Genomic DNA, 57,671 nt, shown 5'->3' with positions numbered 1-57,671 from the left:
TTCAAGTTGCTATAGTAAAAAAATCACCAACTATATTTTGTTTCCGATTATTTCAAACATTGATGAGCGCTGTAAACTAATGTTGAGCGAGTGCTCAAGTACGTTAACTTGGCATGATTTACAAATTGAGTTTTTTCAGCGCTCAGATGGTGGTGAGTATGTGTTTGAAATTTTAGATGATGTGATTTCAAATAAGATTTATCCAAAAATTTGCTATGAAGTATTATTGATTGTGCTGCAAGATGGATTTTTAGGTAAGTACTATCACAACCCAAACCATAATGAACGTCATCAATATGTTACAAGCCTAAAGGAAATCTTGGCGGATATGAATGGCAATACACTTGATATGACAAACAATAAAGTGCAAAAAACTGTTTATAAAATGAATGATAAAAAAATAAGAACAACGATTGGCACAATTATTGCAGTGGCTATTTTGCTGCCACTTGGTATTTATCTATTAACCTAAAGTTGCTCTTACACTAATAGCAATCACTGTTTTAAGTTTGAAGTACAAGTGATTTAGAAATAAGGATATCAATAATGAAAGATTTAATGAGCTACCTTCAAGAGTTGGAGGATATAAAATTAAAAAGTCGCGTCAATCCAATGTTGATGAGTGGGGTAGTGAAGAACTTTCAAGAGGGGGAATATCAGCTTTGTCAGGAGGCCATAAAAAACTATATTGATCAGACTGAAGCGTTGGATGTTTATATTCTCTTTATTGCCTTTTCCGTTGATTTGTATACAACGAGCAAAAAAATTGAAGCGCTGGAGGAAAAGCTAAACTTATACTCGGCAATATTACATCAGCACGCGGGGATGCTTTCACCTATTGATCGGTTTGATGCCACACTTAAAAATGGCATTGAAGCCTTTGCCCAGATGTTTGAGCTTAAGGTGAATGAAGAGATTAAATCAGTTGGAAACTTTGATGCCAAAGCCTTAAGTGAGGTTGCTGAGAAGCTTTTAGCATACAGTGCCAACTTAGGTGGTGTTGAGATTGATGCGCTAAAAAATGTCATTAACATGAGAAAAGTGCTCAAGAAGGTTGAAGTAATTGTTGATAGGATGAATGTAGAGGCGCCAGAGCCAGAGGAAGAGCCTAAAGCTGATAAAGAAAGTGCGCATGATGCTGAGAGCATTATTGCGGATGTTGAGAAAAAACATGCGTGGGTGGATCAGTTTGCTTCTGCAAAGTGGTATAAGCTGGTTAAAAAAATTGCGATATTGCAAATTCTCATTAAAGAGAAGCGTTTGTTTGAAGCGGCAATTGTGTATAAGGATATACAAGGAGAGTTGGTAAAATTTGACCCTAAACAATATTTTCCGGGATTATTCTTTCCACTATATAAAACGCTTGCCCCCAATGCGCGCAAGATGCATGAATATATTGATATGCACTCAAATTCACTCCAGTGGCATATTGCCAAACAAATGTATGATGTTGATGAGATGCGCTTTTTGAAAGACTTGCCATTGATGACAGAAAACTCATACCATGCAGAGCAATTCACTGAGGGAAGCTTTCAAGATGAAGTGCACAATGATGATAATATTTTATTAGATGAGAATGCAAATTTACCTGATGATGAGGAGATTAGCTTTAATGAAATAGAGGGTGATGAAGCTGAACCATCCCAGTCAATGGAAAGGCAAGAGAAGGTGGAGGAAATAGAAGGTATTTTAAATGAGATTGAAGATATCTGGGATTCCGCTGGGCTTTCTGATTCTACAAAATAAGAACTCGGGTGCCGTTAATTGTGCTTTGGCCAACTTTAGCGGCATTAAGATAGCTTGTGATACCATTTTCTTGAGAAATAAAAGCAAGCTTTAAAGACAAGTAAGTTGTATTTTTCTGTAAATAAGGGTCGTTAGAGATGCGATCAGTTAGCATATCAATCAAGTGTGCATTGTAGTTTTCAAGCACAATGGTAATGTTAACAACTGATTTATCAATAGGGGTTTTTCCTGATAAGTGCATAAAGCTAAGAGTGCTATTTTCGCTTAGGTAAGTATCTAGAGCTTTATCGCAAATACGCTCTTTTGTAATGTGAAAAAATGTCGTGTAATCGGCGAGTTTTGCTTGTAAGGCAGTACATAAAATAGCGGCTGAGTGGCTAATTGTATCATGTATTCCATAGAGTCCATTGCCATGATGATAAAAGTTTAAATACTTGCTATTGCAGCCTAAATTTAACCCGTAAAAATAGCGGTGTAAGTATGAAGAGCAGGCCTTTGTGATAATATCAATAGTGCGGTATTGCTCGTTTTTATTTGCCTGATGATAAAGGTTCAGCATCTTTGCAAATACAGGTACTTTAGAGAGATGAATATAGATATAAACGCCACTACTGGTAATAATAATATCTTTAATCAATTCATTCTCTGGAATCATTGAAAAGATAGGCACAAAGCGTACATCTTTGGCCTCAATGCCGTGCTCATAAATGATGTGCAAAAGCTCTGAGATATTGAGGCGCTTATTTAATGTATGTAGTTGTGAAATAGTTTCTGAGAGCTTGGAGGTATCCTGCATTGGGCGTCCTTACTATTTCTATACTGTTTGCTCTTAGCGGTAATATAAGAAAAACTGGTAATGTTGTGCGTTTTCTATGTTTTTAAACATAATGTTTTTCTCACGCAAAGTGTAATCAAGCTCGCTACCTGGAATTAAGCGATATGTCTGATAGACAAAGGCATCATGCAGCTGGTGTATTCCATTATTTGGTAAACGTTCAAGCGGGATACCAGAGAGCGACATTTGATTAACATGTTTATTGCGCTCAACACTACTTAGTTTTAAGTGTTTAATGTTAATATCTGGTGCACTTTGCTCATTACGCTTACGGATAACAAGATAATACTGTGTGGCATTGACAAAAGCAGCATCAAGCTCTGTAGCGATATAAGCATTATTTTCTTTTTCAAGTGCAACAAACTGTTGTTTAATAGGCTTTTTCAATAACTCATAAAAAGCTTGCAGTAATTCTGTAAAGCTTTTATTAGGCTGGTAGAAGTCATAAATGATTTCGCTAAACGGGGCGTTTTCAATGGTTGAAACCATATAATAAAGTGACTCAATTGCATTAAAAAGGGCATTTGGGTGAAAATGAATGGGTTTGCTTTTAATGCTATTTAATAAGCGGCAAAACTCATGAATTTGCAGTTGTAGTAGATAGTAAGTATGTGGGTTTTGCTGCTGATGGGCGGCAAAGTGTGTCAATGAACTCACCAGTTTGTCTATGTCATTTAAAATAGCAATAAAGGTGTAACTGTCACAGCTAATAAGTCCTGTGGAGTAGTTATTAAGCTGCCAAACATCATTAATATTAACCACTTCAAACAATTTAAGGCACTCAATACTTTGATTGTCAATATTGTCTGTCAGTGTTGGTAATAGCTGAGTGGTTGTCAGTCCATTTTTATCCGTATTCTCCTCACTTAAACTAAGATAAATAGAAACAACAGAGGAGGTGTTCGCTTCTTCTAATGAAAACTTTAAAGCAGTATCTTGGGAAACTTTAATAAGGCGATGTTCTTTTGTGTACACCTCAAGTTCATTGATTTTAACAGTGCCTAACTGCAACAAACGAATATCTAAATGAAGCTTTAGAATGCCATAGTGCATTTGATAAGGTAGACTAATGCTTTGAAAGATATTTTGCTGTTGTAACAGGTCTTGCGTTTTAAAATGTTTCGCGGTGAGTAAAGCACCGTCTTGCCAATGAACGCGAGTGTACATATGTTTTTTCTTGTTAGGTTGTTAAGATGCGGTTGCCGTTGCTGCTGACTCATCAATACTAAGTAGACCATATTGACCTTTGTCAGTACTGTTACCGTGCTCAACATCAAGTGCTGATTTTGAGAAGTTGGACTTATCAACCATAATGCCAGTAATGGTTAAGATATAGTAATCAGCAGAGGCAGTTGAACCACCTAGGAAACCATATTGTTGCATATCAATGTTAAAGCCAGAGTTTTCAATAGGTGTTACAACAAGTTCAGATATATCAACGATCTGTCCCCATTGGTCATCATTTTTATACTCTTGCTTTGTGTTGACCGTACCGAACTTAATGGTATTGTCATCAGCTTCAGATTTTTTTACCGAAGAGACAAGTGCTTCGATTTTTTCCTTTATTGATGGGCTAAGTGGTAAGCCAATTGTGATTTCAAGATTTGCCTTCATTTGAGGCCCCGAAAGATGGAACTCAATCAGGTTTGCCGCTGCAGTTGGTGAAGTGACTTCATTTAAATCTTGCCCGCCTTCAATTGCAAATAGATATTTTCCCATATCCTGTCCCAAGATAGTACATGAGTCAACCCATACCCTAGGTCTTGAATGACTCCCTGCAAAATCAGCCTCCCCTAGACGAAAGCTTAACGGCTTTGCATCTAAAACCACAGATCTTGGTACTTTAGGTTCAATGTTTGACATAGTTACACTCCTTTTTTTACGTTAGACATTGATAGTTTGATGCATTTTACTCACCGCCTTCCTCAGCGGCAAATAAACCCGGATCAAGGCGGGTATCTATCTTCAAAGTGGTATCCATCCCTTCAAACTGGATATGAGGTAGCACGGTGATGCTGCACTTATACCAGCCTGCTTTACCAGGAATATTTGTCACCTTGATCTCAGCGGCACGAAACGGATATTTTGCCATTTCGATAGCAGTTGGTTGATAAACAGTCGTTACATAACGACTCAACCAGTCTGATAATTGTTGTTGAATAATTTCAGTGCTTGTGATGCTACCAATCTTATCGCGAATAACACACTTAATATAATGTGAGATTCTTGAGATACATAACGTGTATGACATATTGGCAACAAGTTGTGAATTCATTGAGTCGAAGTTATCAACAAACTCTTCAACCTTTTTAATTGAGTTAACACTGAAGAAGCAGCAGTTTGGCGTGCCTTTTTCTTCAATAACAGGCATGATGCCAATGTTTGCAAGGGAGAGCTCCATGTAATCTGGCAAAGAGATATTCAAAGCAGATCGCTGTTCATCAAAGCCGCGAATGTTATAAACAGGGGCAATCAAATCTTTTACATAACCGCCATTCTCAGGTCCGCGAATATATTGGAACCAGCCTGTTTTTCCATAAGAGCGCATGGCGTTTTTAGCAAATAAGATGCTTGCGCTTCCCCATTGATAGGCGCCATTTGTTTCATAGTCATTGACTTCTTCAACAAAATTGTTCATCCGGCTGTCAGCAACTGGGGCATTCACTGGATGATAAGGCTGTCTTAAGATAAAATCACCAAGCGTAAGACCAATGTAGGCAGCCTGATCGGTTTGTCTAAAGGCATTCCAGTCTCTATAGCGTGGATGTTCAAGTAACGTTTCAAAGCTTTTAATTTGTTTAAGCTCGCCGATATCATTCACACCAAAGAAGCTTGGATTAACTGAAGAGATAAATGGCGCATGAGCACTTTCTGCAACCATCCCCATTCCGGTTAGCCATGTGATGTCATCCATTGTATTTTTAAAGTCATATAGTCCAAGCATCAATCCAAATGGCTCACCACCGTATTGATCATACTCTGCAACATATACTTTTTTAAATAGCTCACTACTGGAGATGTCATATAAATTACGCTCAAAGTCATATTGAAGCTCTTCTTTAGAAACATCTAAAATAGCCACATCAATATTGTCATAATCGTGCTTCATCAATTCATTTAATTGTAGCCACTGGTTTTCTAGATAGCGCATATCTGGGTGAGAGATAATGCTATTTACTTGTGCTTCAATGATTTCGTTAATGCGCTCGATGGCTCTTTGTACGTATACTTTATTATAGTTTACAATCTCATCATTATTTGCAAGCACAAGCGCAAGGGCTGCGATGTTGCGTGCGTAATAGTCATCAGAGATGTTTGAAATGGCTTGCATGTTGTCACTAATATCAACATCAACCTTGGCCAAAGAATTTTTATGTTCATTTTCAGACCCGCCGAACAGGGTGAAAATATCATTTAATGCAGTTGAGCTTGCAGTCGTTGTTTCACTCATTTTGTACTCCTTGCGCGTTGCGTAAGTTGAAGACCTTCTGTGTCTTTATCATTCACTTATGAAAACTCCCCAGTTTTTAATAATAAGTAGCGGTGCTACCTATTCATTGCTACTGGTTATCTTCTTCCTTTTCTTTTTCAAGTACTTCACCTTCCAATGCCTCAGGCTCTGGTGAATGCAAGCGATAGCTATCCAATTGAGGAAGCTCAGTTTTAAGCTGTGATAGTGCTTCTTTGTTGGAGAAAATTTTGTCGATGGTTTTTTTCAAAGTGCGATTATTATCAATATCCTTTTCGAAAGAGGAAAGCATCTCTTTAAGCTTTAGTAGTGCATTTAATTCTGGCACTTTCTTAGCGATTTTATCCGGCTGAAAATCACCCACAGAGTTAAACTTATAGTTAATGTTTAACATTGCTGATTTTTGTGGGTTAATGCTGTTTGGAACGCTGATATTTGCGGAAATATCCATGTCTTTTAGAGCAGCGTCGATACCGTTTTTAACCACGCGAACCGAACGATCTTCAAATTCTTTTTTCGCATCTTTAGATTTTCCTTTAGATAAATCCCCGATTACCAAAAGACGATAAGGAAGCTCTTTTTTCTTTGGCTCACCTTCGACGCGAGTGTCGTATTGGATCATTAAACGTGATTGAGGAATTTTTTTATTAACAGCCATAGTTACATCCTTATCTATTGTCTGTGTGGATACACTCCCTAGCGATTGTCTCAATCTGTGTAGAGAAATTAACTCTTTTGTGTTACACAATTGACCAATCTTCGTAAGACTTACTATACCTGCATAATTTGTTTGGCGTCAATCCTTTGGCACCAAAAAAGAAACAAATATTTTATTCTCTTATTCTTTCTTGTTGATAGAAACAGTAATACTACGTAATTAAGCATGTTTATTTTTAGCTGTATTATTTTTGTGCAATGCGGCAGAGGTTTATTAAATATTGTGATGATATAATAGTAAATTTACATATACACTTTGGGCGATTATTAAATTTGTTGTCTGACAAGCGATTCTTTTTGCTTGACCAACAAGCAAAATTCTGGGTAGATTAATTATGGGTAGTTCATATTTATCTGAAACGATTTCACAGATAAAATATGGGTGGTGAGTGTCACGGATAGAAATAAAGGATTATTGTCATGATAGGAATGCCATTTTCGATTGCAAGCTTTTCACCAGTTGCAAAGCTTGGGTATCAGACGATGCAAGAAGCATATAATAGTTTTGGCTCCATTGAAGAGGTCAATGATAATACGAAAATTGAAGATGTTTCACTAATCGTTGTCGATCCACAAATCATTCAGCAATACGTGGAATTTTTTGATGGAAAAACAAGCGAAATACAAGAAGGACTTAAGGGGTCTTTGAATACAATTGAAACAAATTCTTTACAATGTCGCATGCAATTTGGTAGCGAAAACTCAAAGGCAGCACATAGTTTTTTGTCTGAAAGTTGGGGAATTCGTGAAACCTCTAAGAAAATGTGGGCTTACCTTACAGGGAAGCGTGTTTTTCTAACTGATGGACTTGCGCCTTATAAGCTTGCTATTGCTTCTAAAAGCGGGCGCATCGACACAGGTAGTAACTTCTTTGAGCTTGATGATGTAAAACGTGATTTAATTATGGTATTCGCTGATCTTGTGACCTTTTTGCAAGTTCATACGGCAAACTCTTTAGATCCGAAGAAACTCTCTGAAGCCAAAAGTGATGCTGATATCTCGACGATGGTTAATAAAAGTGGCACAGTTTATACCTTTGTTTCTTTGGATATTGTGCTTTTATTCATGATTACCAATCACTTGTATAATATGCTTAATATGACACACTATTTGTATCAAAATGGTGGTCTTGTTTATCCAACACTTTATGCGCATGTTGATCATTTAAATGAATATGTGACCTCTATTGCCATTCCACTTTTGGAGCAAAAGCAAGAAAAGAATTTAACTGAACGATCTGAGTCATTTAGAAGTGCAACCAAACATTTAGTTGAGGTGTTAGGGAAAAGTAGTAACGCACATCTTAAGAAAATATCGAATGTGTTAGGCAGTGTGGGCGACCAGCAGGTAAAAGAAGTCTCTTATATGAATGCCGCGCCATCTTCCAGCGTTGCAAGCTTGCTTGCGAAACAATCCTTTAGCAATATTTCTTCCAGCATGACGCAGGTAAAATCATTTGTGAATGATGTCGCTGAGCAAAAGGGGCATTATGATCAAATGCAAAAACTTTTAGCGCAAAATGCCAAAGCAATCGAAGCTTCTAAACAGATGATGAAAGAAAACCCAAATGCTAAGAAATGGAAATTCTTTGGTGGCAACTTTGGCAGCACCATGTTGGGAGGTTCAGATTTAGGTGGCAAATTTAAAAAGGCCATTCCACCTTTTGAAGTGGCAAGGCTTTCTCAATCATATTTTCAAAGCATTTTATACAAAGTGGAATCTGGCGCGCCAACGGCAATGCTAAAGCATATTCATGAGTCAATGCCACTTATGAACTACTATTATGATCTAGTCAGACCAATTATGCGATTGTTGTTTAGCTATAATGATATTTCATTAAATAGTACCTTGCTAAACACCTTTATTGGCCATTTATACCTTAAGATGTTTGTTTATTACGATGCTTTTTTTGAGGATGTTAAGGGGATCAAGGAAAATGAGAAGCTTACTTCTGTTCTTGGTAGTGGTTATACAGATAATGAAATTGAAATTACTCTATCTGTAAACTTGACTGAAAAGCCAGAAACATATATTTACGAAATCGTGAATGTTAAGTTTGGAAATATTGAGGCTAATAAGGCAAAAATCCTTTCTTTATTATTTGGTGTAGAAGAGTCGCCAGATGCTTATAAAATTTCTCTAGGGAAAGCAAGTTCAGGTGTTGCTGGATTTAATTCAAATAAGGTGAAATTAGATAAACTATTTGTTGAATTTGTAGATATAGAGCAAATTCCAGTTGTTAAGGCTTGGGTTGATAAAGTGTTGACAATCGTAGCAATGGCAGCGAAGCCTAAAAGTGCGATTGTTGAAAGTGCTAGAGAAGACTCTGAGTCAACTAAAGGTTTTGGTGATGATGTATCAAGTTTATTACAAGAAGAAACACTTGGTGAAGTGAAAAAACATATGAAGCAAAGTTCTGATGACTTGGAAAAAGTCATTTCGAGCTGTTTTCCGCTTGAAATGCCAATGCTTCAGTTTTTATTTAGAAAGCGCACAGCATTAAGCCCTCAATCACTTGAAATTACAGGAGTAACACCATTTTATCTGCTTTTAGATTATACCTACAGCATGTGTGTGCACTCTTTTGTATCTCATTATGCAAGAGATTCTGTGGATAAAGCAAACCAAGCAATAAAAAAACATCTATACGTTAGTGGTGATGATGTTGAGGATAAAGGTGTTGATAAGAAGTTAAAAACCTTAATTACAAATTATATTACACGCTATCAAAAGTGTTTTGATAAATCAAAAGTTGAAGTTATTGAAGATGCGCAAAGAAATAAAGTTGTTAAGGCAATTGCAGAAAATTCTAAAGATGCACTGCTGCCAGTTTTAGCGTTGTCTCTTGCAACTATGATTTCGGTATTTGAGCGTTTAGTTTTGTTGGATATTGCAAAGCGTTCAGCTTCCAGTATGATTAAGCAATATGGAAGCATGATATTCCATAAGCCTGCATTTACCGATCAACTGCAAAAAATGTATCAAGATGAGGAAAGTCTAGGGCAAGTGCTTGAGGCAGTAATATACCAGCTTTTACCAGAGCTTGAGCGTTATGCTGAATCGATTGATAGTAATTATTGGCTAGAATCGTTGAAGAAAGTATATGTCGATGTAAAACCGCGCTTAATGGTATTGTCAAATAGTTTACAAAAGCATGGAAATATGGCCGCAACCTATGTTAAAAAAGCCAAGATGTATCTTCATGATGAGGAAAAGGTCGAAATCAAACAACAAGCATACTTGACTTTATTGACCAATATTAATCATTACCTTAACCAGCAAATAAAAGCAGCGCCTTATTCTCAAGCTGGAAAGGAGTTTGACTATGGGACTTTTGTTAACTCTGCGATTATCACACAAGAGTCCATGGAGTCTAATGTCCAAAAAGAAAAGGAGGCATTAGAGAAACAGGTGGCTGAAATATGTTCAGAGCATAAGTACCCTCTTGAAACAAAGATGTTTTTTTATAGCATGTTAAGAGGTGGAATGTGGACACTTTTTAGCACACATCCAATACCGCTTCGCAACTTTTTGCTCTCTAGTGTTGATACAAAGTTTTTAATGTGTGCTTTTCTAGATGATGAAGGACAAGATTACCTATTAACTGAGGATGATACAGAGTATGCAACACCTTCACAGTTGTTTATGGATATTAATAAGGAGTTAGTATTAGGCTATCGTCCTGATTATATGATTGACTGGCTGTTATTAGAGTCAGCGCAAGATGCGAGAAAAGGACACTTTACAATAACTGACTTTAATAAATTGGTAATATGGTTACACTTCCTTGATGAAGAAGATAACCCTATGCGTGCAAGCTTGTTAGAACAAATCAGGCAGGTGAAATTATTGTTTTCAAGCTTTAAATTACAGCCAAAAGCAATGAAAAAAACAATTACAGCCATTTTGGTTTACACTATTTTACAATCTGATTTTTTATATAAAAAAATAAAGCCTCTTTCAGGGACGCTGTCTGAAGGGATTGAGGATGATGTCCGCTATAATCAAATTATTGATAATATTGCTGATTATTTTCGCTATGATGAGGCAGATATGCCAGGCCCTATGTACTATATCCTATTTGGCTTATATACTGTTCTTTCAGCTAATACGGAGGATTTTTTTGAAGCATTTGGTACTAATTTTAAGCCCATTGCGTTAAAAGCTCTTAATGAAGAAGAGCGTTGTCGTAAAAAAGAAATATCTGTCCAAGAGGCAATGGTGATTAAAGCTTTATGTACAGATTGTGATGCCTCAAAACGACAAACAGTGAAACAGCAAATTGAGCTTACTATCCCCGTTATTCAAGAGAATATCCATAAAGCATTAAAAGCTTTGCTTGAGATTTTTTCAGTGCGTTCAGCGCAAGAGAGTGCTAGCACCAGAATCCAATACAGAGCCTCACAAAGCGTTACACATATTCAAGAAAGACTGGCTTCAAGTAGCCTTTATCAAAGTGCTCAAAATGTTGTTAAACTATTAAAGGCAACAGGTGTTATGATACCTAAATCTACTTCTGCTGAGAGAAAAGTATCATATTTTCAGTTTGTTAAAAATGGGTTATCGGTAACTGCACCAGATTTTGTTACCACTTCTAGTGGCATATTCGGCTCAGGAGATAAAGGACAATTAGGTTGGAACCCAGAGCGTTTCTCAGAGTCAGAGTATGTTCCTATTACACGGATGTCAAATAGTCAGGCCTATTCAGGCAAGTTTTTAAAAGCGGTGACTGGCAGCGACAGTGGGCGTCCTGTGAGGCTGAAAAACCTAAAACATGCACTAACTGTTTTATCCTACCCCGCTTTTTATACTTTAATTAATCGAGAAGTTCAGATACTGTTGGATGCAATTGGTAGCAAAGCTATAAACAAGAGCTCATTGCCTGATCACACTAGCTCTATAACTGTTGCAGCAAGTGTTTTAATGATGGGCTATTTAGCAAAAACCTCGTATGTTTTTGATACAAAAACAACAGTAAACTCAAAAGGGCTATCTGAAAAAATTCTTAAGGTTACGGATTGTAAGTTAGATAAATTTGGGCTGATTGACACAGAGTATGAGCCAATATATAGACAATTATATGAGGCCTTTAACAGTGATTTTGTTTGTCCATTCGAGCTGGTTACTGCCTCGGAATCAACAGAAAAAAGTGCTCATCAAACGGCCATGAATCGATTATTAGATGAAAGTGTGTATGAGTCAGCGAGTGAATCGAAAGGTAAAGGAGTGTTTCTTGGTGAAAGAATGGCTCTAGACTCAGGCTTAAACTGGTTTGACTCCGAGCTCAGTGGTAAGGATCTACTTGACCCTAATGGGTTGTTTAAAAAATATGATTCTATTAAGGTGCAGTCCTATTCTCATACGAGTCAAAGATTATATAAGCTTAAAAAATATTTTCATGATTTTAATGGGGCATTATCATAAATTAATCGTAAAAAGGAGTTTGCAATGGGTTTATTAACAGGAGCGATTCAATTAGCCACAATGGCATCAAAAGCCAATGAAATGCTAGATGGTTACGCACAGGTAAGAAAACGTCTTAGTGCTTCTGAGGAGGTAGAAGCAAAGTATGCAGTAGCCGATTTTGACACGGTTGTCATCGTTGCCAAGCCCTCTGAAGCTGAGGCATATCGAGCATTCTTTGATGAGAAAAAACTATGGCTTAAGAAGATGGTCAGCTCAGGCTATAACGAGCGTGCTTTTGATGTTGCGGTAAAAATGGGCTCTCAGGTTTCACAATCTGAGTTTGAAAAAGTGCAAGAGAAGCTAAGTTTTGGGCAAAAGGTCAAAATACGCCTTTCTGATTGGTTTTTAGGGAAAAATGCCTATATTACTGACATATTTAACCCAAGGATGCTTAAGAATATTCTCACCTTTAATTATGAGAATATTGAAAGTGAGAATGTCAAACTGATCGCCAAAGTATTGGAATCACTGTATCATGAATATGTGTCGTATTATGAATGGCTTGCCATGAATGAAGATGCAAAAAAGATGACACAAGAAGATGGTGAGCAGCTCTATAGTGGTTGCTTTTACTCGCAAGAGAAAAAGCTTTGGATTATCTATGATGATAAACTTTGGAAAACAGCGGTTATTACCAGCCACTTGATTAAAATTTTATGTGCTCCGGGAGTGAATTGTCATAATGATAAAATGGCAGTTTCAGGTAGCTTTGGTTCTGCTAATATCGTGCCAATTGCGCTGTATCATATTCACTTTTTAAATGAGTTTTTGCAACAGGAATACAGAAAACCACAAGATGATGAAGAGGTTGCAAAACGCCGAGAGAAACTCGCTACTCAGGCTACAAAAGTTGTGCAAAAATTAACAGAAGGCCAAACAAAGAAAGGCTCTCTTGTAAAAGCGATGGCAAAGTATGCTCAAGGGACGCAAAGTAAAATCACAGATACTGAGGTTGCAAACTTAGTTAATATTAAAGCACTACAGTTAATTCAGGAGTCACTAAAATCTTCTCAAGAGAACTCCAGTGGAACTTTGGCAAATTTAAAAGAAGGTGAGGTGGTTCAAAAATTCAAGCAGCAGCTTGAAAGCAGTACTTCAGATATAAATGAAGCGCATAGTGCACATATGGCGTCAATTAATGCAATTCATCAGTTACAAGAATCAGCAAAAAACTGTGATGTATTTGTCGATAGTGCATCATTGGGTAATCTCTTTGGTATTTTGAAAAATAATCGCCAGACAGTGATCTCAAGCTATTTCAAACTATATGATTTTCAGGGACATTTAAGAGTGTTTCAAGATTATGTTATTGCAGTTGAGAGCTTTGCACAAAAAAGCCTGCCTTCTGATCAAGTCGCATTAAGCCTCTCCGATCGCTCTTTGGAATATGTTGTTAAAAATATGCCCTTTCACTTATCAACGCTGATTTTTCCCAACTATCCTGCTATTGATAGTGGAATATTTATTACCAGTTGTAAGGAGAAGTACTTTCAACAAATGTTCTCATCATCCTTTGCTTTTTTAATGGTCGATGAAGATAAGCTAAATCAAGGTGAGTTAGAGAAAGTAAATGGCGTTATTACGAAGCTAAAAGCCATTAAGGTTAAGTGTGTTTTTGCAAATAGTAAACTTACCTTAACTCATGACGGGGAAAGTATTAGTCAGGCCGTTCCCGCATTAGAAGTTATCTATACTGATCAAACGGTAGAAAAAAATCTAACTGTTAATAAGACAGTAGCGAATCTATTGGTTTGTTTTAAAACAACTACAGAGGATGCATTTGGATTGTGGGTACAAAAATACCCAGTAGCTTTGGAAGCGGTAAAAGGCTATTTACGTGAAATTGAAGCGGCTGTCTTAGCAAATGAAAAGGTTATTACCTTTGATGCCAGTAAAGATTACCGTAAAGCATGCTATGGCCAAATGACAGCATTTATTAATGAGTTTGTTTTTGGTATTAATCAGTCGCATATAAAACAAGTTTCTGATTTAACTATGCAAATGTTCTCAGCTTCCTACCCTGAGCAAATGCCATTTTTACACCATATGTTTAGAACAAGAATGGGATTATTAAATCAGTTTTCAAAATTTAGTAGTTACGATATGGTTGTCCATTGGCAGCTAGCGCATAGTATGCTCTATTTCTCAACTCAGGATCTATATGAAAAAGAGGGGGGGCATAGTAGAGGTGACATTGGTGATGGTGAGTTAAAAACAAAATTAGCTGATTATTTAAAAAATGGTTCGATCTTTAGAAAACAAGATCAATCAGAAGGAAGTAAATATGTAAAAGACAGGGCTATATTTTCTGATGAGAAAGAGGCACTTGTTGATCAGATTGCAAATCTTCGTGCAGATGAGCAAGATCTCCGCTTCTTAATCTCCTTATGTGTGGCAGCGATGATGACAGAGTATGATCGCTTGGTTGAGCTCTATCTTGTGCAGCAAGCTTTAAGGCAGGTTGTTGGTTTATATGGAGAGGAATTTATTAAAACAGAGAGTTTTAAAACAATTATCAATAACTTTGATGAAGTATTAAAAGAGACGTATGAGAATGTTGAAGATATTGCCCGTGCACAGGCTAAGAGTGTTGAGCTATGGAAAGAGGCATTAAGAAATGATGCGACACGTGTCAAAGTACATACAAATAGCTATCAGGCTGCAAGAAAGATCTTAAAGTTACAAGAGCGTCTAAGTGTTTTTCAGGAGCTGGTAGCGGCAACAAATGTACAAGTGAAAAAAATTGAAGATGTTTCTGAACCTCCAGCGATTACAGGGTATATTGCACTGTGTGATGTTGTTAAAAAAGATGTCAATAATCCACAGCTTTATGCGCCGCAATTAGAGAGTGAAACACTAGTGGAGTTTCATGATCAGAGTGTTTTAAAAGCGCAGGACACATTGAAAGAAAAGCGCTTCAAGCAATTTAAAGACTCAATGGAAAACTATTTGGATGCTGGTATTACAGTTCTTAAAGAATTAAGAGCAAAACAAGATGATACGCCAGATGCAACCAGTTTTGTATTTGAGGATGAAATAAGCCGAATCACCGCAATGATGTATAACCCTGAGACACTCCCATATTCATTTACTGTAGCTCAGGGAGGCGCTGTCGGAACTTTAACGACTTCGCAAAAGGTATTAGGATTATTTAATGGCGATGATAAAGCTTATACTTATATGCAGCTTGTCTTATCAGCACAAGATTCCTCGCTTAAAAATGAAATGAATTTTCGCCAGTTGATTGACTTTGTGTTAATTAAGGATGACTGTGTCAACTTATATCAGTTGTTCCAAAAATTAAATGAAGAAGTTTTAAAGACAAAAACAGCAGGTGGCTCGATCCCTATTTACCAAGGTAATGAATTAGATCAAATTTTAGATGAGCGGGTAAGCAGGGAACTTGATGGAAATTTAGCGGTATATTGTAAACTTTGTAATAGTGGTAAGTCGTATTATTTAAGTGAGTATATTACTAAGTTTATGGCACTGGTTGGCGCAAAGTCAATTACCGTAAGTGACAGCACCTTGCCATACTTTACAACAGCTGCTGAAATTATGCATACACTTTTGGGTCTTTATGCAAAAGTGGCAATCAATCTTGATTTTGCAATGTCGCGACCAAATTTTGTTAAAAAAGACGGTTGTGCTTTAACTACGTGGAAGGATAAAGTATTTAAGGCGCTTGCAATGCAAAAATTAAGTGATGAAGAGCTGCCACGTTATGAGGCATTAGCAAAAATCTATAAACAGGATGATCTAAAACCATCATTAGTATTGATGAGCATGCTGTCACAAACAAATGAAATGCAAAGATCAAAAGTGGCAGAGCTAATGAACTATAGAACCGGCATTCAGTTGACTGTGGCTGGAAAGTTAAAAGACACACAAGAGGAATACTTAGAGTCGATCTTAAAGCTTGCTGGGGAAAGTGCTGGTTATACTAAATTCACAGGGGATAATAAAATGTTCTCTAGCATAAAGAAAAGAGGTGATAATGACCCTATTGCATTAATTACTAGAAAAACAACCTCAGGTGGCCTTAGAACTTCTCCGTTATTCTATGATGTTTTGCCTTCTTTTAAAGAGACAAGTGGGAACTACCAGTTGTTAAATAAGTATGCGGGGAATAGTGGATATTTGGATGTAGAAGATCAGCTTTTAAGTAATAATAGTACCTTGGAGGTGGAGAAGTTTCGTTTGCTTCGAGGCAAGATGTCCGATAGTAAAACCAAACGTACATTGTTAGTGAAAAGCTTTGGAGGTTTTGATCAAACTTATAGCAACTACCTTGGAGCTTTTAATCCAACTACTCCTGCAGAGAGAGCCACTCAAAAAGCGGTTAAAGATGTATTCTCTGGAGGTGAGGCGCAGTATATGTTAACGAAAGCCTATTTAATTTTGGATGATAGCAAAGTACTGCAAGGTGAAATAACCAGTTATCAAAGTAATGGGCAATTTTCTTTGGCGCTCAGTAAGACAGAAACTGTGGCTACAGGAAAAATTGATCAACAAAACAATCCAAATACAGTTGCTTTTTATCCAACGCGAGCCTATAAAACAGTGGATGTAGATTAGAGGTGTAATATGCCAGAAACACAAAATGCACAAGAGACAACTGAGCAAGAAAATAGCTCAGAAGATACTCAGACTAAGCAAGAAAGTAGCTCAGAAGGCACGCAAGATGTTAATGAGAAGTTAAGCGGGATTTTATCTCAAGTGATGCCGAATATGGCATTAACCGCGGATGATTTCAGCCAAATTTCTCATGGTATCTTGGATTGTGTTCAGGTGAAAGATGTTGATGAGCTAAATAGTGACAGTATCGATAAGCTTAAGCTCTTTCATCAGAAAATGCTGATGCTATTAAAAGCAAAGCAAAAGCCAAATTACACCCAAAGTATTGCCTATGCGCGTGTGGTGGATGTATTATCTGCGGGAGTGCTGTCACGCTATCTGATTCGCCCTTTTAAAGTTTACTTTGAGAAATTAACTTTTATTAACTTATTGGATGAGATTTTGGGGGTTGATTTTCAAACAACCTCTGGCATGCTTGCCAATGCAAGTTTAATGTTAGATGAATTAGAGTCGTTGTTAATCGAGGAAATTCTACTACAGCTTACGCGCACCGAGTTATATAAATTCAAACAAGTGGTTGCAAAACTCTCGCAGTTTTTTGCCTTAAGTGAAACCAGTAAAAATCAGGCACGAAAGCTTTTTCGCCTCTTACAAGAGAAGATTAAGCCAGTGGTTGGATATGATGCATTTGTGCTTGAGCAAAAGATCATCGCTGAGTTAAACCCATTAGATGCAACCCTTGCGCCAACTGCACTATCTTTGGTAAGCAATCCATCACAAAATGATACTGAATATTCAAAACTAAAAGGCTTAATGTTATCAAATTATCATATTACTAAACTTGAATTTGAGCTTTGTCGTTATGGATTTTCAGGTGAGATACAATTTCAAATTTCATACGATGATAAGTTTCACTCAGATTATTTGTTTCTATATCAAAATCAGCCAATATCAATTGCACTAACTATTGAGAACACTTATGTGTTCGACGATCCTGAAAAGAAAAACACCAAGTATGTTAAAGAGCTAACATTACAGGGTGTTGCCGAGTTAAGTTATGATGATCATCTTCGCTTTACAGATCCACTTGTGGCACAAGATATTGATGCGCAAACGTGTGAGTTTGCAGCAAAATTGCCTTTTTTCACCTTTAAATTTGCCGATGCGTTACAAAGTTTTTGGCGTTTGCATAAGCCATTGTATGTCGATTTCAATAAAAGTTATTTGGATGTGTTTGAGCAAAATAACTTCTTTGCAAATTGGGCTGAAATTGACTCAGCAAAATCAAAGCGTTTGGCTGTGAAGCAAAAGCAAATTACGGTGGCAACACATGATAGAAGCTTTTATGACTACTTTATTGAAGCGCTTGATCGCTATGGTGTTTATTTGGTTTATGATTATGAAAAACTAGCTAACGGCAAGGCTTTGTATCATCTATATGATGAAATCAGTGATTTTCAGGTGAAAGATACAGAAAAAGGCACGCTTACCTCAAGAGATTTACTACAGGTTGAAGCGGTTGATGTTCAAGTCAGGCCGCCTTGGAATAAAACAGAGAATATTTTAAATCTGGCTCAGGATAACAGTGTTTGCACGCAAGTGACTGGCATTTACCCTGAGGAGTATCTTGCATTGAATGCAGTTCAGTCAGTAAAGCATACCTTGATGCGCGATGTGAAAATTGCCACAAATACGACGAACTGGCTATTAAGTCAGAAAAAGCGCGCAGCTAGTTGTGAGTATTACTATCAAGTTGAACTCAAAGAGATGATGCCTTTTGTTCCTGTCGAGCCAAGTTATAATCCAATGAATCTTGATGCAGATCAGTGGCAGTGTTCGCTTGCGAATTTCAGTAAAAGCATCTTGGTCAGTAAACAAGGATTTCGCCTTGTGCAGAATAAATCAACGATTGTTGAGCTACAAAAAAAGCTTCTGTCACAAAACTATGAGCCAGATGCAACAGCTGATAAAGACAGATTTGAGAAAATTACCATGGTAGGGGAAAGCTCTGGCATTACACATTTCATTGATATTATGGCGATCTGGCAAGATGGACTTTCCGAAGAAAATGACTTACCAGAGTATGTGCCTTTTCAAAGCTTTGTGTGTGAGGCAGCGGTTACCATTGGTGAGAATGTTGATGATAGTGTGAAATATGGGTATAAATTCTATAAAGGTCAAACGGTGACAGAGGGCTCTTTTGCTGATGATCCAGCATCTAAGCTTGAAGATTATGTTTATTCAGGGCAATCAGAGAATGCGCTGACTTATGCGGTAAATTTACCAACGATCTTATATCAGGATCCGCAAAATAAAACACCTGTGTTTGTGCCTGTTCCACTTAGAACTTCAGCAAGTAATTCATTCACGCCACTTAGAAATGGTGATTATGTTGAAGTGCGTTTTCTAAATGCCGAAGTAGTGGAAATTGCTGCAAGACAATCTAAAAGTGCAGTTGTTGAAGATAAAGCGTCACAAAAAATGGTGCAACAATCTTTGTATGGGCCTCAGCAGGAATGCCAACTTGCTTATACACAAGATAGCAATGATCAAGTGTTGCAATTAATGCAAAATGGGAAAGATGGCCAAGGGGCAAATGCGCTTTCTTTAAGCCAGCAAGAGGGTGTCGTGTTAATGTTTAGTGATGAAAAGGAATCAGAATGAGCTTACTAACTGGAAAATATGCGATGATGTTATTTGGGGCGGTTGGGGCTGCCGCAGTATTGGTGTTTATTATCTTAGCGATTAAAAAATATCGCCAAGCGAAGCAGATTAAAAACAAGATTAAGCTGCCGAAGGCGAAAAAGAAAAAAGCAGCACCTAAAGTTAATGTGTACAAAGATGTCACTAAAAAGATATTGAAAACCTCAAAGCGAAAGGCATTACCTGCTTTTATGTGTCTATATGAAGGCGATAGCAGCCAGATGATGTCGTATATTGGTCGTTTTGTAAATTTGGAAAGTGCTGAGAGTATTATGCTTAATGACTCACAAGTGGTTGTGATTGAAGAGGGGCGTATTTTCTTTGTTATTTCCATGCAAGATTTGCAAAATGTGAACCCTGTACCATTGAATAACATGCTGATAAGCATTTACCAAAAAGGCGCAATACAGCTGCCAACTTTGCTTGTATGTTTGACAGAACAAGCACATCAACCTGGCCAGTTTGTTCTGTTTCAGAAGTTTCTCTCTGAGCTATATCTGTATCAAAAACACGAATTTAATTTAGAGCTTACGGTTGATTTAAAAGAAGATGATAAGAAAATGAAATCCTTCTTTGAATTGGTCAAACAGCAAACCAGTATTAATTTTCAACGCGGGATGACAGAGAAAGAAGTCGCTGAATCGATTAAAGAGAATATGGCGAGCATTCGCAATAAGATTTCAGCGCATATTGTGACAAATAATGCATTGGATGAATCCATTATAGATGCGATGCAGGTTGCCGCTTCCATTGAAAAAGCCATTATGCCTTTGGCAAGTTTTATCGCTGAGTTATCAAATACACAAGAGCAAAACACGCTTGAATCTATTAATGTGAACTTCGGTATTCATCATAGCAATTACTATTATACTTTCTTTGACAGTGCGACATTGTCTTATAAAAAGCCTATTCGGTTGAGTTATGTTGCCGTTTCGGTGTTGGTTGTGATTTCTTTATTTGCAACAGTTGCATTTGTTTATAATGCTTATCATACGCAGAAATTTAACGACTATGTGAAGCAAAACTCACCTTTTGCAAATATCACCTCGGGAGATTTAAGAAGTGCAGAGCAGCGTTATACAAGATGGTATAATCTTTACAAACAAGGGCTTGTTTTGGGTTTCTTATATGGTCATGGCAGCTTTACACGACTCAATGAAGAATATGCAGAGTTTCTATTGAAGAAAATTATTCTGCCTAAGATGCGTGCAACCAATGATCCTGTGAGTAAGGCGGTCTTTTTAGCAGTACTTGCCGCACCTAACTCTTCAGATGTTGCAAATAGTTTGCAAGATCAAAATTCACTGTTAACGTTAATGACAGGCTTAAGTGATGAACAGCTTAATCTGATGTATGAATATGCAACGTTTAAAGATATTGATCGCTTATCTATAGGCTCACAGAGTTATATGCAACAAGGTGGTGCAGATGAGCTTAAATTCGCCAGTAGAAACTTATTCTCAACAGAGGTGTTTGATCAGTTTGTATTGCAAAACATTCTTCATTTTACCAATAATCAGCTAAAAGATTTCATTGGCAAAAGTGTGGTGCTGCACCGTGAAGTATGCTTATTAAAAGATGTGCTACCGAATATTTTATCCAGTACGAAGATTGATTTATCACAAGATGCCAGTAAGTTTGGCTCTTTTGTTGCCAATAACTTACCGAAAACACAAGGCGGATGTGATAATAGCAGCATCTTATTAAGCATGCAGGATTTGATTCCGAATAATAATGAGTTGCAGGTTAAAAGTTTCGCACAAGCCGTTGATCTTCTGGTGAATTACAATCAGAAAGTTGATAAGTTCTTCAGCAGCAACGAGGCGTATTCTGTTGAGAAATCCAAGTGGAAAGGTGTGCTTATCAGCGCTGAGCTGAACTCTATTTTATATGATGTACTAAAAAGTAACAGGGGAGATCTGAATCTTCTTTATGCAGATGATTACTACCAATATACTTTCAATACAGTATTCTCACGTAATGTTTCCAAAGTCTCTTTGGCTTATACCAAGAGCATTATACTTGATGAGATCAACCCACTGTTAGAGCGCTATAAACTCCTTGCCAGCATGTTTGGTCAATATAATATTAACTATCAAGCATTTGATCGCTTAAAAGAGGCAGCGCTTGCCAATTATGCGCAAAGCTATATTGATACATTGAATTATGTACTCAAAAATGCACTTCCGGCAGATGTATCCTCTGATAATCTACAGATGTTTTTAATTGATATCACATCAGATAATACGCCGTTCTCTCACATGCTTGATTACATCAAGAAAAATACAACTTTCTCTAAAGATCAGGTATTACCAAAAGCGCTTGATAAGATTAATAAAGAGTTTCAAGGATTAGACTCATTTGTCAGCTCTAAAGACTATCAAGACTATAAGAATATTCTTTTGAGTATTAGTAATACGTTGTATCAAAATGATTTTCAAAATTATATGAAAACCTATGAGCAATTAAGTGATTCAGGGCAAAATTCTTTGGCTGTGAAACTTAATACGTTGGTTGCGAAAGTGGGTTATAGTAATCCGAATGTCTATAAGCTTTTCAATGTGCCGTTAAGCACCATTAAAAGTGCATTGGCACAAAGGCTTATTTCAAACATTAAAATGATGTGGAATAAGGATGTTACACCGAAAATTTCATTCGCACAGGCACAGTTTCCACTGAATCTTAATGCCAAAGAGTCCATTAGTGCAGAGGCTTTAAATGACATGTTTGGTGTGCAAGGTGATGTATTTAACCAAATGAAACGTTTGCTATCGGCATTTATTAGCTTTGATAAAACAAAAAATGCATGGGTGGTTGATGAGTCTTTAACCAGTGATCAGCGTAAAACACTGGCGCCATATATTGAAACATTTAACAACTTCTTCCATTTGCAAAAAGCCCTTTGGGATGATACTGGGAAGCCAAAAAACATTGATTTTAAAGTCAAATCAATGCCGTTTAAGCAAGTATCACTCGATGGCAAAAATAAAATGGTATTAAGCTTTATTCAAGCTGGAAGTGGATCACAAGCACTTGGATTGAACACACAAAATGAAGCTTTGATTCCACTGTCTTATGCTTGGCAGTTACAGCCAACTGTGTCCGTGGGTTGGTTAAATACTGGGAATGTCAGTTTTCAAAAAACCTATCAAGGTGAATGGGCATTCTTTAAAATGTTGGCAGATGCTAAATGTGATAAAAATTGGGTGTGCACTTGGGAGGTGAAAGGTGATAACGATAAGGTTGCGCCTTATCAGGTAAGCTTTGAGATTAAATCTCCTATATTAAAACTCATTACAAAAAGAGTGCAACCACAAGCAATTAAGGCAGAATCATAATGAAAAAATACATTAAATATCTAAGTGTTATCAGCGTTTTACTATTTTTGTCGGGTTGTTCTTTGATGCCTTGGTATCACTCAACTACGATGAAAATCAATTTAGAGCGTGTTGCAAAAGATAAATCACACGATCCTGTCACTGTGATTGTTATGCAGCCGGTAGAGCAAAAAGAGTTTGTCACTGCTAATTACTCAACGGTTGCACAATCAGCATTGAATAAAGGCACTCAACGCTATGTGTTACTTGGCAATCAAGATAGTGAAAGTATTTCAATGACTGTTGAAGATGCACCGCTTGCTATTTACTTTATTATGAAAAATCAGCCAATTTCTAACTGGAAATATCTTGTAGAGAGTCCACAAGGAGCAAGTGAATCGTTCTCAATCAGTCAATATGAGGTGAAAAAAGTATAAAAGCCTGAGTTAGCATGGGGGTTACATTCCAAATTCAGGGACATAAAATAAAAGGATAGACAGCAATGGCCAAGCATGCAGTTACAATGAATAAAGATGGTTTTGGCATTAACGTTAAGGGGCAAAGTGATAGCGACCTTTGTGCAGTAAACTACAAGAGCGAAGGTGATGCCACTATTCAAGTGAGTAATACCTATGGCATTAGTGCCGATAATACGATTTCTTTGGTTGTTGGTGATGTTTCAATTAAAATCACGAAAGATAATGTAACCGTTAATAAGAGTAAAAGCACGATTACCTTGGATGACAGTAGTATTAATCTTGGTGTTGGCAGTAGCAGCATTGCGATTAAAGATGGAGAGATTACATTAAGTGCAGACAATATCAGTATTACAGGAAATAAAGGGGTTGCCATTAAATCTAGTAGCGATGCCAGTCTCGAGGGTGCTTCTGTTTCCATAAAAGGCAATCAAGCTGTCAGTGTTGAAAGTAGTATGACTTTAGATCTAAAAGCCTCTCTTGCAGCTACATTAAAAGGCATGCCAACATCTGTGGGGTAAGTTATGAGTGATGGTCAATCTCAACAAATGCTGTCATATTTTCAAAAGCTTTTGCAGCAAAAGAAGCTATATGAAGATAGTGACAGTGCAAATATGACAAAGCTGCATAGTGATCTTCAAAGAGATTTAACCTTAAGTAGCCTCTCTCCAGATATGCCAGTAGATGACAGCTCTCTTGCACAGTTGCGTCAGCTTTCCTCTACCAGTAGCAAATTAGATACAGTCACAAATTTCAGTACTTCACAAGAGACATCTACACTTGCATCAAGTGTCAAAAGCTCACACACAAGTATGTTAAAAGCACTTTCAACAGGTGATAGCAAAACCTACGCATCCAGTAAAGATGAGCTTTCTAAAGGACTTCAGTCTTTAAAGACACAACAAATGGGCGATTTACAAAAGCTCTCAGCTTTGCGCCCATCAGGATCAAGTTCAACTAGTACGGCATCTGATACAACGAGTGTAAGCGCATTTATGCCAAGTGATGCATATTTAACAACACTGTCTTCTGCATTGCCAGAAGCGACTGGTAGTGGTGATCCATCTACAAGTACACAAACTGCTTCAGGGACGCTTACAAGCTTACATCAAAGTATCCTCAAAATTGACAGTTCAACGCCCGCTTCAGATATTGATACGCTATCAAGTAGTTATCAAAGTTATTTGCTGAATCTTCAGTCTCAAGTGATGTCATTTAATCAAAGTGATCAGTCTATGCAAACGTTAATGTCTTATCCTGAGTTGACAGAGGTGATGCAATACCCAAAATCTGCCTCACTCTCTGGAAACCCAGAGGGGAGCCAAGGTTTGCCTGTTATTGATCGAGCCATTACAAATAGCACAAAAGGCTTAAGTGATATGCAAATGGTGAGCTTGCCTGAATCACAAAAACAAATGCTTGATCAAATGGATCAGTATTATGCATCTTTGCCTAAATCTGTGCCTGGTACTACTGATATGCCAGATGTAAGCTCACACATAGCCTCCTTAAGCGACACTGTTAGCGCTGAGCAAAAGGCAGCTTTAGATAAATTACAATCAACAATGAGTAACTGGAGCCGAGTGCAAGATCAGGCACAAGGGACAAGCTATAGCAGCACTTTTAATCAGCAAGTGACTCAAATAATGAAACCATCAAGTGTGGATGCGAGTCTTCCTTTTTCTGCACAACTAGATCAAATTAGTGCAAAGTATAAGGCACAAGGGGCGAATTTAAATGTAAATGCAATGCTGCAAGAAAAGCAAATGCTGTTAAATCAAAACCTAGCAAGTTTACCCTCACAGCAGTTAACCTCCTTGCAACAAAACTATACCCAAATGATTTCTCCTGTTATGAGTGCGTTTTCACTTTCACAGGGCAGCAGTAGTGCCTTTTCAGAGGGAAACACCTTCCAGTCGTTTACCAGTGAAGCTGAGGGTAAATACAGTGCTTTAGGCAGCACGCTTAGTGCTTATAAAGATGCGCCGAATAATTTTCTTGCCAAGCAAAATTATCAAAGTGCACTAAGTGACTATCAAAGTAGTTTAACTTCGCTATCTTCCTCATTGCCTCAGATGATGGCAAAAGAAAGTGCTTTTTTGGCTGAGTGCCAGTCCATACATAGCTCTATTTGTGATTGTACATCAGGAACACCACTGATGCCGGATGCGCTGTCATCGGCAATGAGTCAGTTTTCTGCCAAATTAAGCACTTTGCCTCAACTACCAACAGAGCTAACAGATGAGTTAAATCAGTTAAATGCACTTGAATCAAATGGCGTAAGTAAGTTAAATGGGCTAGAGGGAACCTTGAGCGCTGACTTACAAGCAAAAGCAAGTGAAATAACCGGTCCATATACCGCTGGTGTTCAAAGCTTGCTAGCTGATAGCAAGATTCCAGAGGCTGAGCTTATGAGTGAGTATCAAAACTCACTGACAGAGTTGAATAACCTCTCTCAGAAGTTGCCGGATACATCATCACTGCCAAATTTGTCAGTTGCCAACTGTGTTTGTGACTCACTATTGGGATCATTGTCAGGGCTTAGCTTTTCTTTAGCAAAGCTTCTTCCTCCTATTAACCCTATTGTCAATATTGATTTTATTCAGAAGGCTTTGGAGGCTTTATTAGCAGGTGGTCAAGGCTCAAGCTTTGATTTTTCATCCTTAGAAGCGCTGTTACAAGAACTTGAAAGTTTAAATTTTAATACCTTGCAAGCGTTGTCATTTAATATGCCCCCGGGACTAAGTATTGGTAACTTGCCGCCGCTTTCAGTTAACTTTTCTGCTGAGCTTCAGGCGCTTTCAAACTGCCTTCAAAGTGTATTAAATGGGCAAACTGCATTGCCAGCGGGGGTGTCGTTATCTGAGATTCAGTCATTACAAAGTCAAATTCAAGGCGTATTAAGTTACAACAATAGCTTTTATACGCTGGATCAAATCAATGCAAATATGTTGTTATCTGAGATACAAACGCCCAATGTCGGCGCATTAATGCAAGAGATTCCAACACTGCCAAATGGTATGCCAATGCCTAATTTTACTATGCCAACAGAGCCCAATATTTCCATCCTTGTGCCCAATATCAATACACTATTAGCGCAAGCACAAAGTTGTCCAAATATCAGTGAAATTAACACACAAGTCAATACGATTAATGCACTTTTGGCATCACAAAATACCTCAAATGCCTCTGCAGAGATCGGTGGGTTGATGGATAGTTATTTATCACAGGCAACAGCAATGAGTAATATGGTAACAGATAAGGCAATGAGTGTGAAAACGAGCGCTGAATCAACCGTAACTTCTGCACAAAGCACAATCACCTCGGCCGCAAATAATGCTGAAGGTGCAATCAGTACACAACCTAGTGTCACTAACCAGCCAGCCTATCAGCAAATGAGCGCTTTGATGACTGATATCACCATTGAGCTTAGTGATTATAGTGTTGCAACAGGTAGCCAAGCTGCGGTGAATGCTGCAAGCTCTGCACAATCTTCAAGTGCAATGGCAGCTTGTTTGAGCTCTCAAGTAATGTGCACATTTGGTATTGCACCGGGTGTGATAAGTCCTTTAAGGCCACTTGTAACAGTGAATAATAAACCGGCATCTAATATTAATGATACCGTGCCAATGGTTAATGTTGTTTCTTTCCCTGGATGTTCTAATCCGGCAAATCCATTAATGAACCCGCTTGTTTACCCTTGGGCTTGTATGCCAATGCTTGCGCCTTTCATTCCAACCAATCCGCTGACCACTGTGCAAGGTGCGCCCATTAATACAATTAATAATAAAGCGATGTGCAGTTATGCCGCAGGCGGTGTGATTAGCTTTATGAATCCATCACAAACGACAACGATGTCGAGCTAGCTTGAGGTGTTAACATGAATAAAAATGGTAATAAGAGTGATGAGTTAGAAGTTGAAGTCGATTTATCTGAGGCGCATTATCAGCTATTATCAAGTGCCTTTGAAGAGCTTAGCGATAATATTCAAAGTGAAATACAGCAAGGCTTGAGAGAAGAGCGAGATTATCGATTATCTCGCTATAATCAAAATCTTTTAATGCCGATTCCTAAACATCTTTTAGTCAAAGCAAAACATAGCTTAAAAAAGTTTGCTGTTGATATTGATGTGGCACAACAGTATCAAGTGGAGGATGTCTCAGAGAAAAAGCGCTTTAATTATACAACACAATCTCAGGTGATATTAAGTGCATTTGATGTTAAGAATGTTGATTTAGCATCGGGTAGATTAATGGTGGAGCTCTCAGCTGGCAGAGCAGTGGTTATGGATGCCTATAGTTTTGATCTATGGTTAAACCCCGAGCTTTGGGGCAAGCTAAATTATCGGTTATTACGCTTTAAGCGCCTGTTGTTTAAAAACCCACATTGTAAGGTTAAGCTTTCTTACGACAATGGAGTGAGTGAATATTGTAATGCTCGGATTGAGGAAATTCAGTATACTTTAGGTCTAAATGATAGAGTACGTCTACGTTTGATATCGCCTGAGTTTGACCTTGGTTTTAAGGTGGTGTTTGAAGATATTCCAACGGAGTATGAAAGTACAGTAGTTGAGATGGAATGCCTATTCGATGTCAGCTCATTTCGCCAGACAGAGCTCTTTGATGTCACAGCGACTAAAGAGCCACTTTTTGCAACCAATATTGTCCCGCTGTTTAACCTTTATGAGAGTTACTCCAGTGCACAAAAGCTTGATGAAAAGTATGACAAAATTCCTCTTTTAAACCCGGAGGATCCTAATGCGAAAGCCATTAGTGTTAAACAAGTTTGGGTGAACAATAATTTATATAAAGAATATTATAATCACACGGTAAGTGAATATGTCTTTCATAAACATGTTGGCAAATTGACATATTATCCAAAGAACTTAACAGAGAGCTTAAAACAAAGCAAAAAAGTGTTTGCCAAGGTGCTATGGACGCAAAATATCAGTCATGGTAATTTCTTAAGAGTGAGTTCAAATGCACTTGCTGCATCGAATATTCGCTATGATTTGATCTCTTCTAAATCCGAGATTGGCATCAATAGTTTTCGCTATATCAATCGAGTGGTTCAGATATTCAGGACGTTTTCAGATTTGGATATACGTGAGCAGGATGGCTTTTTGATTGCGCTGAAATTTCTTTGTGGCGAGGAATATGTTGATTTATATCGGCGATTCAAACTTGCCATTGACCGCATTCAATATAATCGTGTGGCAAATGAGCTGAATATTTATATTAAACAGGCAGGGAACCTGGCATTTGTGGGTCATGTTGCTGAGATTGTTTCAGAGTTTTTTTATGTCAACTCCCCACAATCCATTGAAATTAAAATGTGTGTGAATTGTTAGCTGAAAAGTAGATGCGAGTCACACTCATGACCCCAAAATATCAGGATATACCACTCGCGAATCATTTTGCGGTGTTTAATGTTGAAGCAGTTTTTGATAGTTTTGAGTCATTGGGTTGCAGGTAATAGCTCGGACTATTAGCAATATCTGATGACTCAAAAGAACAAGAAATTCAATGGCAGAAATAGGGTAAAATGGTTTGCGGGTGGTATAGATTGCACTGTTGTCATTAAAATTTCTCAGTAAATAGGCAAAACTCTGCTATCATCCGCTAATAACAAACAATAAAAATAAGTATTTTCTTTATGTGGCCATATAGACCCATTACAACTGTGTTTTTACTTGCTCCTGTTGTTTTTAGCTTTGCACTAGCACTTGATGTTTACATGCCTGTTATCCCTGAGATGCGTGCTATTTTACATACCAGTAAGGAAATGGTGCAGCTCACTTTGTCACTGTTTTTCCTCGTTACTGGTTTTGGACAGCTTTTGCTTGGCCCACTATCAGATGCTATGGGGCGCTACAAAGTACTCATTGGTTCCATCTTACTTTTCTTTATTGGCTCTTTATTGTGCGCTACGGTTAACCATGTCGGTCTTTTAATATTCTATCGCATCATCCAAGGTGTTGGCGCGTGCGGAATGTCTGTTACTGCTTTTGCAATTGTGCGTGATGCTTATCATGGCAAAACAAGCGCTATGATTTATAGCTTTTTAAATGCGATGATTTCAATCTCACCTATCATTGGCCCGATTATTGGCGTTATATTAGCGGCTTTTTTCCCATGGCATGCTATTTTCTACTTTTTGGCTATTTTAGGCGCATTTACAATGCTTCTGATGCTGGTTTTTGCTAAAGATAGCTTGCCAGTTAGCAATAGAAAACCTTTCAACTGGGGCGTTTTTTCACGCTATTTTAGTATTTGCAGATCACTGACTTTCTGGGCTTATACTGTTCCTGCAATTGCGGGGGTATCTGCCTTTTTCACTTTATTTTCAATGACTCCTTATATTATCGAAACGCTAGGACAGCCGCGCTCTAAAATTGGCTTTTTCTTTGGTCTTGCTGGTGCTGCTTTTATGGTAGGCTCATTAATAGCAGGTTCAGTTGTACATAAGCTTGGGACTTTTAAAACCTCATTGATTGGCAGTATATTGATCTTCTTCTCAGGCGTGCTGCTTGTTGTTATCCATCTTATCTTTGGGCTCTCTCTTTGGGGCTTTTTTGCGCCATGTATGTTTGCTACCTTTGGTTGTGCTCTTACCGCAGGCTCCGGTGCAAGTGGCGCAATGGAGCCATTTGGCGCCTTCCCAGGAGCTGCATCTGCAATGTTTGGTGCACTACAACTTGGCGGCAGTGCCGTTATTGGATCAGTTTCAACTTTATTCCCAATTACAACGGCTTTGCCATTGGCAGGAACCATGCTTGTTATGTCAATTATTAGTCTTATTTTATTTCTGGCGTATATAAAGTTTTCTATTAAAAGGAGAGATTTGTAGGTGTGGATTTTATACTAAATTTGATGCGAAAGTGGACGATATGCCCCCAGATAATTTTGCTTAATATATTAATCAAACAAACTGACTTGCTTATCTCCTTCTCTATGCACAATAGTCGGTGCAACTTGAGCCGATGGATATACCTTCATATCTGAAATAGTGACATGCTTTGGGCGTGTCGCACAATATAAAATTGCATCAGCAATATCTTCTGCTTGAAGTGCAACAACTCCCTCATAAAACTTTTCAGCCTTTTGTTTATCCCAACGCCTCTCACTAAACTCTGTTTTCACCATTCCAGGGTCAATCTGTGAAACACGAATATCATATCCTTTAACATCAATACGAAGTGATCGTGATATTGCTTTTACAGCATGTTTACTCGCGCTGTAAACATTGCCGCCCATATAATAATCATGCGCTGCAACCGAGCCGATGTTAATAATGTGTCCAGAGTTCCTTTTTATCATGCTATTTAGTACAGCCTTGGTCACATATAAAAGCCCTTTAACGTTAATATCAATAATCTTATCCCAATCATCGATAGAGGCATTTTGCATCAAGTCACTTGTAACGCCCATTCCAGCATTATTGACTAAAATATCAACTTTCTGCCAATATTCATCTAGAGCGCTAATTGCCTCACTAACCTTTTGCTTATCACTTACATCAAGCAAGATAGGTAGCACTTTTACTGAATACTCATCTTCCAATGAGCTTGCTAACTGTAAAAGTTTGTCATAACGCCTTGCTGCTAAAATAAGTGAAGCGCCTTCTTTTGCAAAATACCTTGCCGCGGCCTCTCCGATACCAGCTGAAGCGCCTGTAATCAAAACGATTTTATTTTTTAATTTCACATTACATCCTTTTCATATCAGTATGACTATAAGTTTGGTTACTTACCTGATCTTCAATTTTATTGCTTACAACAATTTGATAGCCATCAATAGCATTAATTTCTTGAATGCCATCAATATGCATGTTCAAACGTTTAAACTCTTCATCTTGAAAGAGCTTTTGTTTTGCCGCTTTTATATCCTCAGCCACCACGTGCTTATTGACATGTATCTCATACATTCCATAGCGTTTATCGTAAAACCCTAAATGCGCTAAATATAACTTCATATCATCTCCTTAAGGTATAAAATAAAGTGGATTGGGTAATTTTACTGTTTTGAGAGCATAGCCATCACTTAAATCACTTTGCTGGTCGCCCACATTCAATAAAATGGTATACCCTTTTTTCTCAATGGACTTTCTCACTTGCGATTTAAAATCTGCCGCTGTGTTATAATGTTTATTATCCGGTTTTAAATATAAATGAGCATAATTGCTAATGCTGTGTGCATGCAAGTCTTTAACCGTGACTTTTCTATACTTCTCATCACGTCCTGTAATAATAAAAACCGTAATATTATGCGCTTTTGCATATTGTAATAAAGGCACAATGGGCTTATTTAGTTGTAGATTGTCAGGATTATCCCATCCTTTTGTAATTTGTGAAAAGTTCAGCATATAGTTATGCTTTTTTGTAAATGTATAACTTGTCAACAAGGTATCATCAATATCAAAACTAAACGCTAATTTTTTCTTCTTTGGATGCGTTTTTAAATACTTGTCACTATATGAGATAGCATTATTTACAAGCAAACTCACATCTTTATCATACTCACCTGATTGATAGTAATGATCAATAGAACGGTGCGCCTCTGGAATTGAAATCACCTTGTTAATATATAGCTCACTGCCATAACTTGCACTTAGCGCAAAAGCGCCGAGCCAAATCACACTTACTTTTTTTAACATTGTCGCTCCACTTAAGAAAAGAAACATCAGAATTGAATCGATGAATATAAGTGATTAGGGGGTTAATAACAAGAAGAGCATTGAAAATTGTTGTATCTTGTAGTGGCAAGCGCTTAATGCGGTCGAGAAGGGAAAGGAAAGGGAGAAAGAAACCTAAGCGCTTACCACTATGCTTTCAAGTGTAGTCTAGAAAACTTAACTTAAACTTAATAGTTTATTTTTTTTGTGTTTTTCGTGAAAAAAATCAATAAGAGGAATCATTGCAGCTTGTTTAACCCATCTGAGCATAAAGATTTACGTTTAGAAAGACTGCAAATCACTTTGTGACTGGTATATAATGCTGGATGGAAAACAATAGGGGTGTTAGATCAAAAATGCAAAAAGTTAGTCAAATTATTTATGCACGTTGGGTTATTCCGGTCATTCCAAAAAATACGGTTTTTGAAAATTATGCGCTGATAATAGAAGGGGATACAATTATCGATTTACTTCCTCAAGATCAGGCGAAAGAGAAGTATCATGCAAAAACGGTAGAGCACTTTAATAATCATGCACTTATGCCTGGCATGATTAATGCCCATACACATCTGGCCATGAGTTATTTTCGAGGGCTTGCTGATGATTTACCTTTGGAGAGCTGGCTGAATGAATATATTTGGCCAGCTGAAAGTGCTACATTATCGCCTCAAATGGTATTTGAAGGGACAACACATGCACTGGCTGAGTGTATTCGCTCTGGTGTTACCACGGCCAATGATCATTATTTTTTCCCAGAGAGTGTCATTAAAGCCGTTGATCAAGCAGGCACTCGCGCGGTAATTGCCAATTGTATTTTTAATTTTCCCCTGCCATGGATTAATAATACCCATAGCTATTTTGCTCACACTAAAGAGACTATCTCCACTGTAGCATCACATCCAAGAATCTACCCTGCCATAGGCCCTCATGCCCCTTATACAGTAGATGATACGACTATGGAGGAAGTTCACAAGCTTGTTGATTTGCACAAACTGCCTATGCATATTCATATGCATGAATCAAAAGCCGAAGTAGAGACTTACCAAACAGCTCATGGCAAATCGGCGCTTGAGCACTTTTATAACAAAGGCTGGCTTAATCAATACACTATTGCCGTTCATATGACGCAATTATCACAAAATGAGCTGGACATTGTCGAGGAAACCAAGCTTTCTGTCGTGCACTGTCCTGAGTCTAATATGAAGCTCTCAAGCGGTGCATTTCCTTGGAAAGCACTGGCAGATAAAAATATCAACATCGCCCTTGGAACCGATGGTGCTGCAAGTAATAATGATTTAGATATGTTTGGCGAGATGAAATCAGCAAGTTTTCTTGCAAAGCTGCAATTTGGTGCTGATGCATTAAAAGCGCATCAAGTGCTTGAAATGGCAACAATAAATGGCGCAAAAGCGTTACATATCGACCATCTTGTAGGCTCTTTAGAAAAAGGGAAAAAGGCTGATTTTATTGTGATTGACCTTGATCAACCTGAAACACAACCTGTTTATAACCCGATTGCTCAGATAGCATATGCTGCTTCTCGTTCACAGGTGACTGATGTGTGGTGTGATGGCAAAAAACTGCTTTGCAATTATAATTTAACCACCATAGACCTTGGTGCTGTCACACATAATCAAAAGCACTGGGCAGAGAAAGTAGTGGACAGTGTCAAACAAAAAAACGTTTAGTGTTTTATAAGCGCACCACTGCTTTGTGCATATTTCTTATAGCTGTAACCTTGATAAGCTCTTATTTTGATGCAACAGGGAGTGATAAAATCAACATGAAATGTTGAATAAGCATTTATCGCATTCTTTTTTATTTTTCTTTCTTGATCTTTATAAATATACCCCCATCTCTTAACGGTCAAACGAGTAATTATTAAGACAAGATAGGAGTTTATATGTCAGATAAACAGGAATTTGGTTTCCAAACTGAGGTGAAGCAGCTGCTTCATTTGGTAATTCATTCACTTTATTCCAACAAGGAAATTTTTTTAAGAGAGCTTATTTCTAACGCTTCGGATGCCTCTGAAAAGCTACGCTTTGAAGCATTAAGCAATGCCAATGTATTTGAAGATGATGCTGATTTACATGTGCGTGTTTCTTTTGATAAAGAAGCCAAGACAATCAGTATTGCCGATAATGGTATTGGTATGACAAAAGAAGAGGCAATTGAGCATCTAGGTACCATTGCAAAATCAGGTACAAAGCGCTTTTTAGATTCTTTAACCGGTGATCAGAGCAAAGACTCTCAGTTAATCGGCCAGTTTGGTGTTGGTTTTTATTCTGCTTATATTGTTGCAGATAAAGTAACGGTTAACTCAAGAAAGGCTGGTCAAAATGCAAATGAGGCTGTGCGTTGGGAGTCTAAAGCAGATGGATCATTTACCGTTGAAACCATCACAAAAGAAAAACGCGGTACAGAAATTGTTTTACATCTAAAAGACTCTGAAGAAGCATTATTAGATGCATGGAAGTTAAAAGAGATTATTACCAAGTACTCTGATCATATCTCGTTACCGATTCAAATGATTAAAGTTGATGTAGATAAAGATGGTAAAGAGACAGTGACTGACGAGTGGGAAACTATCAATAAAGCCAAAGCACTTTGGACGCGTTCAAAATCAGATATTTCTGAAGAGGATTACAAAGAGTTCTATAAGCATATTTCACATGATTTTAGTGATCCTTTGACTTGGTCGCATAATAAAGTAGAAGGAAACTTAGAATACACAAGTCTTTTGTATCTGCCAGAGCGTGCACCGTTTGATTTGTGGGATCGTGAGCGTAAATCAGGGCTACAACTTTATGTTCAGCGCGTATTTATCATGGAAAATGAGAATCTTTTGCCATCATATTTGCGCTTTGTAAAAGGTGTGATTGATACCAATGACTTGCCGCTTAATATCTCCCGTGAGATTTTACAGCATAATCGTGTGGTTGAGAAAATCAAAAAAGCGACAACTAAAAAAGTCTTGGATATGATTGCTAAGATGGCACAAAATGAGCCGGAGAAATACGATACTTTCTGGAAAGCATTTGGTCAGGTTATTAAAGAGGCGCCATCTGAAGATCAAGAAAATAAAGAGAAAGTGGCAAAACTTCTTCGCTTTGCATCAACGCATCAAAATACAGCCAATCAGGAAGTCTCTTTAGAAGAGTATGTTGCCAGAATGAAAGAAGGGCAAAAACATATTTATTTTGTGACTGCTGAAAGCTTTAATGCAGCGAAAAACAATCCACAACTTGAGATTTTCCGCAAAAAAGATATTGAAGTGCTTTTAATGTATGATCGTGTTGATGAGTGGATGACCTCTCATTTAAGTGAATTTGATGGTAAGACATTAAAGTCAATTGCTAAGGGTGATTTAGATCTTGGTGAGCTCGACTCTGATGAAGACAAAAAAGAACAAGAGAAAGTTGAGAAAGACTTTGAATCCATTATTAAGCAAATGAAAGAAGTGCTTAAAGAGAAGGTTGAAGATGTGCGTATTTCTAAGCGTTTAACAGATTCACCTAGCTGTATTGTTGTCAATGACTATGGCATGAGCATGCATTTACAAAAAATGATGGCTGATGCTGGTCAAATGATGATGCCTGGCATGGGTGGAAAGCCTGTGCTGGAAGTGAATCCAGAGCATCGCTTTGTTGAGCACTTAAAAGAAGAGCAGGATGATGAGAAGTTTGCTGACTGGTCAAATATCTTGCTGCAACAAGCACTTTTAACAGAAGGTGCACAGCTTGATGATCCAGCAGAGTTTGTAAAATTAACCAATAAATATCTTACTGCATAAGCGACTTCTTTTTTCTATCTTTCAAGTTGAGTTTAATCAGTTGCCATTAGCTTTGGTTAAGCTCATTTTTCTCTGACAACGAGATTCAATAGTACGGCAATCATTTTGTATTGTTCTAAAGATCTTCAGTTGAAATATTATTTCTTATCATGTAAATTTATAACATACTAATTATACTGTACTCTATTCTCTAATATTCAAAAATAGGATGTTTTTAGCTATGCTTTGCTTTGAAAGACTTCAACGTAGAAATGCGCTAAAAGCAGAGGGTATATATTGTCTATTTGGCCACTAAATCAGATAGGTTAGTGTATACTTATAGAGGATGCGTAAAGTAATGGAAAAGAGATAAGGAGTTTGTTATGTTAAGACCTAAAAGAGTGTATGCAGCAATTTGGATGCTATATGCTGTCAGTATTTTGGGATTATTGGATATGTTAACCTCATATACCTTGATGATGATCCAGCCGCATTTTGTATGGGTGGATGCGATTGCGTATATTATCCTGATTGTCGTTGCATTTTGGATTAGTCTTGGCTCTAGTTTTGCCAAATATCTCTATATTGTCCTTGCGGTTATTTGGTATTTCTTATTGGTGTTTGTGCTCTCGCATATTCCGGGTCACCCACTTAATTTTGGGCTTGCCTTTATTGAGATGGTGCTTATTGTTGCAGCAATGATTATTCTACATCAACGTAAAGCATCAAGATGGTTCAAAGGTGATGTTAAGGCCGTTAAACCTTAGCTTGTTGGGTATTGTTGGTTTGATTTAACCTAAGGTTGTCAAGTACTGCGCTGGCGCTGGTGGTCTGATTGAGGATATAAAAGTGAATGCCCGGGACACCTTGTGCGATTAAATCTTCACATAATTTACTGACAACATCAGTACAAAATTCTCTGTATGAAACAGGATCATCTGCATAGGCTGAAAGCCTTTTATCGAGCCACTGTGGAATATCAGCATCACAAATCTTAGAGAACTTTTTCAGCTTTTCATAGTTACTAATGGGCATAACGCCGGGGATAATTGGAATGTTGATATCATTTTTCTGGCATAAATCCATAAAATAATAAAAAGCATCAATATTATAAAAATACTGCGTAATAGCGCGATCAGCCCCTGCTTCAATTTTCTGTTTTAGATTTAATACATCTTCCTCAATTGCCTTTGATTCAGGATAAAACTCAGGATAAGCGGCAATGGTAATATCAAAATAATCGCCACTGATCTCACGGATATAACTAATTAGTTGATAAGCGTAATTAAAGCTGACTTCCGTATGCTCACCCTCTGGTTGATCGCCGCGAATAACAACCAATTTATTGACTCCAAGTGAGATATATTGCTGTAGGCGGTCAAAAATTTGCTTCTTTGTAAGATGAAAACAAGTGATATGTGCCGTGACCTCAATTCCTTTTTCAACAAGATGCTTAACTAGTTCTAATGAGCTAACATAAGAGGAAGACCCTCCCGCCCCGAAAGTCACGGAGAAAAAATCAGGCTCGTATTGGTTGAAATGATCTATTACGCTACCTAGCTTCCCATTTTGTAGCTGTAAGGGAGAAGGAAATAGCTCAAAGCTAATTTTGGTATTGTTTAACATGTTATTCCTGTGCTTCTGGTGAGTCGTTGTGGGTTTATATGGTTACTTACTTCATACTAGCTGATTATTGTTATGCTGGCTATAAAACGCTTTTGAGCGCACCTGCATTTGCTAACGTCGTGTTTAAATCGTTGATTAAATCTTGTGGGTCTTCAATGCCAACAGAAAGGCGTATCAAATTGGTTGGTACTTTTTTAGTAGGATCATCAACAGCAGCATGTGACATTTTAAAAGGCAAGCTAATTGCGCTTTGTAGACCGCCAAAGCTTACCGAGATATTAAATAGTTTACTGTGATCAACAAGATATCTTGCAACTTCACTATTATAAGTATCAAAGCTGATGACACTTCCAGCACCTCTGGTCTGCTTTTGCGAGATTGGATAACCTTGATGAGATGAAAGCCCTGTGTAATAGACATTTTTCACTTCAGGGTGAGATGCAAGAAAACGCGCTATTTTTTGTGCATTTTCTTGTGCTCTTTCAATGCGAAGCCCAAGGGTCTTGATGCCTCTTAATAGTAACCAAGCGGGTAAGGCCTCAAGAGCGCTTCCGGTTGCGTTTTGAATAAAAGCAATTTCATCTGCAAGGGATTTGTCATTGGTGATCACCGCGCCAGCTGTAATGTCACTATGGCCTGATAGATGCTTGGTTGCAGAGTGAATGACAATATCTGCGCCTAAAGAGAGTGGGTTTTGTAGCCATGGAGATAAAAAAGTATTATCAATGGCAAATAAAATATTGTGTGATTGTAAAAGATTTGAGATCGCTTCAATATCACTGACATGCTGAAAAGGGTTCGTTGGTGTCTCTAAAAGAAGCAGTTTTGTATTCGGGCGTATTGCGTTTAAAAGCGCATTTGTATCAGTCAAATCCACTTGTGAGACTTCAATATCAAAGCGCTTAATGATCTTATCCACTAAGCGATATGTGCCACCATACACATCATCTCCAATAATCAAATGATCTTTGGCAGAGAGTAACTGTAAAGTGGCATAAATAGCAGAAAGGCCGCTGTTAAAAGCAAAACCATAGTGACCATTTTCTAATATCGCAAGCTGCTTTTCAAGCACAGATCTTGTTGGATTTCCACTTCTTGAATAATCATAATTTCTTTGCTCGTCAAAGGATGGAGCTTGTTGGAATGTGGCGCTTTGATAGATAGGCGTGCTGTTGGCATAATGTGGATCATTAAGCCCATTATCAAAGTGTAAAAGCTCTGTCCAGCGATCCATCAGGCAACCTCACTGTATAGTTTGTTTTGAACAAAATTATCAAAGTAAGTAGCAACTGCACCAATGACGGTATAGCTATTTGTGCCAAGTGCGCCAACGCGAAAAGGAAGATGCTCTTTTTTCGCCCATAGAAGTGCGCGCTCTTGTATCACGCTACCTGCACACTTTAGTGCATCTTGGTAGGTAAGTGCTTGATAGCACTTAGCGTGTTTGTGGAGATTTGGGTCACATTCATAAACGCCATTAACATCTTTATATAAAATACAATGAAGTGCATTTAATTTATGTGCAAGATAAAGTGCAGATAAATCAGAGCCACCGCGGCCAAGTAAACATGTTTCACCTTGGTCATTTGTGGCAATGAACCCGGGAACCACCACGACGTCATTGTGATGAAATAAATGCTCCAGTTGATCTTGTGCAAAACCTGTGGGCTCAGCATTTAAAAGTGTGCCTTTTGCATAGATAGCTTCACAAAGGCATTCGGTTTTAAGTCCATGACCGGTCAAAGTAGCATTAAGATAAATGGCTGATTGAATTTCACCTGTTGATAAAAGGCGCGCCTCATCTTTGTCTTTGATGCCTTTGCCAAGACTTAGGCTTGCATGTTTTTGTGTAAGATTATCGGTAGTTTGACCGATGGCAGAAACAACGGCTAATACCTTATATTTCTTATCACAAAATCTTTTTATTTCATCAGTTACGCTTTGATAGGCCTTAGCATCTTGCAAGATTGAGCTACCAAATTTAAGAACAACAATTTTATTGGTAAAATGTAATATACTGTGAGCGCTCATTCACTTAGCTCCTTGTGTTTTTTAGCAACAAGGTCAAATGCTTGATCTAAATCTTGTATAATATCAAATGGATCTTCAAGGCCAACTGATAAGCGAACAAGGCCATCGCCAATGCCAATCTGTTCACGTTGCTCTTTTGGAATAGGTCCATGCGTCATGCTAGCAGGGTGGGTAATCAGTGTTTCAATTGCCCCTAGGTTTTCTGCCAGAGCGCACAGTTTTACCGAGTTGATAAAATCAATACCAGTTTGAATGTCACCTTTTAGCTCAAAAGCAATGATGCCACCATGGGCGCCTTGGTGCTGTCTTTGGGCAAGTTCATGCTGAGGGAAGTTTTCAAGTCCTGGATAGTAGACTTTTTTGACAAGTTCATGTGTTTGCAAATAGCGTGCAACAGCAAGGGCATTTTCAGAGTGCTGTTTCAAACGAAGTGGCAACGTTTTAATGCCTTGTAGGGTTAGCCATGCTTCAAAGGGTGTTTGGATGGAGCCAAGACAATTGCGTGTAAAGCGAAACTTCTCATTTAAACTTTCATCTTTCGCTAAGAGCGCACCGCCAACTGTCGCATTATGACCGTCAATATATTTTGTTGTCGAATAGATAACAACATCAGCGCCAAAGTCAATTGGTTTTAATAGTGCAGCTGTTAGAAATGTATTATCTACGGCAAGGGTTAAATTATACTTTTTGCTTAATTTAGCCACTTCGCTGATGTCAGTTAATTTTAAAGTTGGATTGGCAGGCGTTTCAATAAGGATGACTTTAGTATTCTCTTGAATAGCAGCCTCAACTTCCTTTGGGTTTGATGTGTCGACAAAGCTGGCACTGACCTCAAATTTTTGCAAGATTTCTTTACAAAAACGCACGGTTCCACCATAGATAACATCAGAGCAGATGATATGATCACCGGCTTTAAGTAAACTAAAGGCAAATGCACTAATGGCGGCAATGCCTGTTGTGAAGCAGGTAGCGCTTGGTGTTTCTTCAAGTGCTGCAAGTTTGTTTTCAAGTGCACTCACTGTTGGGTTAGATGAGCGGCTATAGGTATAACCTTTATCTTTGCCAACAGCTTCTTGCAGGTAAGTGGTTGTTTGATAAATAGGGGGTAGCAGTGCGCCAGTTGTGGGATCTGCTTGCACACCAGCATGTATACATTTACTTGTGAAGTGCTGTTGATTTTCAAATTTGATAGATTGCTTTGCCATGATAAACCTCGTTATGCTTATATTCTATTTGCGCATGTATGGGGTTTCTGGCAAGAGTGCCAGTGCCTTGAATCCTAGGCACTGGTATTGAAACTTAGAAAGAAGGCTACGCGCTTAAGCAAACTGTCTAAGCTCAACCTCGACAACAGTGCCTAGGCTGAGCATCATCATTCGTTTGCGATACGCGTTTAATTTCATAACAAAAGTAGATTCCTAATTCATTAACTGACTATTACGCTAGCAAAAGTGAAAACAGGCTGTCAATATTTTTGTGCTAATTATTTTTAAATAATGTCTCATTTGCTATTAAATGGCACGATATAAACGTTCTCGCAATTGGCGTTTTTTCTGCTCGATAGAACGAGATTGAACAATTTTATATCGTCGTTGTCTAAAGTGAATGATATTAAATACAAATCGCATAAATCCTCCCAGGTTTACGTTATTTCAGCATGACTAGATGCTGTTATTTCAAAGTCTTGATGTGTTTTAAGCTGCATGTTTTCGACTAACAAAGGCCAAAATATTTGAAATGGCGTCATGTAAATCAAAAGGGCTTATTCGGCTTAAGCGCTTTACCAGCTTTTTGCGTATTAAGCCATAATGCATGAGAACCACTTTAAACCCTTCTTTTGGGTGAAATAAAATACGCAAATAATAGTTATCATTTGCTTTGGCTTCTACACCGTTTTCAATGGGGTAGAACTCATCTATTTGCCAAAAGAATGCTTCTTCTTTCGCGTGCAAAAATGTAATGATTCTGCGACTGTTCATTATTACTCTCCTATGGTTGAATTAAGATCAAAGCCTAACAGTACAGGATTTAGAAAGAGGAGATAGAACTATAAGTTAGGCTTTGAAATATAGTTAAGTGTTGTCTGTGAATGAGCGATCAAAGCGAAGACCAAGATAAATGCCTTGAATGCTAATGCGATTGGCAGGGTAAATCATAGGCGGCATCTCCTTGTTGTGTGGAATCAGCGCTACGCTTGTATCGCTTTGCATGCGAAACTCCTTTAATGTTGCTTCTGAGTCATCGACAAGTGCAACGACAATTTGTCCATCTTTAGCAATTTGCTGCCTTTGAATTAATACAAGATCACCGTCCATAATGCCGCTGTCAATCATTGAGTCTCCAGAGATTTTCAACAGGTAGCGATCTTTTGTTTTCATTAAATTTTGCATATTAACACTTTCAATCACTTCATAGGCATCAAGCGGCTGACCTGCGGCAATAGTGCCAATAAGTGGCAAGGAATGTGTGCTTTCGTTCTTAATAAGTTCGATATGCTTTCGTTTTCCTTCAGGAATATAAATATAATTTTTTTCTTTTAACGATTTAATATAAGTGAAGATTGTGCTTTTTGATTTGATGCCAAGTGCATGGGCAATCTCTTCAAAAGTAGGAGAGTAATGATGCTTTTCAATGAAGTTTTCTATGATATCCAGAACTTGCTTTTCCTTTCTAGTTAACATTGATGCATTACCTTGTGATCTTCTGATATCTTTATTATGTTCCATTTATGTTTGTATTTCAAGTTTTGTTCTTATTTTTTTCTATTTTTTTAAAAATTAATAGATGATCAGCACGCATAAAAGGTAGTTCATTCTCCTGGGATATAAGGCTTGTTGTAGATTACATCTCATTAAAAATCGATGATTTTCTAACCGTGTTATCATCATCAGTGGAAAAGCGCCTTTGATGAATCTCACGTGTGCCAATGGTTTTTGCACGTAGTTGGGCATCTTCTTTATAAGCGCTGTAACCTTGTTCTTTAATATAAGCACATTCATGTGAGCCACCAAAAAATATCTTGGCAGTTTTGGGTGCTTGTATATTAGATAGATCGGGCAATGATTTGTAGATTGCATCACTAGCTCCACCGGTATCACATATCAAAAAGATGCTTTGTTGAGGAAGGTTTCGTACATTAAATCTCTGAAAGTACTTTGTGCTTGTGACACCATTAAATGTAATTCTAAGACCGATGTCTTCAAATAGGCGCTCACGGGTTTGTTGTTCAGTTTTCCCGTGGGAGAAACCAAATTTATCCCCTCCTGTGAGTTTAGGATCCAGTCCGGGGTCGATGCCATGAAGTGTAATGTCAGATCGAAAACCTAAAACCCTTAGCATTAACACGAGTGTCATCTCAAAGTTAAGTGCACCACAAGCAATGCCATATATTGTAACAGGAAGATCAAATTGGATATTATCTATGATTGAGATAATAGCTTTTACTTTGCTTGAGGGAATAAAATCCGGGCACATGCAATAAGTGAATCCGTAAGTAAAGTGCAGTGTTTGGAGAATATCGCTAATAAATTGATACTTTGTAGGAATGCTTTTATATAAGTAATCAGTGCTTTGTAATTTTGTGTCATGAGTGAATTGACGCCATCTTTCTAACATCGTTTTAAGAGGCGTATCATTAAATGCATTATTGAGTGCTGGAGCTTCTTGTTGAGGCAAGTGATATTGTGAGAGATGCGTGGAGATGAAATCAACTAGATCATTGCCTGTTATAAGCTGATCTCTCTCAAGCTTTCTAAAAATAGGTTGGCTATGACAGCAGGGAAACAGTTGCAAAATATCTTTGATAAAATTACTAGCAGCAAGGCGTTTTTGATTTCTTTTTTCAGCAGCTTCAGTGCTAAAACCTAAAGAATAGGAATTATGAAAGTAAAGCTGGTTGTCAGCTTTTCGCAAATGCCTATTGGCGTAGGCACCAATTTCTCGCCTTTGTTCATAGAGCTGAGAGAGAATCTCAAGTGGTTGCAATTGATCGATATTTCTTATGATAGTAACTGCCATAAAAGTCCCTGTTGGCAAGTTGAAGTCCTTTTATCATAGCAATCAAAAGTTTGTAAGCTACCGTGGCAACTACGGGTTTTAGTGATAGATTCTAAGGAAGATCTCTTTTGTCATGTCCTATATATAGCTGGCGTGGACGGCCGATTTTGCCTTTTGGATCATTGATCATTTCAATCCACTGACTGATCCAACCTGAGGTTCTTGCTAAAGCAAAAATCGGTGTGTACATTGAAGTTGGAATATTCAGTGCTTTTAAGATAATCCCAGAATAAAAATCGACATTTGGGAAGAGTTTTCGTTGAATAAAGTACTCATCATGTAAAGCAATTTCTTCTAGTTTTTTAGCAATGACAAGAAGTGGGTTATCGCTATCACCTAGTTGATTTAAGATGCTTTCACAGGCTTTTTTCATCGCCGTTGCACGTGGATCGGTGTTTTTATACACGCGGTGTCCAAAGCCCATTAGCCTAAATGGATCTTCTTTGTCTTTGGCTTTAGCAATGTAAGTATCAATGTTCTCAGCGCTACCAATTTCCTCAAGCATTTTAACCACAGCCTCATTTGCACCGCCGTGAGCAGGTCCCCATAGTGCAGCAATACCTGCAACAAGGGCGGCATATGGATCGGTTCCTGTTGAGCCGGCTAATCTAACGGTTGAAGTTGAAGCATTTTGCTCATGGTCAGCATGTAGAATAAAGATTGTGTCCATCGCTTTGGCAGCAAGTGGATCTGGTTGATAGTTTTCATTATCAGCAAACATCATATAAAGGAAGTTCTCAGCATAGTTGAAACTTTCTTTTGGCTCAACGAACTCAAGTCCTTTGCTATGACGATAGACCATCGCAACCAATGTTGGCATTTTTGCAATAATATTCGTTGCTCGGCTTATTTGCTGAGAGGCATCTTTTTTATTCATGCTTTTATGGTTTTCACCGGCAAGAACGCTAACAGCTGCCATTAATGGTGCCATTGGATGCACATCTTTTGGAAATGCTTTAATCGCAGCTTTAACATGCTCACATACATACATGTTTTTGCGCACATCTGCCCTAAAGCTTTTAAGTTCAGCATCTGATGGTAAAGCATCATTTAAAAGTGCATAGCAAAGTGCACCGTAGCTTGATTTTTCTACCCATTGTTCAATGGGGTAGCCACGATGTAAAAGCACGCCTTTTGCACCATTGATATAGGTGATTTTAGACCAGCAAGCGGCGGTTGATAGAAAGCCTGGATCAAAGGTGAATAGTCCTTCTTTAACTAAAGAAGATACATCAACCGTATCTTGACCTAAAACAGGAGTGTGTACAGGCAGATCTAAGGTTAGATCTTTGTAAGGGACGCTAAGCGATGCATTTTTCTCAGACATAAAATTCTCCATCTGTTTTGCCGAAACCCTAAAACTTGTGTAGAAATTCTTCGACAGGTAGGATTGATGATTACACCCAGTAAAATTAAGTACAATTCAGTGTAATTTTCTGGCATGAAAGTGATTTTGCACATATTTAAACGTATCTGGTGTATGTTGTCAATTTGAAACAGGCTGATTCGATGAACTTGGCTATTAAAAATTAACCAAAAAAACAGCCTCAAAAGGGCGCTGCTTGTCAGGGTGTTCCTTATCTTGGAATAAAGTTATAATTTGCTTAAAATTATTGCTACTATCCACTGGTGCTCATGAGCAATTATGCTAAAATACTGAGTGTTTTGTTTATGTTCATGAAGAAGTGTTTCAGTTTGAGCAATTGACCACCTTAAGTGAGCGAAAATCATGCAGGAGAAAAACATGAGACCACAAGGACCTAAGAATATCGGGCTTGGCTCGATCAAGGCCTATAAGTTTCCTGTGACCGCAATAAGCTCAATATTGCATCGGATCACAGGCGTATTAATGGTAGTTCTGCTACCATTTTTAGTTTGGGCGTTTAGTTTATCTATGAAAACCCAAGTTGACTTTATTCATATTAAAGCACTATTAATTCACTCTCCTTGGAGTATTCTGGTGTGGATATTCCTGTCAGCTGTCTCTTATCATGTGATTGCAGGGATTCGTCATTTGATTATGGATCTTGGCTTCGCTGAAGAAATGAAAACAGCAAATGCAACCTCAATGCTGGTTATTGTGTTGGGTCTATTGGTAACGATTTTCTGGGGGCTTTGGATATGGGTAATGTAACAGCGTGTTCTCGCTCAGGCTTGAAAGACTGGTTTATCCAGCGTGTGAGCGCAATTATTATTTTATTGTATGCAATTTTTGCCATTGTCCTTGTGCTTTGTTTTTCAGATGGTGGTAGCTATCAAAGCTGGGTGAGTGTATTTGAAAACACATGGGTGAAAATATTTACGATTTTAGCCTTTTTATCTTTGATATTCCATGCATGGATTGGGATGTGGACAATCTTTACAGACTATGTCAAATGTTCATGTCTACGTGGCCTGTTGCAAGTGTTGGCGGTTGTCGGCTACTTTGCTTGTTTTATCTGGCTAATCTGTGTTTTATTTTAAGGGGTTTTGAGCATGAAAATTGCAGTACAACAATTTGACGCTATCGTTGTTGGTGCTGGCGGTGCAGGTATGCAAGCAGCATTTCAATTAGCGCAGTCTGGTTTTAAAACAGCAGCGATTTCAAAAGTGTTTCCAACGCGTTCTCATACTGTATCAGCGCAAGGCGGTATCGCCGCTGCGCTTGGGAATGTGGATGATTTTGGTGATGATTTGCCAGCAGATGACTGGCGCTGGCACACCTATGATACAGTAAAAGGTTCTGATTATATTGGTGATCAAGATGCCATTGAGTTTATGTGTGAAAATGCACCACAGGCGATTATTGAGCTTGAGCATATGGGAATGCCTTTTTCACGTTTAGAAAATGGCAAGATTTATCAGCGTGCTTTTGGTGGTATGTCTAGAAATTATGATGTGGGTAATATTGCAAAAAGAACGTGTGCGGCATCAGATAGAACAGGGCATGCGCTTTTACATACGCTTTATCAAGGCAACTTAAAGCATCAAACAAAGTTCTTCAATGAATGGTATGCACTAGATTTAGTGAAAGCCTCTGATAATGCCATCTCTGGTGTCCTTGCAATGAATATGGAAACAGGTGAGATTGTCTTTTTCCAATCAAAAGTGACTATTTTGGCCACAGGTGGTGCCGGTAGAATTTATGAATCAAGTACAAATGCACATATCAATACCGGCGATGGTATTGGGATGGCGCTTCGTGCAGATATTCCGCTTCAAGATATGGAGTTTTGGCAATTCCATCCAACAGGTATTGCTGGAGCTGGTGTGCTTGTAACGGAAGGTTGCCGCGGTGAAGGTGGTGTGCTTCGAAATAAAGATGGTGAGCGTTTTATGGAGCGTTATGCGCCAAATGCAAAAGACTTGGCATCACGTGATGTCGTCTCTCGCGCCTCACAGCAAGAGATCAACGAAGGTCGCGGTCTTAAGTTTGCTGGAGTTGATTGTGTGAATTTGGATTTAACACACTTGGATGAAAAGGTGATTCTTGAAAGATTGCCAGGAATTCGTGAGCTTGCAATGACATTTGCCGGTGTGGATCCCCTTAAAGAGCAAATTCCAGTTGTGCCAACCTGTCATTATATGATGGGGGGTATTCCAACAAATAAATTCGGTCAGGCATTGACACAAAACCAGCAAGGCGAAGATGTTGTGATCGATGGGCTTTATGCAGTTGGCGAATGTGCAAGTGTTTCTGTGCATGGTGCTAATCGCTTAGGGTCAAATTCGCTACTAGATTTAGTGGTATTTGGACGTGCTGCGGGGATGCATGCAGAAGGAGCACTAAGACGCGGACTTGAGCAGCGTGATCCAGCAAAAGATGCGCTTGATAAAGCGATGGAGCGTTATAATCGCTGGGAGAATAACAAAGGCGGTGAAAACGTTGCTGAATTGAGAGCTGAGCTACAAAAAGCAATGCAGATCGACTTTAGTGTCTTTAGAACACAAAAACAGATGGAAGATGGTTTGGAGCGCTTAAAAGCAATTCGTGAGCGTGTTCAAAACGCATCGCTACAAGATCACTCACACGTGTTTAATACCGCAAGGATTGAAGCTTTAGAGCTTGATAATTTAATGGAAACTGCGATGGCTACAGCCGTTTTGGCATTAAATAGAACCGAGTCACGCGGTGCGCACTCTCGTGAAGATTATCCAGATCGTGATGATGAAAACTGGCTCAAGCACTCACTTTACTTCTTGGAAGGGGATCGTTGTGCAGCAAGAGATGTGAATATGAAGCCTGAAAAACTAGAACCATTTAAACCAAAAGTTAGAAGCTACTAAGGAGTAGACGATGGACGTTAAATTTTCAGTATATCGCTATAATCCAGAGGTAGACAAAAAGCCTTATTACCAAGACTATACGGTAACTGTTGAAAATGAAGGTACGAAAGTATTAACTGCAATTGAGTTAATAAAGCAACAAGATTCGACTTTAGCCGTGCGCCGCTCATGCCGTGAGGGTGTGTGTGGTTCGGATGGCATGAATATCAATGGCAAAAATCGTCTTGCCTGTATTACTTCTATTGGCGAGCTTTCTCAGCCAATCAAGTTAAGACCGCTTCCGGGATTGCCTGTGATTCGTGATTTGATCGTTGATATGAATCAGTTCTATCAGAACTATGAAAAAGTGCAGCCTTACTTGATTCCAAAAGAAGGAGATATGCCAGTCAAAGAGCGTCTTCAATCTCCTGAAGAGAGAGCAAAACTAGATGGCTTGTATGAGTGTATCTTATGTGCATGTTGCACAACTTCATGTCCATCTTTCTGGTGGAATCCAGATAAGTTTATTGGTCCATCAGGTCTTTTGCAGGCGTATCGTTTTGTGATTGACTCCAGAGATGGGGCAACTGAAGAGCGTTTGAATGCGCTTCAAGATCCTTTCAGTGTATTTAGATGTCGGACAATCATGAACTGTGTAAGTGTGTGTCCAAAAGGGTTAAATCCAACAAAAGCGATTGGAAAACTCCGGTCGATGATGCTGAAAAGTAACGTATAAATTAAGTATAAGCACTGGTCAAATCAGTGCTTTTTAGTTTTGAGGCAATTATTTGCCTTGCAGCTGCCGATGGATAGGGAGTTGTTAACCTTATTAGTAGGTTAGTTTAGAAGCTTTGGAAGAATGATAACAAAGAAAAAAGCGAGTAGTTAAAGAGTAAAACCATGAGTGAAACAAACGATTCAATGTCTTCGTGGTGGGAAACCTCACAGGTCTCAGGTGTAAATAGTGCCTATCTTGACGCAATATATGAAGATTATCTCAATGATCCAAGTTCAGTAGATGACAGCTGGAAGGCGTACTTTGACTCTCTGAGAGGTAATGCGCATGAAAGCTCTCATGCTAAGGCGAGAGCAGATTTTATTGAGTTGGCAAAGAACCCGCAGCGTGTGGTTATGCAAGCTAGCGGGCAAAACATGGATAATACCTTTTATCCTGAAGGTGGTGATAAAGTTTCAGCGGTAATGGACTTGGTTTATATGTACCGCACTATGGGGCATAAACGTGCAAAAATTGATCCACTTGGTATCAAGACCTCAGAGAAGACAGAAGAGCTTGAATTTGATTTTCATGGCTTAAAACAAAGTTATTTAAATGATAGTTTTAATGTCGGGATTTTCTCAAACTACAAGCCAGTGCCATTAAAAGAGATTGTGAAGAAGCTTGAAAAGATCTATACAGGCTCCATCGGTTATGAGTATATGCACTTGACCAATATGGCAGAGAAAATGTGGATTCGCCAAGAAATTGAAAACGATCCTGTGCCTTTCTCTGCTGAAAAGAAAAAGTGGCTATTAAAGCGCTTATCTGCAGCTGAAGGCTTAGAGAAATATTTGGGGATGAAGTATGTGGGTCAGAAGCGTTTTTCACTTGAAGGTGGCGAATCGGTTATTCCTGCATTAAATGAAATTATTGATATTGCCGGAGATAAAGAAGTTAAAGAAATTGGCCTTGGAATGGCGCATCGTGGTCGTTTGAATGTGCTTGTTAATATTATGGGCAAATCGCCGGAGAACTTATTTAAAGAGTTTGAAGGTTCTCAGGATAAAAAGTTTCTCTCAGGAGATGTAAAATATCATTTGGGCTTTGCCTCGTGGCATAAAACGGCCAAGGAGAATGTGCGTTTGGCGCTCGCATTTAACCCATCACATTTGGAGACAGTTGACCCTGTGGTTGAAGGGGCGGTTAGAGCAAAGCAAGATTGTTTTGAGGACAATGCACAAAATAAGATTATGCCAATTTTAATTCATGGTGATTCTGCATTTTGTGGTCAAGGGGTTGTGATGGAAACCTTTGCGCTCTCTCAAACCAGATATTATGGCACAGGTGGAACCATTCATATTGTTATCAACAACCAAGTTGGTTTTACTACCGATAAAAAAGAAGATAACCGCAGCAGCACCTACAGCACTGATATCGCTAAAATGGTTGAGGCGCCTGTCTTTCATGTTAATGCTGATGACCCAGAGGCAGTAGTGCGTGTCGCAGCATTGGCAATGAATTACAGAATGACATTTAATAAAGATGTTGTGATTGATTTGGTATGTTATCGCCGTCATGGACATAATGAGGCAGATGAGCCTTCTGGTACACAGCCTGAGATGTACTCTGTCATTAAGAAACTGCCAACAACGCGTGCACTTTATGCTAAAGCGCTTGAGGCAGAGGGCGTTGTCAGTGCAGAGAAAGCCAATGAGTTTGTTAAAGAGTACCGTGATCGCATTCAACAGGGTAAGGTTGTGGCAGATGTGGCGCATATTGATGAAAATAAGCTGAACTTGCCTTGTATCGCTAACTGGCACCCGTATGCGCATCAAAAATGGGATCAAGATGTTTCAACAGCGGTAGATGAAGCACATTTAATATCACTGGCAAAAGCAATTAACACCCTGCCTGATGGTTTGACCTTACAGCCACAGGTAAAAAAAGCGATTAATGATCGCATGTTAATGGCTGAGGGTAAAATTCCCGGGAATTGGGGTTTTGCTGAGAATTTGGCTTATGCAACATTGTTAGATGAAGGCTATCATCTGCGTTTATCAGGTGAAGATTCAGGGCGTGGAACTTTCTCGCACCGTCATGCTGTGTTACATAACTATGATTATCAAAATAAAACCATCAAAGACTATATCCCGCTTCAGTATGTGAATCAAAAATCACAATGTGAGATTATTGACTCGGTGTTATCAGAGTATGCTGTACTGGGTTATGATTATGGTTATAGCTCTTCTGCACCTGAGTCATTGGTGATTTGGGAGGCGCAATTTGGTGATTTTGCCAATACCGCGCAAGTTGTTATTGATCAGTTTATCGCTTCTGCTGAGGAGAAGTGGGGACTTTTGTCAGGACTTGTAATGCTTTTGCCTCACGGCCAAGAAGGTGCTGGTGCTGAGCATTCATCTGCAAGGCTTGAGCGCTATTTGCAGCTTTGTGCAAATGATAATATGCAAGTGTGTATTCCAACGACACCTGCGCAGATGTTCCATATGCTAAGAAGGCAAATGGTGCGAGCATATCGAAAACCACTGATTGTGATGTCACCAAAAAGTTTGCTGAGACATCCTTTGGTAACCTCAACGCTCGATGAGTTGGCAAATGGCGCATTTTATAATGTGATTGATGAAGTGGATGATTTGAATCAATCAAAAGTCTCACGCGTTGTCTTGTGCTCCGGGAAGGTTTACTATGATATGCTGATAAAAAGGCGTGAAGAAAAAATTAATGATGTTGCCCTTGTTCGCTTGGAGCAGTTATATCCATTCCCGCAAAAAGAGTTGGCTGATGTGTTATCAAACTATGCGCATGTGAAAGATGTGGTTTGGGCGCAAGAAGAGCCTGAGAATCAAGGTGCGTGGTGGATGATTCAACATGAGATACGCCGTGTATTAAATAAAGACCAAAGCCTGTCATATGTCGGAAGAAGAGCATCTTCTGCGCCAGCGGTAGGCTATCCATCATTATTTCATGCACAGCAGAATAAGCTGGTTAATGATGCACTTAAAATTGAAAAATAAGCGGTGATTTTACTGTGAGCACCTGAGGCTCAAGTTAAATGATTAGAAATAAGTTTTTTAAATATAAATATTAGAAGGTATTAAGGGTTAAAAATGGCAGAGATTAAAGTTCCGGTATTTCCAGAGTCGATTGCTGAGGGCACAATTGCAACGTGGCATAAAAAACCAGGTGATGTGGTTGAAGAAAGTGATATTGTCGCAGAGATTGAAACAGACAAAGTGATGATGGAAGTGCCAGCGGGAGTCAGTGGTGTTATCGGTGAGATTAAAAAACAAGAAGGCGATAATGTTCTCTCTGAAGAGGTAATCGCTACCCTTGAAGAAGGTGCTAAGAGTGCAAAGCCTGAGGTAAAAGAAACCAAGGTAGAAGTGAAAGCAACAGCTTCAGGTAAAAGTGTCGCGCTAAATGCACCGACTTTCCCTGAGTCTATTTCTGAGGGCACTGTGGCAACATGGCATAAAAGGCTAGGTGAAGCTGTCACTGAAGGTGAGACGGTTGTTGAAATTGAAACAGATAAAGTGATGATGGAAGTGCCAGCGACAAGCTCTGGAATCTTAACTAAAATCATCAAAAATGAAGGCGATACGGTACTAAGTGCTGAAGTAGTTGCTGAGGTGGCTGAAGGTGCGGTTGAAGAACCTTCATCGCCAGCATCTGTTCCTGAGTCTAATGCGAAGCAAAATGACAGCCTCTCTCCTTCTGTGCGCCGTGCTGTGAAAGCGGATAATATTGATGTGTCTGGGATACAAGGCACAGGCAAACATGGACGCATTACAAAACAAGATTTAAATGCGCCTCAAGCGCCAACGCCTGCTAAAAAAGCAGAAGCGCCAGTGCAAATGGCGGCGGAGTTTACAGGAGAAAGACCTGAAAGACGTGTGCGTATGACAAGACTTCGCCAAACAATTGCGAAGCGTCTAGTCGATGTGCAGCACACAAACGCGATATTAACGACATTTAATGAAGTTGATATGAAACCTGTGATGGATCTCAGAAAACAATATAAAGATCTTTTCCAGAAAACACATGATACCAAACTTGGTTTTATGTCGTTCTTTTTGAAAGCAGCGACTGAAGCATTAAAGCGCTACCCAGAGGTGAATGCGTCTATTGATGGCACGGATGTTGTCTATCATGGTTATTTTGATATCGGTGTGGCGGTTGGTTCTGATCGAGGCTTGGTTGTGCCAGTTATTCGTAATACAGATCAAAAATCTTTTGCGAAAATTGAAGGCGATATTGTAGAGAAAGCAATCAAAGCACGCGATGGTAAGCTGTCTCTTGAAGAGATGCAAGGGGGCACTTTTACGATTACCAATGGTGGAACGTATGGCTCAATGTTATCAACCCCTATTATCAATGCGCCGCAAAGTGCCATTCTTGGGATGCATAATATTATAGAGCGTCCTGTTGTTATAAATGGTGAAATTGTTGTGCGTCCAATTATGTATCTGGCGTTATCCTATGATCACCGTATTATTGATGGAAGTGTGTCGGTGAAATTCTTAAAGACCATTAAAGAGCTAATTGAAGATCCAGCAAGAATGCTACTTGAGGTTTAAAACGGTAGAAAAATGAGTATTCCCTATCTCACAAACTTAATTCAATCTGTGCCTAATTTTCCGAAAGAAGGTATTTTATTCCGTGATATCACGCCACTTTTGGCAGACCCGAAAGGCATTAAACTAGTGGCTAAAGAAATGGCTGAGAGAATCAAATCTTTAGCTATTCAGCCAACCATTATTGCAGGCCCTGAAAGTCGTGGGTTTATCTTTGGCATTGCGCTTGCTGAGTATCTTTCACTTGGGTTTGTTCCAATCAGAAAGCCCGGGAAATTGCCAAGAGCTACTTATCAGTGTCAGTATGATTTGGAATATGGTCAAGATACCTTAGAAGTGCATCAAGATGCTTTTTCTGAGGATGATCATGTGCTTTTAGTCGATGATTTACTGGCAACAGGTGGGACAGCCAAGGCGTGTATTGATTTGGTGAAGCTTTCAGGTGCCAAGGTTGCCGCCTCAATGTTCTTAATTGAGCTTCAAGGCTTATCTGGGCGCAAAAAACTGCCTAATGTTGCAGTTGAGTCGCTGATTCAATACCCATAATGAGTGTCGAGCGTTTAGTCCATTTCAATATTAGAGATTACCAAAGCCGCTTATTATCTTGGTTTGATAAAAGTGGGCGTCATGATCTTCCATGGCAAGGTGAGTTTAACCCATATCACGTTTGGCTCTCTGAAGTGATGTTGCAGCAGACACAAGTCAAAACAGTTATTCCTTATTTTAATGCGTTTATTAATCGCTTTCCAACGATTCAGAGTTTGGCAGAGGCAAGTGAAGATGTATTAATGGCACACTGGGCAGGTCTTGGTTATTATGCCAGAGCAAGAAACTTGCAAAAATCGGCAAAACTTATCTGCTCTCAGCATAATGGGAAACTCCCAGATAGCTATGATCGGCTGATTGTATTGCCGGGTATTGGGCGCTCAACAGCCAATGCAATTTTATCCATTGCATTTAATCAGGCTACAGCGATATTAGATGGTAATGTAAAGCGTGTGTTTGTTAGAGTGTTTGCAATTGATCAGCATCCCAGCGAAAAAGAAGTAGAGAAAAAGCTTTGGCAAATTGCAGATTATTTAATGCCAAAAGCGCGAACACAAGCTTATACTCAGGCGCAGATGGATTTGGGTGCAACACTTTGCACAAGGACAAAGCCAGATTGCACGCTTTGCCCACATCAAAGCATTTGTCTGGCACATAAAAAAGCCATGCCAGAGCGTTACCCAGTTAAAAAAGCCAAAAAAGCCAAGCCAGCTAAAACAAAGCTATATTATCTTTATCGTTACCAAAATAAAATCTACCTCCAGAAAAACAATGCCACAGGCATTTGGGGCGGTTTATATGTTCTTCCAGATAGTGATTGCCAAATGGGTGAATATCATGAGATGCTGATTGAGAATCAAAAGCACAGCTTTACACATTATGATTTGTACTATGATATTAAAATGCACTATCTCACGGAAAATGAGTTTAAGCATGAAATGCCATCTAGTGCTCTAGTAGAAGGTGATAAAACAGGAAAGTGGGTGGCATTGGATCAACTTGATGATTATGCATTACCAGCGCCATTTAAAAAGCAGCTATGCCAATTACAAAGTAGTTAATGATCTCTGCTGAGTAGCTTCCATATTGATGATGGTTGAGATATAGGATAGCGTGCTATCTAGATTATAAAAAAAGGATGTAAGAGAGTGGAGAAATCAAATAAACTTTCAACGCTACAAATAATATTGCTATCAACAGGTGGAATGATTGGTACAGGCTGGCTATTTTCTCCTTATTATGGCTTTCAGATGGCTGGTGGTTGGGTGTTGATTTCGTGGTTGATCACTGCAGTGCTGGTATTTTTAGTGGCATTAAGTTTTGCAGAAGTAGCAAGTAGTGTGCCGGTGAATGATAACTTTGTCAGCTATACATCTAAGACACACTCAAATTCATTTAGTTTTCTGATCATGTCAATTTGTTGGTTAAGCTATGTGGTATATTTGCCATTAGAGGCACAAGGTGTAACACAATATTTAGGCTTTTGGTTCCCTGCTTTGGTTGATCAGGAGCTAACAGGAACCGTGCTTTCAGATATGGGACTTATTGTTGCGTTACTGATTATGTTTTCTATTAGTGCATTTAATAGTTTGCATATCAAGAAAGTAGCCAGCACAAATATGGTTTTAAGCCTGATAAAAATTTCAATTCCACTTATCATTGCGACTATTGTGATTGTAGTCTATGGGAAAAGCTCAACGGCTGTAATGCATTTTGAGCGCACAGGTTTTGATCTTAATATCATCTTGATTACAATTACATCGACAGGACTTGCTTTCGCGTTTACTGGTTTTCAAAATGGACTGATTTTTGCAAGGCAGGCTAAAAACCCTAGATTAGCACTGCCACTGTCAGTATTTTTCCCAGTTATCGTGGGCTTTATTATGTATGCGCTGTTATCTTTAGTATTTATTTTATGCTTGCCTGAAGCCTCTTTAAAAGAAGGCTCGATGGCGCCATTTTTAGGTATTCTAAGCTTATTGACGCTGAATATATTGGTAAAACTGTTGTTTATTGATGCAGTTGTTGCACCATTTGGTACAGGGAATGTCTACGCAGCGGTAAGTGCGCGCATATTGAATATTATTGCAGATAAATTTTCCTTAAGAGTGCTGGTGAGATTAAATAGTCATGGAACGCCTGCTAATTGTGTCTGGTTTAATTTTGTCATTGGACTAATTTTTCTATTGCCCTTTCCAAGTTGGACGGAACTTGTGTCATTTTTATCATCTTTAGTCATGCTTGTTTGTATTGTTGGTCCAATTTCATTATTAGTTTTTAGGCGACGACTGCCTGAGATTGAGCGCCCATTTAGAGTGCGGAGTTACCGAATTGTGGGACATTTGTCATTTTATAGCTGTCTATTGTTAGTCTACTTTTCTGGTTTAAAGAATACTTTTTACATTGTTATTTTAATGCTGGCGTTATCATTGATATATCATGTGTTCCTAGCAAAGCGATACGGTAAGATCAAATTAGATATGATACTGCTTATCGGGCTTTTGTTTTGTATGCTATTAGACGCATGGCTGCAATATATGCAAGTGCTGTCATTTATAGAGAGTCTGCTTGTTTTATTTATCGTTAGCGTCGTTTTTATGTCACTTCTAACCTCAAAAAGACAAACTAAAAAAGAAATTCAGTTAGAAGCAGTAGCGTTATAAGTGGTCTATGTAGAAGGACACCCAAAGCACATTTCAGATAACACAATCTGATAAATATGTTATTCTTATCACTGTTGATAAGTTAAATAAACATAGATAATGACAAAACAAATATACCTTGATTATGCCTCGACAACGCCAGTAGATAAAGCGGTTGCCAAAGAAATGTGTGAGTATTTAAGCATTGATGGGCAGTTTGGTAACCCTGCCTCTAATACACATGATTTTGGGATGATCGCCAAGCTTGCGGTAGATGAGGCAAGAGAAAAAGTAGCGCAGTTAATTCATGCTGATTCACGCGAGATTGTCTTTACTTCTGGGGCAACGGAGTCAGACAACCTTGCAATTAAAGGTGCTGCATTTAGCTATCAAAATAAAGGTAAGCATATTATCACCAGCAACATTGAACATAAAGCTGTGATTGATACTTGTCAGTACTTAGAATCCCAAGGCTTTGATGTGACTTATTTAGAGGCAGATGATAAGGGACAAATTACACCAGAGCAAGTGCGAAAAGCGATTCGTCAAGATACTATTTTAATCTCCATTATGGCAGTGAATAATGAGCTTGGAACAGCTTATCCATTGGCAGAAATAGGTGCACTCGCAAGAGAGAGAAAGATTCTTTTTCATGTTGATGCAGCGCAAGGTGTGGGTAAGGTTAATATTGATGTGGCGATGATGAATATTGATTTATTATCATTATCAGCACATAAGATTTATGGCCCTAAAGGGATTGGTGCGCTTTATGTTAGAAGAAAACCCAAAATTAAGCTTGTACCCCTTATTCACGGGGGAGGTCATGAAGGAGGGTATCGCTCTGGAACGCTCGCAACACATCAAATTGTCGGCTTAGGAGAAGCTTGTCAGTTGATGTTTGATAAGCAAACAATATTTTTAAAGCATGTCACAGCGCTAAGAGAGATATTCCTTGAAAAGCTAAGTAGCTTGTCACACATTATCATTAATACCCCGCTTGAGAATAGTTATCCGGGGATTGTTAATATCACATTTAAAGGCATAGATGGTGAGGCGCTAATTGCCTTTTTACACAAAATGGCTGTTTCTATGGGCTCTGCTTGTAATTCAGCAAGTGTAGAGCCTTCATTTGTATTAACAGCAATTGGACTTTCTCAAGAAGACGCACATAGTTCTATTCGCTTTTCTTTTGGGCAATATACAACCAAGAAAGAGGTGATTTTTGCTGCTGAAACAGTACTGGAGTCTGTCAATAAGCTAAGAGGACTTTCACCGCGCTGGCAGGAGTGCTCAGATGTATAATAAGCTTGTACTTAAGTGGTTGCTCTCCATTAAGGAAGAAGATTGTCTTCAGAGAGATAAACTTAAACAGGCATTGTATGTCGGTGGGGAAGGAGCAGAGGTTTATTTTGATCTTTCATCAAGCCCTGCCAAGTTTGCTGTGATTGGCAGCGCCTATT

The 57,671-nt window shown here is 38.5% G+C and carries 41 protein-coding genes (2 of these 41 only partly in view); 25 read left to right on the top strand and 16 right to left on the bottom strand.

Annotation, left to right across the window (positions count from 1 at the left end; genetic code table 11):
* Nucleotides 1-472, top strand: the 3' portion of a protein-coding gene (locus tag A37Q_RS15850) for a DotU family type IV/VI secretion system protein (RefSeq protein WP_018299597.1). The gene continues 164 nt to the left of window position 1, outside the view; the window shows 472 of its 636 coding nt (coding positions 165-636); its start codon lies beyond the left edge, outside the window; the stop codon is at nucleotides 470-472.
* 74 nt (nucleotides 473-546) lie between these two features.
* Entirely contained in the window at nucleotides 547-1,746 is a 1,200-nt protein-coding gene (locus A37Q_RS0107140) for a type VI secretion system protein IglI family protein (protein ID WP_018299596.1), read from the top strand.
* Here A37Q_RS0107140 and iglJ read toward each other — a convergent pair.
* The 5 genes from iglJ to tssB all read right to left on the bottom strand — a co-directional run bounded on the left by iglJ (nucleotide 1,736) and on the right by tssB (nucleotide 6,708).
* Nucleotides 1,736-2,542, bottom strand: a complete 807-nt coding sequence (gene iglJ, locus A37Q_RS0107135) for a type VI secretion system baseplate protein IglJ (protein ID WP_018299595.1) — start codon at nucleotides 2,540-2,542, stop codon at nucleotides 1,736-1,738. The genes A37Q_RS0107140 and iglJ overlap by 11 nt on opposite strands.
* Nucleotides 2,543-2,575: 33 nt before the next feature.
* Nucleotides 2,576-3,748, bottom strand: a complete 1,173-nt coding sequence (tssK, locus tag A37Q_RS0107130; protein ID WP_018299594.1) for a type VI secretion system baseplate subunit TssK — start codon at nucleotides 3,746-3,748, stop codon at nucleotides 2,576-2,578.
* Nucleotides 3,749-3,769: 21 nt separating this feature from the next.
* Complete coding sequence (iglC, locus tag A37Q_RS0107125) at nucleotides 3,770-4,444, bottom strand: type VI secretion system tube protein IglC (RefSeq protein WP_018299593.1); 675 nt, start codon at nucleotides 4,442-4,444, stop codon at nucleotides 3,770-3,772.
* Nucleotides 4,445-4,490: 46 nt separating this feature from the next.
* Entirely contained in the window at nucleotides 4,491-6,032 is a 1,542-nt protein-coding gene (gene tssC / locus A37Q_RS0107120; RefSeq protein WP_018299592.1) for a type VI secretion system contractile sheath large subunit, read from the bottom strand.
* Nucleotides 6,033-6,141: 109 nt separating this feature from the next.
* Nucleotides 6,142-6,708 carry a type VI secretion system contractile sheath small subunit gene (gene tssB, locus A37Q_RS0107115; RefSeq protein ID WP_018299591.1) on the bottom strand — a complete coding sequence of 189 codons (567 nt, stop codon included), beginning with the start codon at nucleotides 6,706-6,708 and terminating at the stop codon, nucleotides 6,142-6,144.
* 479 nt (nucleotides 6,709-7,187) lie between these two features.
* Here tssB and A37Q_RS0107110 point away from each other — a divergent pair, with 479 nt between their 5' ends.
* The 9 genes from A37Q_RS0107110 (at nucleotide 7,188) to A37Q_RS0107070 (ending at nucleotide 30,156) form a co-directional block, all read left to right on the top strand.
* On the top strand, nucleotides 7,188-12,191 hold the full coding sequence (locus tag A37Q_RS0107110; protein WP_018299590.1) for a hypothetical protein: 5,004 nt from the start codon (nucleotides 7,188-7,190) through the stop codon (nucleotides 12,189-12,191).
* A 24-nt stretch (nucleotides 12,192-12,215) separates the two neighbouring features.
* Complete coding sequence (locus A37Q_RS0107105; protein WP_018299589.1) at nucleotides 12,216-16,811, top strand: hypothetical protein; 4,596 nt, start codon at nucleotides 12,216-12,218, stop codon at nucleotides 16,809-16,811.
* Nucleotides 16,812-16,820: 9 nt separating this feature from the next.
* The gene (locus A37Q_RS0107100; RefSeq protein WP_018299588.1) at nucleotides 16,821-19,475 is read left to right on the top strand and encodes a hypothetical protein; all 2,655 of its coding nucleotides are present in this window, start codon (nucleotides 16,821-16,823) and stop codon (nucleotides 19,473-19,475) included.
* Nucleotides 19,472-22,852, top strand: coding sequence for a hypothetical protein (locus A37Q_RS0107095; protein ID WP_018299587.1), 3,381 nt, complete (start codon nucleotides 19,472-19,474; stop codon nucleotides 22,850-22,852). The genes A37Q_RS0107100 and A37Q_RS0107095 overlap by 4 nt, the downstream gene beginning before the upstream one ends.
* Entirely contained in the window at nucleotides 22,852-23,268 is a 417-nt protein-coding gene (gene iglE / locus A37Q_RS0107090; protein ID WP_018299586.1) for a type VI secretion system lipoprotein IglE, read from the top strand. The genes A37Q_RS0107095 and iglE overlap by 1 nt, the downstream gene beginning before the upstream one ends.
* A 65-nt stretch (nucleotides 23,269-23,333) precedes the next feature.
* Complete coding sequence (tssI, locus tag A37Q_RS0107085) at nucleotides 23,334-23,828, top strand: type VI secretion system tip protein TssI/VgrG (protein ID WP_018299585.1); 495 nt, start codon at nucleotides 23,334-23,336, stop codon at nucleotides 23,826-23,828.
* 3 nt (nucleotides 23,829-23,831) lie between these two features.
* Complete coding sequence (locus A37Q_RS15845) at nucleotides 23,832-27,173, top strand: DUF4280 domain-containing protein (RefSeq protein ID WP_018299584.1); 3,342 nt, start codon at nucleotides 23,832-23,834, stop codon at nucleotides 27,171-27,173.
* 14 nt (nucleotides 27,174-27,187) lie between these two features.
* Nucleotides 27,188-28,657 (top strand): type VI secretion system baseplate subunit TssF/IglH, encoded by a 1,470-nt coding sequence (gene iglH, locus A37Q_RS0107075; protein WP_018299583.1) that lies wholly within the window; start codon nucleotides 27,188-27,190, stop codon nucleotides 28,655-28,657.
* A gap of 305 nt (nucleotides 28,658-28,962) precedes the next feature.
* Nucleotides 28,963-30,156, top strand: coding sequence for a multidrug effflux MFS transporter (locus A37Q_RS0107070; protein ID WP_018299582.1), 1,194 nt, complete (start codon nucleotides 28,963-28,965; stop codon nucleotides 30,154-30,156).
* 68 nt (nucleotides 30,157-30,224) lie between these two features.
* Here the strand turns inward: A37Q_RS0107070 and A37Q_RS0107065 are convergent, their stop codons facing one another.
* The 3 genes from A37Q_RS0107065 to A37Q_RS14870 are packed head-to-tail and all read right to left on the bottom strand — an operon-like array spanning nucleotide 30,225 to nucleotide 31,962.
* Entirely contained in the window at nucleotides 30,225-31,013 is a 789-nt protein-coding gene (locus A37Q_RS0107065) for an SDR family NAD(P)-dependent oxidoreductase (protein WP_018299581.1), read from the bottom strand.
* Between the two features lies 1 nt (nucleotide 31,014).
* The gene (locus A37Q_RS0107060) at nucleotides 31,015-31,281 is read right to left on the bottom strand and encodes a DUF1543 domain-containing protein (protein WP_018299580.1); all 267 of its coding nucleotides are present in this window, start codon (nucleotides 31,279-31,281) and stop codon (nucleotides 31,015-31,017) included.
* 9 nt (nucleotides 31,282-31,290) lie between these two features.
* Nucleotides 31,291-31,962, bottom strand: a complete 672-nt coding sequence (locus A37Q_RS14870; RefSeq protein WP_018299579.1) for an HAD family acid phosphatase — start codon at nucleotides 31,960-31,962, stop codon at nucleotides 31,291-31,293.
* A gap of 374 nt (nucleotides 31,963-32,336) precedes the next feature.
* On the opposite strand from A37Q_RS14870, the gene A37Q_RS0107050 reads away from it, so the two are divergent.
* From A37Q_RS0107050 to A37Q_RS0107040, 3 genes are all read left to right on the top strand, one after another.
* Nucleotides 32,337-33,668, top strand: a complete 1,332-nt coding sequence (locus A37Q_RS0107050) for a TRZ/ATZ family hydrolase (protein ID WP_018299578.1) — start codon at nucleotides 32,337-32,339, stop codon at nucleotides 33,666-33,668.
* Between the two features lie 215 nt (nucleotides 33,669-33,883).
* A complete protein-coding gene (gene htpG / locus A37Q_RS0107045) occupies nucleotides 33,884-35,776 on the top strand; it encodes a molecular chaperone HtpG (RefSeq protein WP_018299577.1) in 1,893 nt (630 codons plus the stop codon).
* A gap of 362 nt (nucleotides 35,777-36,138) precedes the next feature.
* Nucleotides 36,139-36,522, top strand: a complete 384-nt coding sequence (locus tag A37Q_RS0107040; protein ID WP_018299576.1) for a hypothetical protein — start codon at nucleotides 36,139-36,141, stop codon at nucleotides 36,520-36,522.
* Here the strand turns inward: A37Q_RS0107040 and A37Q_RS14865 are convergent.
* From A37Q_RS14865 to A37Q_RS0107000, 8 genes are all read right to left on the bottom strand, one after another.
* Nucleotides 36,512-37,381 carry a methylenetetrahydrofolate reductase gene (locus A37Q_RS14865; RefSeq protein ID WP_018299575.1) on the bottom strand — a complete coding sequence of 290 codons (870 nt, stop codon included), beginning with the start codon at nucleotides 37,379-37,381 and terminating at the stop codon, nucleotides 36,512-36,514. The genes A37Q_RS0107040 and A37Q_RS14865 overlap by 11 nt on opposite strands.
* A gap of 79 nt (nucleotides 37,382-37,460) precedes the next feature.
* Nucleotides 37,461-38,615 carry a trans-sulfuration enzyme family protein gene (locus tag A37Q_RS0107030; protein ID WP_018299574.1) on the bottom strand — a complete coding sequence of 385 codons (1,155 nt, stop codon included), beginning with the start codon at nucleotides 38,613-38,615 and terminating at the stop codon, nucleotides 37,461-37,463.
* Nucleotides 38,615-39,412, bottom strand: a complete 798-nt coding sequence (locus A37Q_RS0107025) for an amino acid kinase family protein (protein WP_018299573.1) — start codon at nucleotides 39,410-39,412, stop codon at nucleotides 38,615-38,617. The genes A37Q_RS0107030 and A37Q_RS0107025 overlap by 1 nt, the downstream gene beginning before the upstream one ends.
* Nucleotides 39,409-40,617, bottom strand: coding sequence for a trans-sulfuration enzyme family protein (locus tag A37Q_RS0107020; RefSeq protein WP_018299572.1), 1,209 nt, complete (start codon nucleotides 40,615-40,617; stop codon nucleotides 39,409-39,411). The genes A37Q_RS0107025 and A37Q_RS0107020 overlap by 4 nt, the downstream gene beginning before the upstream one ends.
* Nucleotides 40,618-41,106: 489 nt before the next feature.
* The gene (locus A37Q_RS0107015) at nucleotides 41,107-41,391 is read right to left on the bottom strand and encodes a hypothetical protein (protein WP_018299571.1); all 285 of its coding nucleotides are present in this window, start codon (nucleotides 41,389-41,391) and stop codon (nucleotides 41,107-41,109) included.
* A 93-nt stretch (nucleotides 41,392-41,484) separates the two neighbouring features.
* On the bottom strand, nucleotides 41,485-42,093 hold the full coding sequence (lexA, locus tag A37Q_RS0107010; RefSeq protein WP_026196578.1) for a transcriptional repressor LexA: 609 nt from the start codon (nucleotides 42,091-42,093) through the stop codon (nucleotides 41,485-41,487).
* Between the two features lie 160 nt (nucleotides 42,094-42,253).
* Nucleotides 42,254-43,429 carry a hypothetical protein gene (locus tag A37Q_RS0107005; protein WP_018299569.1) on the bottom strand — a complete coding sequence of 392 codons (1,176 nt, stop codon included), beginning with the start codon at nucleotides 43,427-43,429 and terminating at the stop codon, nucleotides 42,254-42,256.
* A 91-nt stretch (nucleotides 43,430-43,520) separates the two neighbouring features.
* Nucleotides 43,521-44,807 (bottom strand): citrate synthase, encoded by a 1,287-nt coding sequence (locus A37Q_RS0107000; protein WP_026196577.1) that lies wholly within the window; start codon nucleotides 44,805-44,807, stop codon nucleotides 43,521-43,523.
* Between the two features lie 405 nt (nucleotides 44,808-45,212).
* Between A37Q_RS0107000 and sdhC the strand changes: the two genes are divergently transcribed.
* From sdhC to A37Q_RS0106945, 11 genes are all read left to right on the top strand, one after another.
* Nucleotides 45,213-45,602, top strand: a complete 390-nt coding sequence (gene sdhC / locus A37Q_RS0106995; protein WP_018299567.1) for a succinate dehydrogenase, cytochrome b556 subunit — start codon at nucleotides 45,213-45,215, stop codon at nucleotides 45,600-45,602.
* Nucleotides 45,590-45,931 (top strand): succinate dehydrogenase, hydrophobic membrane anchor protein, encoded by a 342-nt coding sequence (sdhD, locus tag A37Q_RS0106990; protein ID WP_018299566.1) that lies wholly within the window; start codon nucleotides 45,590-45,592, stop codon nucleotides 45,929-45,931. Before sdhC ends, sdhD begins: the two co-directional genes overlap by 13 nt.
* Nucleotides 45,932-45,943: 12 nt before the next feature.
* Nucleotides 45,944-47,734: a succinate dehydrogenase flavoprotein subunit gene (gene sdhA / locus A37Q_RS0106985; protein WP_018299565.1), complete on the top strand. Its 1,791-nt coding sequence runs from the start codon at nucleotides 45,944-45,946 to the stop codon at nucleotides 47,732-47,734.
* A 10-nt stretch (nucleotides 47,735-47,744) separates the two neighbouring features.
* The gene (locus A37Q_RS0106980) at nucleotides 47,745-48,449 is read left to right on the top strand and encodes a succinate dehydrogenase iron-sulfur subunit (RefSeq protein WP_018299564.1); all 705 of its coding nucleotides are present in this window, start codon (nucleotides 47,745-47,747) and stop codon (nucleotides 48,447-48,449) included.
* 164 nt (nucleotides 48,450-48,613) lie between these two features.
* Complete coding sequence (locus tag A37Q_RS0106975) at nucleotides 48,614-51,463, top strand: 2-oxoglutarate dehydrogenase E1 component (RefSeq protein WP_018299563.1); 2,850 nt, start codon at nucleotides 48,614-48,616, stop codon at nucleotides 51,461-51,463.
* 93 nt (nucleotides 51,464-51,556) lie between these two features.
* Nucleotides 51,557-53,026 (top strand): 2-oxoglutarate dehydrogenase complex dihydrolipoyllysine-residue succinyltransferase, encoded by a 1,470-nt coding sequence (gene odhB / locus A37Q_RS0106970; RefSeq protein WP_018299562.1) that lies wholly within the window; start codon nucleotides 51,557-51,559, stop codon nucleotides 53,024-53,026.
* A gap of 12 nt (nucleotides 53,027-53,038) precedes the next feature.
* Nucleotides 53,039-53,569, top strand: a complete 531-nt coding sequence (locus A37Q_RS0106965; protein WP_018299561.1) for an adenine phosphoribosyltransferase — start codon at nucleotides 53,039-53,041, stop codon at nucleotides 53,567-53,569.
* Nucleotides 53,569-54,630 (top strand): A/G-specific adenine glycosylase, encoded by a 1,062-nt coding sequence (gene mutY, locus A37Q_RS0106960; protein ID WP_018299560.1) that lies wholly within the window; start codon nucleotides 53,569-53,571, stop codon nucleotides 54,628-54,630. Before A37Q_RS0106965 ends, mutY begins: the two co-directional genes overlap by 1 nt.
* A gap of 87 nt (nucleotides 54,631-54,717) precedes the next feature.
* Entirely contained in the window at nucleotides 54,718-56,232 is a 1,515-nt protein-coding gene (locus A37Q_RS0106955) for an APC family permease (protein WP_018299559.1), read from the top strand.
* A 99-nt stretch (nucleotides 56,233-56,331) separates the two neighbouring features.
* Nucleotides 56,332-57,513, top strand: a complete 1,182-nt coding sequence (locus A37Q_RS0106950; protein WP_018299558.1) for an IscS subfamily cysteine desulfurase — start codon at nucleotides 56,332-56,334, stop codon at nucleotides 57,511-57,513.
* Nucleotides 57,506-57,671, top strand: partial view of a hypothetical protein gene (locus tag A37Q_RS0106945; RefSeq protein WP_018299557.1) — the 5' end (the start) only. Its footprint extends 167 nt past the window's final position; only the first 166 of its 333 coding nucleotides appear in the window; the start codon lies at nucleotides 57,506-57,508; its stop codon lies off the right edge, out of view. The genes A37Q_RS0106950 and A37Q_RS0106945 overlap by 8 nt, the downstream gene beginning before the upstream one ends.

The organism is Fangia hongkongensis FSC776 = DSM 21703 (assembly GCF_000379445.1).
Classification (GTDB): Bacteria; Pseudomonadota; Gammaproteobacteria; order Francisellales; family Francisellaceae; genus Fangia; species Fangia hongkongensis.
This window is presented reverse-complemented; position numbering and strand designations above follow the sequence as displayed.

What these genes read in the sequence shown, in the direction of transcription:
- A37Q_RS0107140 (WP_018299596.1), top strand. Translation starts at nt 547, where the DNA reads ATGAAAGATTTAATGAGCTACCTTCAAGAGTTGGAGGATATAAAATTA.
- iglJ (WP_018299595.1), bottom strand. Translation starts at nt 2,542, where the DNA reads ATGCAGGATACCTCCAAGCTCTCAGAAACTATTTCACAACTACATACA.
- tssK (WP_018299594.1), bottom strand. Translation starts at nt 3,748, where the DNA reads ATGTACACTCGCGTTCATTGGCAAGACGGTGCTTTACTCACCGCGAAA.
- iglC (WP_018299593.1), bottom strand. Translation starts at nt 4,444, where the DNA reads ATGTCAAACATTGAACCTAAAGTACCAAGATCTGTGGTTTTAGATGCA.
- tssC (WP_018299592.1), bottom strand. Translation starts at nt 6,032, where the DNA reads ATGAGTGAAACAACGACTGCAAGCTCAACTGCATTAAATGATATTTTC.
- tssB (WP_018299591.1), bottom strand. Translation starts at nt 6,708, where the DNA reads ATGGCTGTTAATAAAAAAATTCCTCAATCACGTTTAATGATCCAATAC.
- A37Q_RS0107110 (WP_018299590.1), top strand. Translation starts at nt 7,188, where the DNA reads ATGATAGGAATGCCATTTTCGATTGCAAGCTTTTCACCAGTTGCAAAG.
- A37Q_RS0107105 (WP_018299589.1), top strand. Translation starts at nt 12,216, where the DNA reads ATGGGTTTATTAACAGGAGCGATTCAATTAGCCACAATGGCATCAAAA.
- A37Q_RS0107100 (WP_018299588.1), top strand. Translation starts at nt 16,821, where the DNA reads ATGCCAGAAACACAAAATGCACAAGAGACAACTGAGCAAGAAAATAGC.
- A37Q_RS0107095 (WP_018299587.1), top strand. Translation starts at nt 19,472, where the DNA reads ATGAGCTTACTAACTGGAAAATATGCGATGATGTTATTTGGGGCGGTT.
- iglE (WP_018299586.1), top strand. Translation starts at nt 22,852, where the DNA reads ATGAAAAAATACATTAAATATCTAAGTGTTATCAGCGTTTTACTATTT.
- tssI (WP_018299585.1), top strand. Translation starts at nt 23,334, where the DNA reads ATGGCCAAGCATGCAGTTACAATGAATAAAGATGGTTTTGGCATTAAC.
- A37Q_RS15845 (WP_018299584.1), top strand. Translation starts at nt 23,832, where the DNA reads ATGAGTGATGGTCAATCTCAACAAATGCTGTCATATTTTCAAAAGCTT.
- iglH (WP_018299583.1), top strand. Translation starts at nt 27,188, where the DNA reads ATGAATAAAAATGGTAATAAGAGTGATGAGTTAGAAGTTGAAGTCGAT.
- A37Q_RS0107070 (WP_018299582.1), top strand. Translation starts at nt 28,963, where the DNA reads ATGTGGCCATATAGACCCATTACAACTGTGTTTTTACTTGCTCCTGTT.
- A37Q_RS0107060 (WP_018299580.1), bottom strand. Translation starts at nt 31,281, where the DNA reads ATGAAGTTATATTTAGCGCATTTAGGGTTTTACGATAAACGCTATGGA.
- A37Q_RS14870 (WP_018299579.1), bottom strand. Translation starts at nt 31,962, where the DNA reads ATGTTAAAAAAAGTAAGTGTGATTTGGCTCGGCGCTTTTGCGCTAAGT.
- A37Q_RS0107050 (WP_018299578.1), top strand. Translation starts at nt 32,337, where the DNA reads ATGCAAAAAGTTAGTCAAATTATTTATGCACGTTGGGTTATTCCGGTC.
- htpG (WP_018299577.1), top strand. Translation starts at nt 33,884, where the DNA reads ATGTCAGATAAACAGGAATTTGGTTTCCAAACTGAGGTGAAGCAGCTG.
- A37Q_RS0107040 (WP_018299576.1), top strand. Translation starts at nt 36,139, where the DNA reads ATGTTAAGACCTAAAAGAGTGTATGCAGCAATTTGGATGCTATATGCT.
- A37Q_RS14865 (WP_018299575.1), bottom strand. Translation starts at nt 37,381, where the DNA reads ATGTTAAACAATACCAAAATTAGCTTTGAGCTATTTCCTTCTCCCTTA.
- A37Q_RS0107030 (WP_018299574.1), bottom strand. Translation starts at nt 38,615, where the DNA reads ATGGATCGCTGGACAGAGCTTTTACACTTTGATAATGGGCTTAATGAT.
- A37Q_RS0107025 (WP_018299573.1), bottom strand. Translation starts at nt 39,412, where the DNA reads ATGAGCGCTCACAGTATATTACATTTTACCAATAAAATTGTTGTTCTT.
- A37Q_RS0107020 (WP_018299572.1), bottom strand. Translation starts at nt 40,617, where the DNA reads ATGGCAAAGCAATCTATCAAATTTGAAAATCAACAGCACTTCACAAGT.
- A37Q_RS0107015 (WP_018299571.1), bottom strand. Translation starts at nt 41,391, where the DNA reads ATGAACAGTCGCAGAATCATTACATTTTTGCACGCGAAAGAAGAAGCA.
- lexA (WP_026196578.1), bottom strand. Translation starts at nt 42,093, where the DNA reads ATGTTAACTAGAAAGGAAAAGCAAGTTCTGGATATCATAGAAAACTTC.
- A37Q_RS0107005 (WP_018299569.1), bottom strand. Translation starts at nt 43,429, where the DNA reads ATGGCAGTTACTATCATAAGAAATATCGATCAATTGCAACCACTTGAG.
- A37Q_RS0107000 (WP_026196577.1), bottom strand. Translation starts at nt 44,807, where the DNA reads ATGGAGAATTTTATGTCTGAGAAAAATGCATCGCTTAGCGTCCCTTAC.
- sdhC (WP_018299567.1), top strand. Translation starts at nt 45,213, where the DNA reads ATGAGACCACAAGGACCTAAGAATATCGGGCTTGGCTCGATCAAGGCC.
- sdhD (WP_018299566.1), top strand. Translation starts at nt 45,590, where the DNA reads ATGGGTAATGTAACAGCGTGTTCTCGCTCAGGCTTGAAAGACTGGTTT.
- sdhA (WP_018299565.1), top strand. Translation starts at nt 45,944, where the DNA reads ATGAAAATTGCAGTACAACAATTTGACGCTATCGTTGTTGGTGCTGGC.
- A37Q_RS0106980 (WP_018299564.1), top strand. Translation starts at nt 47,745, where the DNA reads ATGGACGTTAAATTTTCAGTATATCGCTATAATCCAGAGGTAGACAAA.
- A37Q_RS0106975 (WP_018299563.1), top strand. Translation starts at nt 48,614, where the DNA reads ATGAGTGAAACAAACGATTCAATGTCTTCGTGGTGGGAAACCTCACAG.
- odhB (WP_018299562.1), top strand. Translation starts at nt 51,557, where the DNA reads ATGGCAGAGATTAAAGTTCCGGTATTTCCAGAGTCGATTGCTGAGGGC.
- A37Q_RS0106965 (WP_018299561.1), top strand. Translation starts at nt 53,039, where the DNA reads ATGAGTATTCCCTATCTCACAAACTTAATTCAATCTGTGCCTAATTTT.
- mutY (WP_018299560.1), top strand. Translation starts at nt 53,569, where the DNA reads ATGAGTGTCGAGCGTTTAGTCCATTTCAATATTAGAGATTACCAAAGC.
- A37Q_RS0106950 (WP_018299558.1), top strand. Translation starts at nt 56,332, where the DNA reads ATGACAAAACAAATATACCTTGATTATGCCTCGACAACGCCAGTAGAT.